Below are 56563 nucleotides of genomic sequence, written 5' to 3' on the forward strand. Positions count from 1 at the left end.
CGGGTCCGACGCCGGAGACGGCCGTGGTCACCAGCAGCGCGCCCAGCACCAGGCCGAGCGACTGCATGATCCCCGTCCAGCCGGAGACCGCGGCACGCTGCCCGACCGGCACCTGGTCGGCCACCGGCGCCGTGACCCCGGCGAGCATCGCGTTCAGACCGCTCTGCGCCAGGCACCAGCCGGCGACGATGCCGGGCAGCGTGTGCTGCGCCGAGGTGACCAGCAGCCCGGCGGCGCCCGCGAGGGCGCCGCCGACGATCCAGGGCCGACGGCGGCCCCAGCGTCCGGTCGTACGGTCCGACAGCGCGCCGGCCAGCGGATTGACGACGACGGCGACGAGCGCGCCGGCACCGGTCACCCACGCGAGGTTCGCCGCCTTGTGCGCCTCGTCGAGGTGTTCCAGTTGCAGGGGCAGCAGGATCTGGATCGGGGTGAAGAACGCCATGAACACCGCGAGGCTGGCCAGGCTCAACGCGGCGGTCCAGCCGGGCCGCACCCGGGCGGTGGGTTCCTCGAGCGCGGCCGGCGGACGTGCGGTCACGGCGCGCATGGGCTCTCCTCAGTTCAGCAGAACATGAGGACTGCTCATGTTGGCGCGAGTGTAGCCACGCCACCCCGCGCCGCCAAGACTTCTCGCCCGCCGCCGGCTCCGGTTCCAGCGCCAGCGCCAGGTCGGGCCCAGGCTCCGGCGTCTCGATGGGCGGCGATCAGGGCGCCGTGGGCGCGGGTGGCCATGTCGCAGCCGCTGCCGGAAGCTGCAACGGCTTGCCGCCCGCGTTGAGGCACGAGTTGAGGCACGACACGGGTAGCCGGGGACCGGGTCGGTGTGGTTTCCGGATGGCCGGTACGCGTGAGCTCGTGGGCGAGCCAGCCGGGCGGCGGAGCGGGCTCGATGGCCGCGGCCGTTGGCCTGGGGTCTATCGCGGACGACCGTTTCCGATAGACCTGCCCCTGCCCATGACCGCGCGCCACAGGCGTCGCATCCGCCTGAACCGCCGCGCCTCCCGCAGGACGACGGCAAGGTTGTTCACCACCATGCCCTCGAACGCCGTGCCCTGGCTGCCCTGGTCGCCGAGTTCCCGGAAGATGGCGGCGGCCCGGGTGAGGGCGTCGACGGCCTCCTCGAGCTGCCGCACCTCCCGCAGGACGAGGCCGAGGTTGTTCAACGCCATACCCTCGCCCTGCCGGTCGCCGAGTTCCCGGCAGATGGCGGCGGCCCGGGTGTGGGCGCCGATGGCCTCCTCGAACCGCCGCACCTCCCGCAGGACGAGGCCGAGGTTGTTCAACGCCGTGCCCTCGCTGTCCCCTTCGCCGAGTTCCCGGCAGATGGCCAGGTCCTGGGTGTGGGCCTCGATTGCCTCCTCGAACCGCCCCGCCTCCCGTAGGACGAGGCCGAGGTTGTTCAACGCCATGCCCTCGCTGTGCCGGTCGCCGAGTTCCCGGTGGATGCCGGCGGCCCGGGTGTGGGCGTCGACGGCCTCCTCGAACCGGCGCGCCTGCAGCAGACCGCAACCGAGGTTGTTCAACGCCCGGCCCTCGCCGTGCCGGTCACCGAGTTCCCGGCAGATGGCCAGGTCCCGGGTATCGGCTTCGAGTGCCTCCTCGAACCGCCGCACCTCCCGCAGAACGAGGCCGAGGTTGTTCAACGCCGCGCCCTCGCGCTGCTGGTTACCGAGTTCCCGGTGGATGCCGGCGGCCCGGGTGTGGGCGTCGATGGCCTCCTCGAACCGCCGCGCCTGCATCAGACCACTACCGAGGTTGTTCAACGCCCGGCCCTCACTGTCCCGGTCACCGAGCTCGCGTGCGGCGGTGACGGCGTGCTGTCCGGTGGTGATCGCATCGTCGGAGTGCCGGCCCTGGTTCAGGAAGACGGCCAGGTGTTCGGTCAGGGACATGGCGATGCGGGGGCGTGCGGTGGCGACGGCGAGGGTGACGGCGGCGACGAGATTGAGCCGCTCGCCGTCCAGCCAGGCCAGCGCGGCCATTCGGCCCGGGAACCGCTCGGGCAGCGAATCGCCGGGCAGTGCGCACAGATGATCGTCCGCGGCGCCTGCGGTCGTCCGGTAGTACTCCAAGAGACGGTCGAAGGCCTCCTCCTGGTCATTGACGCCGATGTGCCGGTCGGCGAGTTCTCTCGCATACAGGCGCAGCAGGTCGTGCATGCGCCACCGCTGCTCCCCCACCGGTTCGATCAGGTGGGCTTGGGCGAGCTTGACCAGCAGCGACCGGCTCTGCCCCACCGATACCGCCGTCAGGGCTGCCGCGGCTTCGAGGGAGACCTGTGCGGTCGGGTTCAGCGACAGCAACCGGAACAGCTGTGCCTGTTCCGGCGGCAGCCGGCGGTAGGACAGTTCGAACGAGGCCCGTACGGCCAGCGTCTGTTCATCGTCGCTGTAGGACAGGGCAAGCCGGGCTTGTTCGTCCTTCAGCTCGCCGGCCAGATCGGCCAGGGAACGCTCCGATTCCACCATCAGGTTCGCAGCGGTGATCTGCAGGGCCAGGGGCAGGAACCCGCAGCGCTCGGCCAGCTGCGCCAACGCCTCAGGCTCCCGCGCGGGGCGCGGATCGCCGCGGTTCGCCGCAATGAGCGAGCTCTTGATCATATTGGCGGCGTCGGCGGCTTTCAGCACCGTGAGGTCGATCAACGAGGCGGGCAGCGAGGCCAGCGTGTGCCGGCTGGTGACCAGGACGCGATGCCGGTGCCCGCCCGGCAACAAGGGCTCCACCTGTGCGGCGCTGGAGGCACTGTCCAGTACCAGCAGGACCGGCCCGCGGTCGGCGACACGGGCGGCCAGCTGCGACCGGTACACCGCGGCCTGTTCCTCCGGATCGACCGGCAAGTCCGCGTCAGCCCCGCACAGGGCACGCAACAGGGCGCCCAGCGCCTGCCCGGCCGTGACCTTCCCGACGGGATCGTAGCCGCGTAGGTCCAGGAAGAGATGACCGCCCGGGAACCAACCGAGCTCAACGGCCCGGTTCGCAGCGTGCAGGGCCAGGGTGGTCTTCCCCACCCCGGGCAGCCCCGCGATCGCCGACACCACGACCGCCAACCCGCCCTCATTGCCCGGGTCGAGCAGGTCGAGCAGCTCCTGGATCTCGTCGTCGCGACCGATCAGCGTGCCATGTACCGCAGGCAGTGAGTGCAACGCCCTCGGAGCCGGACCATGCACCGGCAGGTAGACGTTCTGGTCTCCGGCAACCTGGGTGATCACTGCGTGGTCGAACGCCTCCGCGTGCTGCTCGACGTGGCCAGGGCCGCCTTCACCGTCGGCCGTCAACTCCCCTGCCCCATCGTGTTCTGGTCCCCGGCGACCTGCGTGACCTGTGCATCGCCGGACGCCTCAGCGTCCTGCTCGATGTGGTCGGGAGTGGTGTTGCCGCTGGTGGCACCGGTGGGCGCGTTCTGGTTGCCGCCGACCTGGGCGGCTCGTGCGCGATCGGACACTCTCGCCCGCTGCGCGACCCGCCTGCCCGGCGGCTCCGGCGCCGCCGGCCCCTCCCGTCCCGCCCACCAGCTGGTAGCCACCCCGACCGCACCGGCCCCCACCGTGGCGAAGGCCGTCGCCACCACCCACCGATCGGCCTCCCCAGCCGGCATCCACCCGAACGAAACCGTCCGGCCCAGCCACAGGCACAACCCGAAGGTAACCACCACAGCAGCCACGGCTGACACCCACCGCACCGAACGCAACATCCGGACCCCCTCACCCTGCGACGTGCATCCCAGCGTTCCACTCGAGACCGGTTGATAACCCGAAACTTCAGGAATACCGGCCCGCAGCAACACCTCAGCCGACCGCCCAACCACCGGTACAGCACAGCAACGAGACGTGCCGAACCGCTGCCGATGGCCTCGGCAACGGTCGAACACCCCGTCTCCACGCCCGACTGCCCGCACAGCCATGGGCACCCTGTTCCCACGGCGCTCATCGGCCTGGGTCGATCCCGACGAGCGCTGTGGTCGCAGCAGGGCCCGACTACCCAGCCCGGTTCGCTCGATGGGCGGCGATCGTGTCGCGGTACCAGGCGTACGAAGCCTTCGGCGTGCGGCGCTGCGTCTCGAAGTCGACGTGAACCAGGCCGAAGCGCTGGCTGAATCCTTCCGCCCATTCATAATTGTCAAGCAAGGACCAGGTGAAGTAGCCGCGGACGTCCACTCCCTCCGCGACGGCGGCGGCGAGTGCGTCGAGGTGGCCGGCGAGGTAGTCGATGCGGGGCTGGTCGACGACGGTGCCGTCCGGCGCCGGGGAGTCCTCGACCGAGCAGCCGTTCTCGGTGATCGTGATCGGCGGCAGCGCCGTCCCATACCTCTGGCGCAGGCCGACCAGGAGTTCGCGGAGGCCGTCGGGGACGACCGGCCAGCCGAAGGCCGTGCGGGGAACCCCTTCGATCTCAGCTTCGGTGAAGGGGAGATCGGGGCCCGTGGGGGCGCCGATCCGGGTCGGGTTGTAGTAGTTGACGCCAAGGCCGTCCAGCGGCGTTGCGGCGATCAGCTCGAGGTCGCCGTCCCGGACGCTGCCCCCGAGGTCAGGTGCAACACCGAATGCGCCGAGGTCGGGGTAGCGGCCGAGCAGCAGCGGGTCGAGGAAGAGGCGGTTGTGCAGTGCGTCGTACGCGGCAGCAGCCGCCGTGTCGGCGTCGCCGTCACTCGCCGGCCGGACCGGGGTGAGATTGTTCGCGATCATCACCTGCCCGCCCCGCTCGCGCAGCGCCGTCGCGGCGAGGCCGTGTCCGAGCAACTGGTGATGAGCGGCCGGCAGCGCGTCGAGCATCAGTGTGCGGCCGGGGGCATGGATGCCCAGTGCGTAGCCGAACACCATATGGATGAAGGGCTCGTTGAGCGTGATCCAGGCCGGAACACGGTCGCCGAGGCGGTCGGCGACCAGGCCCGCGTACTCGGCGAAGCGGTAGGCGGTGTCGCGGGCGAGCCAGCCGCCCGCTTCCTCGAGGGCCTGCGGAAGGTCCCAGTGGAAGAGAGTGGGCAGCGGAGCGATCCCGGCGGCGAGCAGGTCGTCCACCAACCGGTCGTAGAAGTCGAGCCCGGCCGGATTGACCGAGCCGGCCCCTGTCGGCTGCACCCGGGGCCACGCGATCGAGAAGCGGTATCCGTCCAGGCCGAGGCCGCGCATCAACGCGATGTCCTCAGCATGGCGGTGGTAGTGGTCACAGGCGATTCGTCCGGTATCGCCGTTCTTGACAGCGCCGGAACGGGCGGCGAAGACGTCCCAGATGGAGGGCCCGCGCCCGTCCTCCTCGACAGCCCCCTCGATCTGATAGGCGGCGGTGGAGACACCCCAACGGAAGTCTTCGTGCAGGTCAAGACGATTCGCCATGTCCAGTCCCCTCCCATTTCCCAATATGAGCCTTGCTCATGTTAGCAATCGCGGTGCGGCGAGTAGGGCCCGGCCGGCAGCGCCATCACCGCTGCCTCCTGGTCCCACTCGCCCCGCTCACCCGGTTGGTGTCGAGGACTGACGGTGCGCAGGCCGCACCTTCAAACCGCGGGGCATCCTGCCGAGTTCGGTACGACCGCGCTCCAGGATGTCGGCGACCCGTCCAATCGGGGAGGGGCACCGGGCGCCGGGCCGGCGTTCCGCGTCCGCGCGCCTGGACGGCGGCTTCAGAGCGGGGCGACGTCAGCTTCCCTACGAGGCGCGTCTGCCAGGTGGGAATCGGCGTCGAACAGTTCCTTCTCCACGTGGTCCAGGCACAGGCGTACCGCGCCGAGTGCGACGGCCTCGTCGCCCAGCGTCGAGGTGACCACCCGCGGGGGAAGGGGCACTGCGGCTCCAGGTGTCCGCGGACCGGGTCGAGGAGTGCCGCGCCGGCCTGGGAGATTCCGCCGCCGAGAACGACGAGTTCGGGGTCGACGGAGAGGACCATGGCCGCCAGGCCGTCCGCCATGCCCCGGGCGAAGTTTTCGACCAGCGCGCTCGCCCGCCGGTCCTTGCCGGAGGCGGCGGCGAAGATCCGCTCGACCTGTTCCGCCGTGCCGCCGTTGGGCGGGTCGTAGGACAGCAGTTGCCGGTAGGCGTCGACCCAGTTGAGGACTGACAGCGTGCCGATCTCACCCGCGGCCCCGTGCCGACCGCGGTGCGGTCGTCCGCCGATCAGTACGGCTGCGCCCATGCGGTAGCCGGCGTGCAGGTAGACCACGTCGTCGACGCCCCGGGCCGCGCCCCACCAGTGCTCGGCCAGCGCGGCCAGGTTCATGTCGTTCTCCACCCCGGTCCAGGTCCTGGTTCCGTCGCGGGCGAGGGTGCCGAAGAACCGCCGGGCCCGGTCGCCGAGGGGCAGGCCGTTCCACTCCGGCATGACCGTGGGGGCGAACGCCTTCCCCTCGGCATCGACCACCCCCGGAGTGCCGACCACGACGGCGAGCAGGCTGGGGTGGCTTTCCCCCGGAGCGGCCGCCAGGGCGCCGGTGACCGTCTTGCGTGCCACAGCAAGGCGCTCCTCGGCGCTGAAGTCGGGTTGGACCGTCGCCCGGCAGCTGGCGACGACGGTGCCGGAGAGGTCCGTGAGGAGCGTCAGCACCTTGTGTGCCCCGATGTCGAGGCCCGCCACATAGGCGGCTTCGGCGCGGAAGCGCACGCGCCGGGCCGGGCGGCCGGGCCGGCGGGGGCCGGTCTGATCGATGTGCGCCTCGGCGGCCCAGCCTTGGGCGAGCAGTTCGTTGATGGCTTCCTCGCAGGTGGGGCGGGAGACACCGGCGGCCTTGGCGAGGGCGGAGATGGTGAACGAGCTTCCGGCATGCAGTGCCCGCAGGACCGCGACGGAGTTGACCCTGCGCAGGTAGGACGAATCCCCTCGCATGTTCTTCACAGCTGCAGCCCCAGTCATTCGCCGGCCCCGACCGAGCCTGGGTCAATATTATGAGTGGCTGCGTAACAAGGGCAAGCGGCTCGCCGAGAATGGGCCTGATATCCCAAAATTCCCCTTGTTGCAGCCGTTGACACCGCCTGTTCCGCATGGGTTACTTCCCCCGTCAGCCGATTATTAAGCGAGTCTGCCTATCTAAACGAACCGCCTGGCGCGGCCAGGCCAGGGAGGAACCCACTGTGCGAAGAACTGTGGTGCGCGGCGCCGTCGCACTGGCTGCGGCGACAGCCCTTGTCGGCTGTGCGGCAGGCGGAAGCAGCAGCTCCGGCGGCCAGGCCTCCGGGAAGGGGAAGGTCACTCTCACCTTCCTCACCTTCGAGACCCCGAACCTCAACGCCGCCTACTGGAAGGCGGCCATCGCCCGGGCCTCGGCCAAGGTGCCGGGCGTGACGATCAAGATGGTGGTGTCCCCGAACACGGACCGCACCGGATACGCCAAGCAGCTCGACGCCTCCGGCCAGCTCCCGGACATCATGATCGCGGTCAATCCCCAGGGGTTCGCCCAGGCCGGCAAGTTCGCGCCGTTCACCGCGGGCGAGCTGCAGGACTTCGTCTCCCCCGACTCCAACGCGATCAACGGCAAGGTCTACCAACTGCCGTACAACACGCAGCCCGAACCGTTGGTCTACTACAACAAGGCCGACTTCGCCGCCGCAGGCATCGCCGCTCCGCCCAAGACCTACGCCGATCTGCTCGCCGACGCCAAGGCGCTCAAGGCCAAGGGGATCAACCCGTTCGTGGTGGGCGGAGGCGGGGCGGACACCTGGGCCGACATGTTCCCGCTGATCGCCGCGGTGGGCACCGACGTCTACGCCGACAACCCGAAGTGGCTCGGCAAGCGGGTGGACGGCTCGGCCAAGTTCACCGATCCGGTCTTCACCAACGCGGTGGCGAAGGTCGCCGCGCTGAGCCAGGCCGGCTATGTCGATCCGGTCGGTCTGTCGCGCTCCTACGCCGACGACGAACAGGCGTTCCGCGACCACAAGGGCGCGATGTACCCCATGGGCTCGTGGTTCGCGGCCTCCGCCGACGCCAAGAAGCCGGGCTTCGACGTCGGAGTCTTCGCCTGGCCCAGCGACTCGGGCAAGCTCGTCCTCCCCGCCTACACCGGCGGCGGCCTGTCCGTCTCGTCCAAGGCCCCCGATGTGGCGCTGGCCAAGAAGTGGGCGCTGGCGTTCATGGAGGACAAGCAGAACCTCGACGCCTCGGTGCGAGCCGACGGCTCGATCATCGCGCTCAAGGGCTACACCCCGCCCTCCAACATGGGGCCCGTCTACAACGCGACGTACGCGCTGTACCAGCAGGCCGTGGCCGCGGGCGCCGTGGTCGACGCCTTCTCGATCGAGGGCGGCGACATCGCCCTGCCGCCGGGGGTCGCCGACAAGGCCGCCATCGGCGTGCAGGACCTGATGACCGGCAAGAAGACGGCCGCCCAGTTCTCGTCCTTCCTGGACCAGCAATGGGCCAAGGCCAAGCAGTAACCCCCGGACCGCGGGTCCGGAGCCGCATCCCGCCTCCGGTGCGGTTCCGGGCCCGCGACACAACCATCGGAAAGGGGGTCGCTGTGAAGCCCCACCCAGAACCGCCGGGTGCCCGCAGAATCCGCCCGGCCGCCGTCCTGCGCGGCATCGGCACCTTCACTCTCTTCGGAGCGCCCGGCATCATCCTGTACACCGTGTTCGTCCTGGTGCCGGCAGCGATGACCGTCTACTACAGCCTCACCAACAACAACCCGTTCAACCCGCCCACCCGATTCGTCGGCCTGCAGAACTACGTCCAGCTCGCCAGGGACGACGACTTCCTGCGGGCGCTGCGGAACACGGCACTGGTCACCGTCATCGTCACCTTCGCGGCCAACGCCGGGGGCCTGCTGATCGCCCAACTCCTCGACCGCCGCGGCTGGCTCTACAACGCCCTGCGCGGGGTCTTCTTCACCCCCGTCATCCTCAGCTCGGTCGTGGTCAGCGTGATCTGGCAGTCCATCCTGTCCGACGACGGCCTGCTCAACTCCACACTGCGCGGTCTCGGGGTGGCCCACCCGCCCGGCTGGTTCTCCGATCCAGGCCTGGCCCTGTACACCCTGGCCTGGATCATCACCTGGCAGATGCTCGGCTTCTGCGTCGTGGTCTACCTCGCCGGCCTGCAGGGCGTGCCCACCGAACTCCACGAGGCCGCCTCCATCGACGGCGCTGACGGGATCGCCCGCTTCCGCCACGTGACCTGGCCCATGCTCGCCCCCGCCGTCACCATCAACACCGTGATGCTGCTGATCACCGGCTTCAAGGTCTACGACCAGGTCCAGGTCATCACCAACGGCGGCCCCGGCAACGGCACCACGACCACCATCGCCTTCAACGTCGTGCAGACCGCGTTCACCGGCAACCACATCGGCTACGCCTCGGCCATGGCCACGGTGATGCTCCTGCTGGTCTGCGGAGTGTCGGTCGTCGTCCTGCGGCTGCTCCAACGCAGAGAGGTGTCGATGTGAACCAGGCCGTGCAGCAACGCACCACCGCGCGACGCACCATCGCGCGACGCCCCCCGCGGCAGCCCGCCCACCGCCCCCGCGGCGAAGCGGCCGGGACCTCGGGCAGCTGGCTCCGGCCGCTGGTCGCCGTGTTCACCGGAGCCGCCTTCTTCCTGCCGCTCTACCTCATCCTGGTCAATGTCTTCAAGCGCGGGCCGGACATCGTCCCGCACCCGGCCGGGCTCCCGGCGCCGCCGACCCTCACGAACATCTCCGCGGTCCTCTCCCGGCCGGACCACCTCTTCTGGTACGGGCTGATCAACAGCGCGGAGATCACCGCCATCTCGGTCACCGCCACCACCGCGATCTCCGCCATGCTCGGCCACTACCTGGCCCGCTCCCGCAGCCCCTGGGCCAAGGCCACCCTGGTCGGCATGCTCTGCGGGCTGATGATCCCCTCCGCCGTCATCCTCACCCCCATCACCCAGGTACTGAACGCGCTGGGCCTGATGACCACCGTTCTCGGACTCATCCTGGTCAACATCGGCTACTACGTGCCGTTCGGCGTCTTCGTCTTCATGGGCTTCGTCAAAACCATCCCCCTGGAGCTGGAGGAGGCCGCCCAGCTGGACGGCGCCGGCCGCCTGCGGACGTTCTGGCAGATCGTCTTCCCCCTGCTGCGCCCGGCCTCCGCCAGCGTCATGATCTTCCTCGGGGTCTGGGTGTGGAACGACTTCCTCAACCCGCTGATCATCCTGGGCCCCGCCAACGGCACGACCGTCACCGTCGGCATCTACCGGGCGATCGGGGAGCACCAGAGCGACTTCGGTGCCGTCTTCGCGCTGATGTTCCTGGCCACCCTGCCGGTTCTGGTCATGTACCTGGCCTTCCAGAAGCACTTCGTCAAGGGCCTCACGGGGGGAGCGACCAAGGGATGACCGCCGCTGCCCGCCCCACCCAGCAGACAGGAACGCCCGTGCACCCCGCGCGACTCTCCAGCGGCTTCATCAGCGGCACGCTCACCGAACCCGCCGGACGCCCGCTCACCATCGCGGTCCTGGGCGCCGGCGCCCGCGGCAGCGCCTACGCGGACCTCGCCGCCGAACGACCGGCCAAGGCCCGGATCGTGGCGGTGGCCGAACCCCGGGAAACGGTACGCGAGGCGTTCTCCGCCCGGCACCGGATCCCCCGGCAGGGCCGTTTCGCGACCTGGCAGGAGTTCGCCGAGCGGCCGAGAATGGCCGACATCGCAGTCGTCTCGCTGCTGGACGCCGACCACGTAGCGGCCACCACCGCGCTGGCCGACCTCGGCTACCAGCTCCTGCTGGAAAAGCCCATGGCCACCAACGAGGCCGACTGCGAGGCCATCGCCGAGGCCGCCCGCCGCAACGACACCGCGATGGCCGTCACTCACGTGATGCGCTACACGCCGTACACCGTAGCCCTCAAGCAGGCCCTGCGGGAGGGAGCCATCGGTGACATCGTCTCCGTCCAGCACCTGGAGCCGATCGGCTACTACCACTTCGCCCACTCCTTCGTGCGCGGCAACTGGCGCCGCCAGGACGGGTCGACGTTCCTGCTCATGGCCAAGTCATGCCACGACATCGACTGGCTCAGCGACATCATCGGGCTCCCCGTGCGCCGGGTCTCCTCGTTCGGCAGCCTCACCCACTTCCGCCCAGAACAGGCACCGCCGGGCGCAACCGAACGCTGCGTCAGCTGCCCGGTCGAGCAGGCCTGCGCCTACTCGGCCAAGCGCCTCTACCAGGACGGACTGCGCCACGGCGGGACCAAGAGGTACTTCACCCGGATCATCAGCACCGGCGAACCCACCGAGGACGCCGTGAACGCCGCGCTCGCCGACGGGCCCTACGGGCGCTGTGTCTACCACTCGGACAACGACGTGGTCGACCACCAGGTGGTCAACCTCGAATACCAGGGCGGCGTCACGGCGTCCTTCACCCTCACCGCCTTCACCCCGGTGCAGAACCGCCATACGAAAATCTTCGGAACCCGCGGCCAGATCACCGGCGACGGCCGCTTCATCGAGATCTATGACTTCCGCACCGAACGCACCACCGTCATCGACGCCTCCCTGGACGGCTCCTCCGCCGCCGAGGGACACGCCGGCGGTGACGAGGCGATGTTCAACGCCTACCTCGATGCCCTGCACAGCGGCCGCGGCGAACTGATCGTGTCCGGCATCGACGCCAGCCTCGCCAGCCACCGCGTCGTCTTCGCCGCGGAACGCTCCAGGACCACCGGGACCGTCGTCGAGCTCTGAGGCACGCCGCCGCACCATTCCCCCGGTTGTCACGTACCGGCGCCGCACAGGTCCGCTCCGCCTGCGCGGGCGCGGCCGCGGTGCAGCCACCCCATGCCCGAACGGAAGGGTTCTCATGCCGTCCCTCGTCGCCCACGACTCCTCGCGCCGACTGTGGGTCCTGTCCGGGGCCTCGTCCTGCTACGTCCTGCACCTGGACGAGGAGGACCGCCTGCGCAGCCCGCACTGGGGGTCGCAGCTCACCCTGGAGCAGGCCGCCACCCTGCTGGACCGCCCGCCGCCCGGATACCGGGCGTTCGAGGACCCCGCCGACGGAACGCTCGACCTGAGCGACGCCGGCGCCATGCTCTTCGGCCACGCCGGGCTTCAGATCCGGTTCGCCGACGGCACCCGCGATCTCGAACTGCGCTTTGCGGACCACCGGGTGACCGACCGCGAGGACGGCGCGGAGCTGGCGCTGAGCTTCACCGACCGGCACTACCCGCTCACGGTCGAAGTCCGCTTCCGGGTCCGCTCCGACACCGAGGTGATGGAGCGCCGACTGGTGCTGCGCCACACCGGGACCGCTGGCGACGATCCGATCGAGGTCGTCCGCGCCCACTCGGCGACCTGGGTACTGCCCCGGCTCGACGACTACCGGCTCAGCCATGTGCACGGCCGGTGGGCCGCCGAGACCCAGCTGCACCGGACCGCACTCGCCTACGGCGAGACGCTGCTGAGCAGCCGCCGGGGCATCACGAGCCACCAGGCCAACCCCTGGGTGATGATCGACGACGGAACCGCCGCCGAGGAACACGGTGCGGTCTACAGCTGCGCGCTGGCCTGGAGCGGCAGCTGGGAGCTGACGGTGCAACGGCTGCCCACCGAGCGCGTCACCCTGTCGGCGGGCGCCGGGCATGCGCCGACCGTCCGCCGGCTGGACCCGGGAGCGGAGCTGGTGACCCCGTACTGTGCGGCCGCCTACACCGAGGGCGGGTTCGGCGCCGCCAGCCGGGTGTGGCACCACTACCAGCTGGCGCACGTACTGCCGCACCCCGAGGAGGTCCGGCCGGTTCTGTACAACTCGTGGGAGGCCACCGAGTTCGACCTCAGCATGGCGGGCCAGTCGATGCTCGCGGAGCGGGCCGCGGCACTCGGTGTGGAGTTGTTCGTCATGGACGACGGGTGGTTCGGTGCCCGCACCCATGACGCGGCCGGACTGGGTGACTGGGACCCCAACCCGGACCGCTTCCCCGATGGCCTCAAACCGCTCATCGCGAAGGTGCACAGCCTCGGCATGCGCTTCGGCATCTGGGTGGAACCGGAGATGGTCAACCCCGACAGCGACCTCTACCGGGCGCACCCGGACTGGGTACTGCACCAACCGCACCGGCGCCGGACCGAGCACCGCAACCAACTGGTACTCAACCTGGCCCGCCCCGACGTGGCCCACTGGCTGCACGACCGGATGAACCGGTTGCTGGCCGAGAACGCCGTCGACTTCGTCAAGTGGGACATGAACCGGCCCGTCACCGAGGCCGGCTGGCCCGACGCGGGTCCCGATCCGGAACGGCTCTGGCTGGACCACACCCGCAACCTGTACGCCGTCCTGGACCGGCTGCGGGCCGACCACCCGGACGTCCGGTTCGAGGCCTGCAGCGGTGGCGGCGGCCGCCTGGACCTCGGCATCCTGGCCCGCGCCGACCAGGTGTGGACCTCCGACAACACCGACGCGCGAGACCGCCTCACCATCCAGCACGGCTTCTCCCAGCTCTACCCCGCACGGGTCATGGGCACCTGGGTCACCGACAGCCCCAACCCGCTGACCAAGCGCCGGATACCGCTGGACTTCCGGTTCCACGTCGCGATGGCGGGCGTACTGGCCATCGGCGGCGACCTCGCGCGGTGGAGCGAGGCCGAACTCACCCGGGCAGGCGAACTGGTCCGCGACTACCAGGAGATCCGGCCACTGGTGCAGCACGGACTGCAGTTCCGCCTGCGCCCGCCGGGCGGGGACCTCTGCGGCATCCAGTACGTCGACGCGGGCGGAAGTGCCACCGCCGTGCTGGCCTTCCGCTGCTCCGCCCACCTGGCACAACCGGACCGACCGCTGCCGCTGCGCGGACTGGACCCGGCGGCCCGGTACCGCGACGCGGCCAGCGGGGAGTCGCACCACGGCGCCGTCCTGCTGACCCACGGGCTCCCCCTGGCGCTCCCACCTGAGGACTACGCGAGCCGGATGGTGCATCTGCTCCGCGAGGCGTGACCCTCCCGTCCCGTGGAGTCTCGGCGCCCTGCCGCCCTCGCGGCGCCGCCGCACCTGCCTCACCGCCACCTTGCAGCGCCACTTCAGGCGTCCCATCGGAGGTGTCACGAAATGAAGGCAGTCACGGACGAGCGGCTTCCTGCCCGGTGGCGCGAGCCTCGCGACCGTCGAGGACAACCTGGCCCGAGGGGCCGGCCCTGAACGCCGGCGCCGGATTCGAGACGTCCGTCTCCGGTCTGGCCAACGACAGCTTCTCCGCCGAGCAGCTCGCCGCAGCCGGCCGCACCCCCGGCTCCATCCCGACTGTCAGGGGCACCGCATTCAGCTGGCCCGACGTTCCCGCAGGCACCCCCGACAACATCGTCCTGCAGACAGCCGACCGATCACGACATCGCACAGGCTCTAGTGAGTCGTCCAAGCCTGGTTGGTGAAGCCGTTGCAGGCCCAGAGCTGCACCCTGGCCCCGTTGGCCGGGATCTGCGTGGCGTCCCCGTCCAGACACTGGCCACCGTTGACGTTGGTCAGCGTGGAGCCGTGCCAGGCCCAGGTCTGGTTGGTGAAGCCGTTGCACGCCCAGAGCTGCACTCTGGCCCCGTTGGCCGGGATCTGGGTGACGTCCCCGTCCAGACACTCGTTGCCATCGGCGTTCTGGATGGTGTAGAAGCCAGTCGGCCGCCCGACAGCGGGCGTCCAGAGCCAGGTCTGATTGCTCCGGCCGTTACAGGCCCACAATTGCACCCTGGCCCCGTTGGCCGGGACCTGGGTGGCGTCCCCGTCCAGGCACTGGCCGCCCTTGTTGTTGGTCATGGTCAGCCGGAAGACCTGATGAGGCTGCACCACGACAGCAGAGCCGCTCCGCACTGTCGGGATCTGCGCCACCGACGTCACATCGACCACACGCGGTCCGGCCGAGGCGGTGTCGGTGCCGGCCGACGCGGCGCCGGACGTCACCAGTCCGGTGGCGGCCGAGGCCGCCAGCACCGCGAACAGGAATCGCTTACGCATGTCATTTCCCCCGTCCCCGGGCGAGCCCGGGACCACGTTCCGCCGCCCTGTGCCGCGGAACACCAGCAGCCAGACCTCCTCCCGTTCCCCGGGTGGTGCCGGACCGCGGGTAACAGCGTCAAACGCCAGGAACGGTCTGTCGACGTCTGTTCCACTCAGCGGACCCGGGTACGCAATACACGACCCCAACCGGTTGCCGATCGCCGATCGCGAACGGGATCCGGCAGAGTGGCCCCCATGCAGGAACAGACGCAGGACGCCGCCCCCCTCGCCGGACCAGCCGCAGCCCCCACCACCGCAACCACTACCGGCCCCGGCCCCGCGTCCACCGCCGTCCGCCGCAATCCGGTGCAGCGGCGCAGCGCCGAGCGCGTCGAGCGCATCCTCAGCGCCTGCGCCGTCCTGCTCGACGAGGTCGGCTACACCGCGCTCACGACCAAGGAGGTGGCCCGCCGGGCGGAGGTGCCGATCGGCACCCTCTACCAGTTCTTTCCCGGCAAGGACGGGCTGCTCGGCGCGCTCGCCACCCGCAATCTGGAGCGCTACACCGACCGGCTGTCCCGGCGGATCGCGGCCGAGTCCCCCCGTGACATCGGCACCCTGGTGGATCTGGCCGTCGAGGAGTTCGTCGCGATGCGGCGGGCGGTGCCGGGATTCGGGGTCGTCGACTTCGGCGCCGTGGGCCGCGAGGACCCCACCGCCCGGCATCTGCTCGACACCGAGATCGACAACAACACCGCGGTCGCCGACCGGCTGTGGGCCCTCACCGGCGGGCTGCTGGACCCCGCCGCCTCCCGGCTGGCCGGCCGCGTCGCCCTGGAGTGCGCCGACGCCGTACTGCGGCTGGCCTTCCGCACCGACCCGGACGGCGACCCGGCGCTGATCGCCGAGTGCAAGCGGGTGCTGCGCCGCTATCTCGGCAGTCGGACGGATTGAGTCCGCACCGGGCACGTCGCAGGCCGCGCTGCTAGGGTCGGCGTGAGCCGTGACTGGCGCTTGGATGGGACCGACCATCGGGGAGCGGCTCCGTCTCCTGACGATGTGCTGCCGCGCGCCTGGGCCCTTCCCTTCTCGTCCCGGAGGCCCCGCATGGCCGCAGAACCGTCGTCCTTCAGCATCAAGCCCGGCGAATCGACCGAATCCACCGCCTTCCGCAGCGCGCTGGACGTCATCCGGGCCGTCGAGCCGCGCGTCGCGGACGCCATCGGCGCCGAGATCGAGGACCAGCGCGCCCAGCTCAAGCTCATCGCCAGCGAGAACTACGCCTCCCCCGCCGTCCTGCTGACCATGGGCAACTGGTTCAGCGACAAGTACGCCGAGGGCACGGTCGGCCGCCGCTTCTACGCGGGCTGCCGCAATGTCGACACCGTCGAGGCGCTCGCCGCCGAGCACGCCCGCGAGCTGTTCGGCGCGGCACACGCCTACGTCCAGCCGCACTCCGGCATCGACGCCAACCTGGTCGCCTTCTGGTCCGTGCTCGCCCAGCGGGTGGAGAGCCCGGCGCTGGAGCGGGCCAAGGTCCGGCACGTCAACGACCTGACCGAGCAGGACTGGGCGGCGCTGCGCCGCGAGCTCGGGGACCAGCGGATGCTCGGCATGGCACTCGACGCGGGCGGCCACCTCACCCACGGCTTCCGCCCCAACATCTCGGGCAAGATGTTCGACCAGCGCAGCTACGGCACCGATCCGGCGACCGGCCTGCTGGACTACGCCGCGCTGCGCGAGACCGCGCGCGAGTTCCGCCCGCTCATCCTGGTCGCCGGCTACTCCGCCTATCCGCGGCTGGTCAACTTCCGCATCATGCGGGAGATCGCCGATGAGGTCGGCGCGACGCTGATGGTCGACATGGCGCACTTCGCCGGCCTGGTCGCGGGCAAGGTGCTCACCGGCGACTTCGACCCGGTGCCGCACGCCAACATCGTCACGACCACCACCCACAAGTCGCTGCGCGGGCCGCGCGGCGGCATGGTCCTGTGCGACGCCGAACTGGCCGAGCACGTCGACCGCGGCTGCCCCATGGTGCTCGGCGGCCCGCTGCCGCACGTGATGGCCGCCAAGGCCGTGGCACTCGCCGAGGCGCGCAGGCCCGACTTCCGCGACTACGCGCAGCGCATCGTCGACAACGCGTCCGCGCTGGCCGAGGGGCTGCTGCGGCGCGGCGTCTCCCTCGTCACCGGCGGCACCGACAACCACCTGGTGCTCGCCGACGTCTCCGGGTACGGGCTCACCGGCCGCCAGGCCGAGGCCGCACTGCTGGACGCCGGCATCGTCACCAACCGCAACTCGGTCCCGCAGGACCCGAACGGCGCCTGGTACACGTCCGGGGTCCGCATCGGCACCCCGGCGCTCACCACGCGCGGGCTCGGTGTGCAGGAGATGGACGAGATCGCGGGCCTGATCGACACGGTGCTGGCCAACACCCGCCCCGGCACGACCGCCAACGGCGCTCCGTCCAAGGCGAGCCATGTGCTCGACGCCGCCGTGGCCGACCAGGTCGCCAGGCGCTCCGCCGACCTGCTGGCCGGGTTCCCGCTCTACCCGGGCGTCGACCTGAGTCAGAGCTGAACCCGGACCTGACGCACGGAGGCCCGCCCCCTGGAATCCGGGGGCGGGCCTCGTCTTCACTCACTTCACTTCACCGCGTTGCCGCCGTGATCGCCGTGCTCGCCGCAGCCGTCCTGCCTGCTGCTAACGGGCTATCGGGCTATCGGGCGAACTTCCGGCTGATCGCGTTGTAGACGCCCTGTGCCTCGGGGCCCAGATGCGGGCCGGCCAGCCAGGTGTCGTTGGACGGGCCGATCGACGTGTTCGACACCAGCGCCGTCTTGCCGTTCGGCATGGTGGCGAACCAGCCGCCGCCCGAGGAACCACCGGTCATCGTGCAGCCGACCCGGTACTCGGTCGGCATGCTCGCGCCCATCGACAGCCGGCCAGGCTTGCCGATGCAGTCGAACATCCGCGCACCGTCGTACGGCGGCGCCTGCGGGTAGCCCCAGGCGCCGATGCCGCTGAAGAGCGTCGGCGACGGGGCACCGAACCACACCGGCAGCGAAGCACCGACGGTCTCCTGCAGGGACTTGCCGCCGCCGTTCTCCGGCTTGACGTGCAGCACCGCGAAGTCGTAGGGCGAACCGCCGCCGCCCGAGTGGGTGCCGGTGGCGATCCACTGCGAGGACGTCTGCACCCAGTCGGCCCACCAAGCGCCGTACGGGGTGATGTTGCGCTGCGGGGAGCTGTCGACGCGGGAGGCGGACAGCCCGTTGTCGTTGTACGACGGGACGAAGATGATGTTGCGGTACCAGCCGCCCCTGGAGCCGCTGTGAACGCAGTGGCCGGCGGTCCAGACGAGGTTCGACTTGCCCGGGTGCGCCGGGTCGTCGACGACGGTGCCGGAGCAGACCTTGGGGCCGTCGGGGCTGTCGAAGAAGATCTTGCCGACCGGTGCCGCGTGCTGGTGGTACGGGCGGGCGACCTCCTTGGCCGCCACCGGGCGCGGAGCGGGGTCGGTGGTCCCCTGGTCCGAGCCGAAGTTCGACTGGACGGTGTTCTGGTTCTCCTTCGCCCCGGACATCCGGGACGGCTTCCAGAGGTCCTTGATGACCGGGTTGGCGAAGTCGGCTGCCTCACGCGCCCACTTGTCCCAGTTCTTCCAGTCGCCCTGCTGCCACTTCTGCAGGTCCTTGATGCTGGTGGGCAGACCGTTCGGAAGTTTGGCGTCGGAACCGGTGTCGGCCTTGGCCGAGGTACTGGCAGCCGCGGTCGGCTTCGCCGCCGCGTCGCTGTCGTCCGGGCCGCACGCGGTGGCGGTGAGCGCGAGCAGCGCGGTCACCGCCGCCGCGGCTCGGGCGGACCGTCGTATGAATGGCATTGAGTTGTTCCCCCATGTACGTGCATGTACGTGCTTTTGCACGTTTCTTGTCATGCCCCCATCCGGGGCGGCCTCCACTATGCCGTTTTCCCGACGGAGTTGGATCACCGGCCCCTCGTTGTCGCAGAACCGTTTCATGGAGCGGACGGGATCTTCACGCCCCGTAGACGGGCTGCGGGGGCTCGGAGTCGGCCAGCAGCTTCAGGGCGGTCTCGCCGGCCTCCGCCGGGGTCCAGCGGGCGCCCTTGTCCGCCGTCGGTCCCGGCCGCCAGCCCTCCATGACGGTGATCCGGCCCGCCTCGGTCTCGAAGACCCGTCCGGTGACGGCGGCGGAGGCCCCGGAACCGAGCCAGACGACCAGCGGGGAGACGTTCTCCGGCGCCATGGCGTCGAAGGCGTCGCCCTCTGGCGCGGCCATGGTCCCGGCGAAGGTCCGCTCGGTCATCCGGGTGCGGGCGGCGGGCGCGATGGCGTTGACGCGGACGCCGTAACGGGCCATCTCGGCCGAGGCGACGAGCGTCAGGCCGATGATCCCGGCCTTCGCCGCCGAGTAGTTGCCCTGCCCGACGCTGCCCAGCAGCCCTGCCCCGGAACTGGTGTTGACCACCCGGGCATCCGGCGTACGGCCCGCCTTGGCCTCGGCACGCCAGTGCGCGGCGGCATGCTTCAGCGGCAGGAAATGTCCCTTGAGATGGACGCGCATCACCGCGTCCCAGTCGTCCTCGTCGAGGTTGACGAGCATCCGGTCGCGCAGGAACCCGGCGTTGTTGACGAGGGTGTCGAGCCGGCCGAACGTGTCGATCGCGGTGGCGACCAGGGCCGCGGCCCCGGCCGTGGTGGCGATGTCGTCGCCGTTGGCGACCGCTTCGCCGCCCAGCGCGCGGATCTCGTCGACGACCTGCTGGGCAGGACCCGCCGAGCCCCCGGCGCCGTCGAGACCGACCCCGAGGTCGTTCACGACGACTCGCGCGCCCTCGGCGGCGAAGGCGAGCGCATGGGCGCGCCCGAGACCGCGGCCCGCACCGGTGACGACGGCGACCCGGCCCTCGCAGATTCCGGCTTCGGTCATGTCAGCTCTCCTTGTTCGCGGTTGACGGGGACGGGGACGGGGACGGGGACGTTGAAGGTGCTGGTGAAGGTGCCGGCGACGGCGACGGCGACGGCGAGGCAGTGTCCGGATCGCGGTTGGCGGTGGCGGCGTCGAGGAAGGCCGGGCGCTCGCCACCGCCGTGCACGAGCAGGCTCGCCCCGGTGATGTACGCGGCGCGGTCCGAGGCGAGGAAGACACAGGCGTCCCCCACCTCGCCGGGCTCGGCCAGCCGCCCGGCGGGCACGGTCCGGCCGACGGCCGCGATACCGGCGTCGTCCCCGTAGTGCAGATGGGACAGCTCCGTGCGGACCATGCCGAGGACCAGGGTGTTGACGCGTACGGCCGGGGCCCATTCGACGGCCATGGACCGCGCGAGGCTCTCCAGGCCCGCCTTGGCGGCGCCGTAGGCGGCGGTCCCGGGTGACGGCCGGCCGCCGCTGACGCTGCCGATCATGAGGATCGAGCCGCCGGTCCGCTGACCGCGCATCACCTCGTAAGCGGCCAGTGACGCGGTCAGCGGAGTGGTGAGGTTGAGTTCGAGGACCCGGGCGTGCCGGGCGGCGCCGCCGTCGGCGAGCAGCCGGAACGGCGTCCCGCCGACGTTGTTGACCAGGGTGTCGAGCCGCCCGCAGTCGTCCTTCACCTGCGCGAAGAACGCGTCGACGGAGCCGGGGTCCCGCAGGTCGAGGGGAACGAACCGGGCCGTGCGGCCGTCCGCCGTGACGGGTTCGTCAGGGGGGCGGCGCGCGCAGACCACCACCTCCGCGCCCGCCTCCAGGAAGGCGCGGGCGATCCCCGCGCCGACGCCTCTCGTGCCGCCGGTGACGACGGCGACGCGTCCGGACAGATCGACGGTGACCGTCAACTGGCACCTCCCGCAGCGCTCGTTCCGCTGCTACCTTCTACCTAACAAATGTTTGGTGGAAAGGTAGCTGATCCTCATCATGGGTGTCTCCACCTCGGCCCCGCAAGACGGAATCGCCGTCATCACCGTCGACTTCCCGCCCGTCAACGCCCTCCCCGTACAGGGGTGGTTCGACCTGGCCGACGCGCTGCGCGCGGCCGGCGCCGATCCGGCCGTCCGCTGTGTCGTGCTCACCGCCGCGGGCCGCGGCTTCAACGCGGGCGTCGACATCAAGGAGATGCAGCGCACGCCCGGACACCAGGCGCTGATCGGCGCCAACCGCGGCTGTGCCGAGGCGTTCGGCGCCGTCTACGACTGCGAGGTACCGGTCATCGCCGCCGTGCACGGCTTCTGCCTGGGCGGCGGCATCGGCCTGGTGGGCAACGCCGACGCCATCGTGGCCAGCGACGACGCGACGTTCGGACTGCCGGAACTGGACCGCGGGGCGCTCGGAGCCGCCACCCACCTGTCCCGGCTCGTCCCGCAGCACCTCATGCGCGCCCTGTACTTCACCTCCCGCACCGCGACCGCCCAGGAGCTGTACCGGCACGGCTCGGTGTGGGAGGTCGTGCCGCGCGAGAAGGTGCTGGACGCGGCGCTCGCGCTGGCCCGCGAAATGGCGGCCAAGGACGGCGAGTTGCTGCGGCTGGCCAAGGCCGCGATCAACGGCATCGACCCGGTGGACGTCCGCCGCAGCTACCGCTTCGAGCAGGGCTTCACCTTCGAGGCCAACCTCAGCGGGCTCGCCGACCGGCACCGGGACGCGTTCGTGTCGACGAACTCGGCGAACTCGGCGAACTCGGAGCAGCAGGAGCAACCGGAGCAGCAGGAGAAGACCACCACCCCCGGGCAACCGGTGAAGGAGGAGCGGTGAGTACCGACAAGACCATGACCGCCGAGCAGGTCGTCGGCCGGCTGGAGAGCGGGATGACCCTCGGCATCGGCGGCTGGGGGTCGCGCCGCAAGCCGATGGCGCTGATCCGGGCGCTGCTCCGCTCGGACGTCACGGACCTGACCGTGGTCTCCTACGGCGGCCCCGACGTCGGGCTGCTGGCCGCGGCCGGGAAGATCCGCAAACTGGTCGCCGCCTTCACCACCCTGGACTCGATCCCGCTGGAACCGCACTTCCGGGCCGCCCGCGAGAGCGCCGCCTTCGAGCTGACGGAGCTGGACGAGGCGATGTTCATGTGGGGGCTGACCGCCGCCGTCCACCGGCTGCCCTTCATGCCGATCCGGGCCGGGCTCGGCTCGGACATCATGCGGGTCAACCCCGGCCTGCGGACGGTCGTCTCCCCGTACGAGGACGGCGAGGAGCTGGTGGCTGTGCCCGCCCTCCGGCTCGACGCGGCGCTCGTGCACCTGAACCGGGCCGACGCCTTCGGCAACGGTCAGTACCTGGGCCCCGACCCGTACTTCGACGACCTGTTCTGCGAGGCGGCCGACGCCGCGTACGTCAGCTGCGAACGCATCGTCGGCAGCTCCGAGCTGCTGGAGGCGGGCGCGCCGCAGACACTGCTGGTGAAGCGGCATTCGGTCACCGGCGTCGTCGAGACCCCGAACGGCGCGCACTTCACCTCCTGCGCCCCGGACTACGACCGGGACGAGGCGTTCCAGAGCGCGTACGCCAAGGCCGCCGCCGACCCCGCGGCCTGGCGGGAGTTCACCGAACGCTTCCTGTCCGGCGACGAGGACACCTACCAGGCCGCAGTGGCGGCGTTCGCGAAGGAGGGCGCATGACCGCGAAGGACACATCGGGTGTGACCCGCGCCGAGTACTGCGTGGTGGCGTGTGCCGAGGCCTGGCGCGGGGACGGCGAGATCCTCGCCAGCCCGATGGGCACCGTGCCGGCGATCGGCGCCCGGCTGGCGAAGCTCACCTTCTCGCCCGATCTGCTGCTCACCGACGGCGAGGCGATGCTGATCGGCGACGTCCCGGCGATCGGGGGCGCGTCGGAGCTGATCGAGGGCTGGCTGCCGTACCGCCAGCACCTGGCGATGGTCACCGGTGGCAAGCGGCACGTGATGATGGGCGCCAGCCAGGTGGACCGGTTCGGCAATCAGAACATCTCCTGCATCGGCGACTGGGAACAGCCCAAGCGCCAGCTGCTGGGGTCCCGGGGCGCACCCGTCAACACCCTCAACAATCCGACCAGTTACTGGGTGCCGAGGCATTCGTCCCGGGTCTTCGTCGCGCGTGTCGACATGGTCAGCGGCGTCGGCTACGACCGCGCGGCGGCGGCCGGGAAGACCGCGACCCGGTTCCACGAGATCCGCCGGGTCATCTCCGACCTCGCCGTCTTCGATTTCGACACCCCGGACCGGTCGATGCGGATCCGCTCCCTGCACCCGGGGGTATCGGCGGAACAGGTGCAGGACGCCACCGGCTTCCCGCTCGTGATCCCCGCCGATGTCCCGTTCACCCGCGAGCCGGCGGACGCCGAACTGCGGCTGATCCGCGAGGTGATCGACCCCCGTGGCCTGCGGGACCGCGAGGTACGGGCATGAGCGAGCCGCCCGACGAGACCCCCGCGTCGTTCGAGACCCCCGCGTCGTTCGACACCCGGGCCTCGTTCGACACCCCGGCCTCGTTCGAGACCCCGCTGACCAAGCTGGTCGGTGTGCGGTACCCGATCGTGCAGACCGGTATGGGCTGGGTGGCCGGCCCCCGGCTGGTGTCCGCCACCGCGAACGCCGGGGCGCTGGGCATACTCGCCTCCGCCACCATGACGACGGAGCAACTCCGGTCCGCCGTACGGGAGGTCCGGTCGCGGACCGACGCCCCGTTCGGCGTCAATCTGCGGGCGGACGCGGGCGACGCACCGGAGCGGGTCGGGATCCTGATCGAGGAGGGGGTGCGGGTCGCGTCCTTCGCCCTCGCGCCGTCCCGGGACCTGATCGCCCGCCTCAAGGACGCGGGCGTGGTCGTCATCCCGTCCATCGGGGCCCGCCGCCACGCGGAGAAGGTCGAGGCGTGGGGCGCCGACGCCGTTCTGGTGCAGGGCGGCGAGGGCGGCGGCCACACCGGGAACGTCGCGACGACGGTGCTGCTCCCGCAGGTGGTCGATGCCGTCGGCATCCCCGTGATCGCGGCGGGCGGTTTCTTCGACGGCCGCGGGCTCGTCGCCGCGCTGGCGTACGGGGCGGCCGGGATCGCGATGGGCACCCGCTTCCTGCTCACCTCGGACAGCACGGTCCCGGACGCGGTGAAGGCCCGCTACCTGGCGGCGTCGGTCAAGGACGTCACCGTCACCACCAAGGTCGACGGCCTGCCGCACCGGATGCTGCGCTCGGAACTGGTCGACGCCCTGGAGCGCTCGGGCCGGCCCGCCGCCCTGCTGCGCGCCCTGCGGCACGCGGCGGCGTTCAAGCACGATTCCGGGCTCGGCTGGCGGCAGATGGTCCGCGACGGTCTCGCGATGAAGCACGGCAAGGAGCTGACCTGGAGCCAGGTGCTGCTGGCGGCCAACACCCCGATGATGCTCAAGGCGTCGATGGTCGAGGGCCGTACCGACCTCGGGGTGATGGCCTCGGGCCAGGTCGCGGGTCTGATCGAGGACCTGCCGTCGTGCGCGGAACTCGTCGGCAGGATCATGGCGGAGGCCTGGGCGGCGCTCGGCGCGCTCCCCCGGGAGCCGGTGCGGTAAGGCCACGATCCCCAGGGACCGTCAGGCGTCCTGGGTCAGCCAGTCGTCGATCTCCGCCCGCAGCCGCGCCTTGGTGCCGTCCGGCGCGAACGAGGCGTCCACTCCGGCGCGGGCCAGTTCGGCCAGCACCTCGTCGTCGTAGCCGAAGGCGTCGCGGACGAGTTCGTACTCGCGGGCCAGTGACACGTTGATCATCGACGGGATGTCGGTGCTGAGCGTGACGAACAGCCCGGCCGCGCGCATCCGCTCCAGCGGGTGCGCGCGCAGCGACGCCGCGAAGCCGAGGGCGACGTTCGACGACGGGCACACCTCGAGCGGGATCCGCCGCTCCCGCACCTCGGCGACGAGTGCCTCGTCGTCCAGGATCCGGATGCCGTGTCCGATCCGCTCGGCTCCCCCGATGTCCAGGGCGGCGCGGATGCTCTCCGGACCGCAGGCCTCGCCCGCGTGGTGCACGATGTGCAGTCCGGCTTTACGGGCGGCGACGAAGACCTCCGCGAACGGTTCGACGGGGTGCGCCTCGTCACCCGCGACCCCGATGCCCACCACGCCGGCCCCGGTGTGGCGTTCGGCGAGTTCCAGGGTGCGCCAGGCGCGCTCCACCGAACGGCGGCGGGAGTGGTCGAGCAGCACCCGGCACTCGATGCCGAACGCTTCCTGTCCCGCGGCCAGCCCTGCCAGCACACTCACCAGCGGCATGTCGAGATCGCCGAGCCGTTCCCCGTGGCCCGCCGCGGTGAAGGACACCTCCGCGTAGCGGGTGCCGTTGGCCGCCTCGTCCTCGCAGAACTCGTAGGCGATCCGGTGGAAGTCCGCCGGCCGGCGGAGGCACGACCGGACCAGGTCGTTCTGCGCGAAGAAGTCCGCGAAGCTCTCGAAGGCGTGTCCGCCGTCCACCAGGTGAGCGGGGATCTCCACACCGTTCGCGGCGCCGATCTCCGCCAGGGTCGGCCACCGCACGGTGCTTTCCAGATGGACGTGCAGATGGGCCTTGGGGAGCGCGCGCAGGTCACGCGGCGCGGCGGAGGTCGACGTCATACCGGGAAGCCTGCCACCGGGGCCGGAAGCCGTCGAACGAATTGCCCGGCCCCGGGGCTACCCCGGAACGGGCGCTACAGCCGCTCGATGATGGTGACGTTCGCCTGGCCGCCGCCCTCGCACATGGTCTGCAGGCCGTACCGGCCGCCGGTGCGCTCCAGCTCGTGCAGCAAAGTCGTCATCAGCTTGGTGCCGGTGGCACCGAGCGGGTGGCCCAGGGCGATGGCGCCGCCGTTGACGTTGACCTTCCCGGGGTCGGTGCCGGTCTCCTTGAGCCAGGCGAGGACGACGGGGGCGAAGGCCTCGTTGATCTCCACCAGGTCGATGTCGTCCATGGACAGCCCGGTCTTCTTCAGCGCGTACGCGGTCGCGGGGATGGGCGCGGACAGCATCCGGATCGGGTCCTCGCCGCGGCAGGACAGATGGTGGATCCGGGCCCGCGGCGTCAGCCCGTGCTCGGCGACCGCGCGCTCGGAGGCGATCAGCAGCGCCGAGGCGCCGTCGGAGACCTGCGAGGAGACGGCGGCGGTGATCCTGCCGCCCTCGACCACCGGTTTGAGGGCCGCCATCTTCTCCAGGCTGGTGTCCCGGCGCGGTCCCTCGTCGGTGGTCACCTCGCCGTACGCGACGAGTTCACGGTCGAACCGGCCCTCGTCGATGGCGCGCAGCGCCCGCTGGTGGGAGCGCAGTGCCAGCTCCTCCATCGCCTCGCGGGTGATGCCCCACTTGTCGGCGATCAGCTCGGCGCCGTGGAACTGGTTGACGGGCTGGTCGCCGTAGCGGGCCCGCCAGCCCTCGGAGCCGGCGAACGGGCCCTCGGTGAGACCGAGCGGGTCGGCGGCCTGCCGGCTGGCGAAGGCGATCGGGATCATCGACATGTTCTGGGTACCGCCCGCGACCACCAGGTCGCTGGTGCCGGAGAGCACCGCCTGGGCGGCGAAGTGCACGGCCTGCTGGGAGGAGCCGCACTGCCGGTCGACGGTCACCCCCGGCACCTCCTCGGGAAGGCCCGCCGCCAGCCAGGCCGTCCTGGCGATGTCGCCGGCCTGCGGGCCGACGGTGTCCAGGCAGCCGAACACCACGTCCTCGACCGCCGCCGGGTCGGCTCCCGAACGCTCCATGAGCGCCTTGAGGACATGCGCGCCGAGGTCGGCGGGGTGCACGGCGGACAGTCCGCCCTTGCGCCTGCCGATCGGGGTGCGGACCGCTTCGACGATGTAGGCCTCGGCCATGACTACTCCTCGGTGTCCTTCTCGAATGTCGCTTTGTCCATGCCGGTTGTCCAGATCGGTCGTCCCGGTCGGCCGTCCCCGTCAGCTCCGGACGGCCACACCGTCCAGCACCATCGACAGGTACTGCCGGGCGATCTCCTCCGGGCTGTGCTGTCCGCCCGGCCGGTACCAGGAGGCCGCGACCCAGACGGTGTCGCGGACGAACCGGTAGGTGAGCCGTACGTCGAGGTCGGCGCGGAAGACTCCGGCGGCCACCCCGCGCTCCAGCGTCCCCAGCCAGGCCCGTTCGAACTTCACCTGCGAGTCGGCGAGATAGCCGAAGCGCGGCTGGGCGGCCAGGTGTCTGGCTTCCTTCTGGTAGATCGCCACCGCCGCCCGGTGCCGGTCGATCTCCTTGAAGGACTGCGTGACCAGGGCCTCGATGGTCTCCCTGGGCCCGAGGCCGGCGGCCAGCACCTCGTCGTACCCGGCCCACAGTTCGTTGAGGAAGGTCGAGAGGATCTCGTCGACCATCGATTCCTTGGAGTCGAAGTGGTAGTAGAGGCTGCCCGCGAGCATGCCCGCCTCGTCCGCGATCCGCCGGACGGTCGTCGCGTTGTAGCCCTGCGCGGCGAACACCTCGGCCGCGGTCGCCAGGAGTTCGCCGCGGCGCTCGGGGGCGGCGGTCATCGTCGTCTTCTTGCTGCTCTTGCTGCTCTGGCTGCTTTTCGGCACCGGATCATTCTCGCCTCACGCGTGCTGGCTGCTGGCCGACACGGTCTCGCCGGTCAGGTACGAGGAGTAGCCGCTGGCGAGGAAGACGATCACGTTGGCGATCTCCCACGGTTCGGCGTACCGCCCGTAGGCCTCCCGCTCGGTCAGTTCGGCGAGCAGTTCGGGGGTGGTGACCTTCGCGAGATGCGGGTGCATGGCCAGGCTGGGCGAGACCGCGTTGACCCTGACCCCGTACGCGGCCGCCTCGACGGCGGCGCAGCGGGTGAGCGCCATGACGCCCGCCTTGGCGGCGGCGTAGTGCGCCTGCCCGGCCTGGGCGCGCCAGCCCACCACGGAGGCGTTGTTGACGATGACGCCGCCGCTGCCGGCCCGCCGCATCCGGCGCAGTGCGGCGCGGGTGCAGCGGAACGTGCCGCCGAGGGTGACGTCGAGGACCTTGGACCACTGCTCGTCCGTCATGTCGACGAGCTCGGTGGTCCCGCCGAGGCCCGCGTTGTTGACGAGGATGTCGAGCCGTCCGTGCCGCTCCTCTGCGAGGTCGAACAGCGCGCTGACGTCGTCCTCGCTGGTCACGTCGCAGGCGAGGCCGGCCACCCGGTCCGCGCCGAACTCCGCTGCCAGCGCCTCGGCGGACTCCTTGATCCGGCGGGGGTGCGCGTCGCCGATGACGATGCTCGCCCCCTCCTCCAGCAGCCGGCGCGCGGTGGCGCCGCCGATGCCGGCGCCCGCCGCCGCGGTGACGACGGCGCTGCGCCCGGCCAGGAGGTCGTGCCCCTGCGGATAGGGGGGCGGGGTACCCAGGTTCGCGGTCATACGCGGAACTCCTCCTCGACGGCTGACGGGGCGTACGTTAATCTACCAAACACTTGTTAGGGAAGGCTCGTCAGGGGAGGACGGAATCCGATGGACCTCGACTTCACGCCCGGGGAGGACGCGTTCCGGGCCGAGGCCCGCGCCTGGCTCGCCGCGCACGTTCCCGCCACCGCGCTGCCCTCACTGGAGACCGCCGAGGGCTTCGCGGCCCACCGCGCATGGGAGCGCGAGCTGTCGGACGCCCGCTGGTCGGTGGTGTCCTGGCCCGAGGAGTACGGCGGCCGGGGCGCCTCGATCCTGCGCTGGCTGGTCTTCGAGGAGGAGTACTACGCGGCGAACGCGCCCGGCCGCGTCAGCCAGAACGGCATCAATCTGCTCGCCCCGACCCTCTTCGAGCACGGCACCGACGAGCAGCGCGCCCGCATCCTGCCCGCCATGGCGAGCGGCGCGACGATCTGGGCACAGGCCTGGTCGGAACCGGAAGCGGGCAGCGACCTGGCCTCACTGCGCTCCACCGCCACCCGCGCCGACGGCGGCTGGCTGCTGAACGGCCAGAAGACCTGGTCGTCCCGCGCCGCCTTCGCCGACCGCGCGTTCGGCCTCTTCCGCAGCGACCCGGCGGCGGACCGGCCGCACCGCGGACTGACGTACCTGATGTTCGCCCTGGACGCGCCGGGCATGACGGTACGGCCCATCGGACGGCTCGACGGCAAGCCCGCCTTCGCCGAGCTCTTCCTGGACGACGTCTTCGTCCCCGACCAGGACGTCATCGGCGCGCCCGGCCAGGGCTGGCGCGTCGCGATGAGCACCGCGGGCAACGAGCGCGGCCTCACCCTGCGCAGCCCCGGCCGCTTCCTGGCCGCCGCCGACCGGCTGACCGCCCTGTGGCGGGAGCGGGCGGACCCCCGGGACACGGCGCTGCGCGACCGGGTCGCCGACGCGGTGATCGGCGCCCGCGCCTACCAGCTCTTCACCTTCGGCAACGCCTCCCGGCTCGCGGAGGGCGGGGACATCGGCGCCGAGTCCAGCCTCAACAAGGTCTTCTGGTCCGAACTCGACATCCGGCTGCACGAGACCGCCCTCGACCTGCTCGGCGCCGACGGCGAGCTCACCGACGGGGACGGCGGCGACGGCGGGTGGGCGGAGGGATACGTCTTCGCCCTCGCCGGACCCATCTACGCCGGCACCAACGAGATCCAGCGCGACATCATCGCCGAGCGGCTGCTCGGCCTCCCGAAGGGACGCCGGTGATGCGGTTCCTGCTCGACGCCGAACAGACCGCCTTCGTCCGCACCCTGGACCAGCTGCTGGCCGCGGCGGACCCCCCGGCCGCCGTCCGCGCCTGGTCGGCGGGCGACCACGGCCCGGGCCGCGCCCTGTGGGAACGTCTCGCCGGGACCGGCGTCTTCGCCCTGGCGGTACCCGAGGAGTACGACGGCCTCGGACCGCTCCCCGTCGAAATCGCCGCCGCTTTCGTGGAGCTGGGCCGGCACGCGGTACCGGGGCCGCTGGCGGAGACCGTCGCCGTCTGCGCTCTCCTGCGGGGGCTCGGGGACCGCGGTCCGGCGAAGGAGTGGCTGCCGCGCATCGCCTCCGGCGAGGTGCTCGTGACGCTGGCGCCGGCGCCGGCCGGCTCGTACGCCCTGGACGCGGATGCCGCTGACGCGGTCTTTCATGTCGTGGCGGACGGCCTCGCCGTCGCGGTCGCGGCCGGCCACGGGCCGGTCCGCGCCTCGCTCGACCCCGCCCGCCGGCTCGCCCGCCCCACGGGGGGCGAACCGCTCGTCACCGGCCCCGCGGTACGGGACGCTGTGCGCCAGGCGGCCGACTGGGCCTCCTTCGCGACCGCCGCCCAGTCCCTGGGCACCGGCCTCGCCCTGATGGAACGGACGGTGGCCTACGTAAAGCAGCGCACCCAGTTCGGCACCGCCATCGGCGGCTTCCAGGCCGTCAAGCACCAGCTCGCGAACGCCCTCCTCGGTCTGGAGTTCGCCCGCCCGCTCCTTTACGGCGCGGCTGTGGCGCTGGCCGGCGGCTCGCCGGGCGCGGGCCGCGACATCGCCGCCGCCAAGGTCGCCTGCGGCGAAGCGGCGTATGCGGCGGCCCGCACCGCACTGCAGCTGCACGGGGCGATCGGCTACACCGCCGAATACGACCTTTCGTTGTGGATCGGCAAGGCGACGGCGCTTCGCACTGCGTGGGGCACACCGTCGGAGTGCCGGGCGCGGGTCCTGGAGACGGCCGATCCCGCGGCGCAACCAGAGCGACACCGTAGGCGAGGGGACGGGATCGCAGGCGTGGGGGTCCGAAATGCTGCCGAGCTATTTGTGGGCCGCCAGGCCCGTAAATAGTCGATTTCGGACCCCCACGCCGGAGAGCCCGGCGCCTCGCCGCGCCTGACCGCCGACAGGCACCATTGCCCGCCCGCCCCCGCTTCTGCTGTGATCGTCCCGTCGCGCTCAGCGACCGATCGCACTCACCAGGGGGCTACATGAGACTGCGTCAGCTGTTCGTTTCACTGGTGGCGGGAGCGTTGCTCGCCACCACCGCCGGCGCCGCCGCTGCCACCACCGAGCCGGCGAACGCCGGCACCGCACGGACCGAGTGCTCGGCGACCTTCTTCGAAGGAGACCCGCGGCTCGGCCCGGAGGTGCTGCCCACCAGGGGCGCCGTGGGGAACGAGCTGTTCCTGTACCAGCGCACCGGCGGGCTGTCCGAGCAGGCGTTCCTGTCGACGTACAACACCGGCACCAGTTGGATCTACCCGCCCCAGAACGGCTATGTCATCGGCCCCGACGGCCGGCCCGTCGAATGGCACCAGATCCTGCTCCCCGGCCAGGACATCGACCGGTTCGGCAGCGAGTACGGCTCCTTCCTCGCGCCCGAGGGCCTGCCGTACGCCAACCGCTCCATCCCGCCGCAGAGCCTGGACGGCACTCCCGCGGCCGGTTGCAACTACCACGACTACCGTGTCCTCAAGCCCTTCACCGTCGACGCGGGACCGATCGCCCCCTGGTTCGCACAGCCCGGCTACGGCCTGCAGTACCAGCTGGACGCGACCCTCGTACCCGGCTCCCCCACCGCTCTCAACGTCATGTGGCTGGTGGCCAACGGCTATCTGCAGCGGCTTGTGTAGGGCACGGTCATACCGGACACCGAGGGTGATAGTTCCCTACAGATGGTAGCCAATGCGGCGCTGTACAGGAGCGTTCCGGCGTGGACAGATGTCGCACCGGCGGAAATCAGAAGATCCGGCGGAGGCGCCGAAGGGCGTCACCGGTGATCAACACTCAGTGACCGCTGCCGCGATGAACTCAGCAGATGGCCCCGCCGGGCATCATCAGCCGCCTACCGGGCGGTACTCCGCGACGGCCGTCCGGAAGAAAGCGAACCGGCTGGGAGGACCGTAGGGGCCTGCGAGGGGCCATACTGGGGGTAATGACGAAATCAGCCGTGACCCGCCGCCACCTGCCCGCCAGCCCCTTCCGGATTCCGGTCGCCCCTCCCGTCGAGAACTTCGAGGTGGGTGACCGGGTAACGCATGACGTCTATGGACTCGGCCGAATCATCGGTGTCGAGGACGAGGTCGCCGTGCTTGCCGACTTCGGATCCCGCCAGGTACGGATCATCAAGCCGTACTCGAAGGTAACGAAGCTCTGAGGTTCCTGGCCGCGCCCCCACAAGGACGCGGCCAGGATTCTCCCCGCCCGCCGCCCTGAGCCCAAGGGACCTCAGGGCCGGCTCGAACTCCGGCATGCCCGCGCCCGGCGCGAGACGCCGGCCAGTATCCCGGCTCCGGTCCACCGGGCCGCCGCACCATCTCTTCATGCTCCAACTCCCCACCGTTCAGACGTGTTCCAGGCCTGTGAAGTTCCCCGGCTCCGGCACGAATCTCAGGACTTCCGCCGTCCGTGGGGTCGGTTCAGCGCGCCAGTGCGGCGCCGTCGCCCATGGCGATCACCGGGTGGCTCCGCGGGTCGAGTGCGCGCAGCAGGTCGACCATGTGTGCTGCGGAGAGGCTGACGCAGCCGTGCGTCGGGCCGCCGTGGTCGACGTGGATCCAGATGCCGCCGCCGCGGCCCTTGCCCAGTGGCTGCCTGCTGTCCAGCGGGGACGCGCCCGGCACGCGGTTGTAGTCGATGGCGATGACGTAGTCGAAGGACCCACCCAGCGCTTCGCCGCGGAATCCGGTACCGCCCGCGGTGAAGCCCTGGGAGCGGTGGTACGGCAGTCTGCTGCCCGGGTCGGGCTTGAAGCCGCCGGCGTCGCTGAGCGTGAAGATCCCCACGGGGCTGTGCAGATCGCCCTCGTGGTGGGTGCCGGTCCAGCCGCGCAGGGCGTTGTGCGCGGGCCAGACGGCTCCCGCCCGCCAGCGGCCGTCGGCGGCCCGGGTCCACAGGGTGACGGTGGAGTCGGAGGAGTCCTTCGCCCGGCCCGAGGCGAGCAGTACCTGGTGGGAGGCGGCGGGGATCGCCGCGAGGGTGGCGGGGCCCAGACCGGGGATCCGGTCGGTCTCCCGGCCGGCGGGCGCGTTGTCCTGGGCGGCGTCCGCCACGGTCGCCGACGGGGGCCCGGCGCCGGTCCTGACGACGGCGGGGACCGCGGCCGCCCGGTCCTGCGACCGTGGGCCGATGACCGGGCCGATCGGCCCGATGGAACCGATCCCGAACCAGGCCGCCGCGGTGGCCAGCGACAACACCGCCGTCACTCCCGCCAGGGCGGCCGTCCGGCCGGAAGCGCGACGCCGGGACCGGTGCCGCGCGCGGTGGCGGCCATGGCTGGATCGCGTTTCGGGCACTGTGACGGGCCTCATGGGCAGCGATACTCGCAAAGTCCGGGGCCGCTGGGGGCCTCCGGGCCGACATCCGTCCCAGATGTCCCGACCCGTCCCGCACCCCGCCGGGCCGGAAACTGATGAACAATCGAAGGATGGACGAGTCCCCGCAGCACGACAGCGCCCTGCCCGACGAACGCGACCGGGACCCGTCGGGGCGGGCCCGCAACGCACGGCCGCGCGACGGACTCGGCCGGCCCCTGCCGTACGGGGCGCCCGGCGTGGAGCGGCAGCCCGAGGGGGTGCCGCGCTCCCCCGGGCAGTCGCTGGCCGAGGCCCAGCGACTCTTCGACGCCGGGCTGCCGTTCCACGCCCATGGGGTGCTGGAGGACGCCTGGAAGGCCGCCGACGAGCCGCAGCGCGCGCTGTGGCGCGCCCTGGCCCAGCTCGCCGTGGGGCTCACGCACGCGCTGCGCGGCAACGCGTCGGGCGCGGCGACCCTGCTGCGCAGGGGCGCCGACGGCATCGCCCCCTACCGGGACGCCGCGCCCTACGGGATCGACATCGCGGGCCTCGCCGGCTGGGCCCGCGAGCTGGCGGACCGTCCCGGTGCCGCGCAGGGCGCCCCGGCTCCTCGGCTGGTGGCGGAAGGAGGCGCGTAACGCGTTTGAGCGCCCGGCCCAAGTACAGATGTAAGGCATCGCTCATCTGTTCAAGGAGTCGTCCGTGCAAGCAGAGCATTCGATACCGCCATCCCGCCGTGCCGCCGGCACTTCTCAGAACGCTCACACAGCGCTCTCACAGGACTCTCACACTGGCTCGGAATGATCAGGACGACCGGGGCGACGAGAGAGGGCCCGCCGTATGAAAAAGCGTCCGCAGCCCATGTACGGAGCAGCCGGCCGTACCCTGTCCCGTCTGCTGGGCAGGACCGGTGTCCTGATCGTGGCCTGGCTGACCGTCACGGTCGCGGGGACCGGAGTGGTCGTCGCGACGGGCGAGTCGCAGTTCGCGGCCTCCGAAGCGGTGAGCGGGCCCGGTGTTTTCGCCGGGATTCCCGGGGTTTCGAACACCGTGCACGCGACAGCGAGTGTCAAGCAGGTCGGCGCGCTCTTCGACGGCGGGCTGTCCGGCGGCCACTACTGCACGGCGAGCGTGGTGCAGAGCGCCGGGAAGAACGTCGTGGTGACCGCGGCGCACTGTCTCAGCGGCGGTACCGGCGGCACGGTCTTCGTCCCCGGCTACCACGACGGCGAGGCGCCGTACGGCGTCTGGCCGCTGGAGAGCGTGACGCTCGCCCCGGGCTGGACGAGCGGCGCGGACCAGGATCTCGACGTGGCGTTCGCCGAGGTGGCGCCGCTGAACGGGCGTGAGGTCCAGGACGTGGTCGGCGGCTACACGATCGGCACCAGCGGGAGCGGTGAGAACGACGGGACGACGGCCACCACCGTACGGATCACCGGCTACCCGTCCACCGCGGACGCACCGCTCACCTGCTACAACGACGCCACGGCGTACACCGCCGACCAACTGCGGATCGCCTGCACCGACTACAGCGGCGGGACCAGCGGGAGCCCCTGGGTCACCGGCCTGGACCCGGACACCGGTACGGGGACCGTCATCGGGGTGATCGGCGGCTACGAGGAGGGCGGCGACACCCCGGACGTCTCGTACAGCCCGGCGTTCGACAGTGCGATCGGGTCCCTCTACGAACAGGCCGTAGCGGCCGCGGACTAGAGCGCACCGGTGTGGACGTCAGCGCACTGGTGTGGACGTCCGCCTTGGACGTCGGCTCCGGGACCCGGAACTGGCCACGGGTCCCGGAGCCGGCGCTGTCAGACGACGGGCTTGAGGGCGGCGCCCGCCAGCATGGGGGCGCCCGCGCCCAGCCCGTCGACGTCCGCGTCCGCGTCGGGCCGCCACACGGTCACCGGGGTGACACCGGGATCGATCAGCTGGAAGCCCTCGAAGAGCGCGGTGAACTGCTCGGTGCTGCGCCAGATGACCTCGCTGACGGCGCCGCCGTAGGATTTGGCGACGTTCGGCGCGGCCTGCGGCACCTCGTCGGCGCCCGCGTGCGAGAGCACCAGGTAGCTGCCGGGCACCAGACGGTCGGTGAACTGCCGGATGAGCGCGAGCGGGTCGTTCTCCTCGGGCACGAAGTGCAGTACGGCGCCGAGGATCAGCCCCACCGGCTGGTCGAAGTCGATGAGCCGCGCGGTGTCGGGCGCCTCGAAGATGTCCTTCGGCTTGTACAGGTCGCCCTGGAAGATGGCGGCGCGCGGCTCATCGGCGAGGATCGCCCGGCCGTGTGCGACGGCGACGGGGTCGATGTCGGTGTAGACCACCTTGCTGTCGGGCGCGGCCGCGAAGACGGCGTCGTGCACGTTGTGCTCGGCGGGGATGCCGGATCCGACGTCCAGGAACTGCCGGATGCCGAGCCCGGCCAGCTCCCGGCCCGCCCTGCGGAGGAACGCCCTGTTGGCCCGGAAGGTCTTGGGAAGCGCGGGATTGGCCTCCTCCACCTGCCGGGCGACAGCGCGGTCGACCTCGAAGTTGTGGGTGCCGCCGACCCAGTAGTCGTAGACCCGCGCGATGCTCGGTGTCTCGATGTCCACGTCGGCCGGTGCCCAGCTCGGTCGCTCCACGTCGCTTCCTCTTTCCGTTGTGTCGGGGGCGTATGTCGGGTGAGGCGTTGGATCGGTCGGCGCGGGGGTCAGCCGTGCAGCACGGGCAGTTCCTCGAGACCGCGCATCATCAGGCTGAAGCGCCAGCGCAGTTCGCCGGGCGGGACGGCGAGGCTCAGCCCGGGGAAGCGGGCGAAGAGCCGGCTCAGTACGATCTGCCCTTCGAGCCGGGCCAGCGGGGCGCCCAGGCAGTGGTGGATCCCGTGGCCGAAGGCGAGGCCCGCGGTGGCGCGGCGGGTGATGTCGAGCTCGTCGGGCTCCTCGTAGTGCGAGGGGTCGCGGCCGGCGGCGCCGATCGAGATCGTGACGAACTCCCCTTCGGGGATGAGGACTCCGCCGACGTCCACCGGTTCTGTGGTGTAGCGCCAGGTCGCGTTGGTGACCGGTCCCTCGAAACGCAGCAGCTCCTCGACTGCGTTCGGCCACAGGGAGCTGTCGGCGGCGAGCTTCGCGCGCTGGTCCGGGTGGGTGAGCAGCGCGTACGTGCCGTTGCCGATGAGGTTGACGGTGGTCTCGTGGCCGGCGACCAGCAGCAGGAACGCCATGGCCATCAGTTCGTTCTCGTTGAGCTGGTCGCCGTCCTCGCCGGCGTTCACCAGGTCGGTGATCATGTCGTCCGCCGGGTTGGCGCGCTTCTCGGCGATCAGTGCCCGCAGGTAGTCGACCATCGCCACGCTGGCGTCGCGCACCTCGTCGGTGCCGACGCCGGAGACCAGCAGGTTGGACCAGCGCCGGAACTCCGCGCGGTCGTCCGGCGGCACTCCCAGCAGCCAGCAGATCACCGTGAACGGGACGGGGAAGGCGAGCGCGTCCATGAGGTCGGTGCGGTCCTGGAGCGCGATGGCGTCCAGGAGTTCGTCGACGAGTTCCACGATCCGCGGGGTCAGCGCCTCGACGCGGCGGGTGGTGAACGCCCGACCCACCAGGCGGCGCAACCTGGTGTGGTCGGGCTGATCGCTGTCGAGCATGTGCTCGCTGAGTTCATGGGCGAACTGCCGGCGTGAGCCGGCCTCCTTGAGGAACTCCTGGCGCTTCTCCTCGTCGATGAAGTTGCGCGGTATGAGTTCCTGGCCCTTGCGCATGTCCTTGCTCAGCCGGGGGTCGGCGAGCAGCGCCCTGGCGTCCTCGTAGCGGGTGACCAGCCACGTCCGCAGTCCGTTGGGGGTGGCGACGGGCTGGGCCGGGGCCTGCCCGCGCAGATCGGCGAGCGCGGTGTGCGGCTCCTGGAAGAAGTCCGGCGTGAACAGTTCGATCACGCTGGTCGGTGATTCCGTCCGATCCACGACGCGGTTCCCCTCTTCGGCTCTTCGGCGTTCCTGGCGTGGGCGTAGCGGCCCGGCATGGGCTCATCGGCCTGGCTCCACCATCAGGGGTCGGTTTCGAGCGCCGCTCGCGCCGGGCTGTAGCGCGGCCGTGCCTCCGGCGACGCGCGAGTGCCCTGCCTCCCGTGGCCGCGGGTGGCAGGGCACTCGGTAGGTGGGGACCGGTGGTTCAGTGGTGGTCGGCGCCTTCCTTCTGTTCGGCGGGCGCTTCGTTGTTCCAGGTGCGCAGGGGGATGTTCTTGAGGAGCACGGAGAGCAACAGTCCGAGCGCGAGCACCGCGGCCGCGGTGACGAAGACCGGGGTGAGGGAGGCGGCGTACGCCTGTTCCACGGCCCGCCGTACCGGGGCGCCGAGCTTCTTGAGGACGTCCGCGTCCGACAGCGAGTTGTTGTCGGTGCCGCCGAGCGCGCCGGCCGGGACGCGTTGGGCGAGTTCGTCGGTGAGCCGGTTGTAGAAGATCGCCGCGAAGACGGAGATGCCGAGCGAGGCGCCGAGCATCCGGCTGAACGAGACGGTCGCCGAGACCGCTCCGATGTCGTCGCGCGGGGCGGTGTTCTGGGCGGCCATGGTGAGCACCGACATGTTGAGGCCCGCGGCGATGCCGAGCAGCAGCATGTAGCCGGTGGCCATGACGCGCGAGGTGTCCGCGTCCATGGTGGCGAGCAGCAGGGCGGAGACGATGCCGATGGCCATGCTCGCCGCCGGGTACCACTTGTAGTTGCCGGTGCGGTGGATGATCCGCGCGCTGATCATCGAGGAGGCGACCAGTCCCAGCATCATGGGCAGCAGGATCACCCCGGACATGGTCGCGCTGGCGCCGGTGACCACTTGCAGGAAGAGCGCGAGGAAGTTCACCGAGCCGACGAAGACGAAGCCCGCGACGACGCTGACGACCGCGGAGATGCTGAACGTCGAGTCCCGGAACAGATGGAGCGGGATGACGGGTTCCGCCGCGCGTTTCTCGACGAGGACGAAGAGCGCCACCGCGACCACGATCACCACGGCCAGGCCGAGGATCGTCGTCGAGGCCCAGGCGTAGCGCACGCCGGCCCAGCTGGTGAGCAGGGTGAGGGCGACGATGGCCGCGCTGAGCAGCAGGAAGCCGGTGTAGTCGATCTGCGGGCGGCGCGGCCGGACGGGCAGCCGGAGGAAGGCGGCCACCAGGGCGAAGGCGAGGGCGCCGACGGGCAGGTTGATGTAGAAGACCCAGCGCCAGCCGAGCGCGTCGGTCAGCACACCGCCGATGGGCGGGCCGGCGAGCGCGGCGCCGGCGAACGCGATGGAGAAGTAGCCGTAGTAGCGGGCTCCTTCGCGCGGGCTGAAGAGCTCGCCGATGACGGAGAGCACGGAGACGAACAGACCGCCGGCGCCGATGCCCTGCACCACCCGGAAGGCGAGCAGTTGCTCGATCGACTGGGCCCAGCCGCAGGCCGCGGAGCCCACGAGGAAGATGCCGATCGCGACGAGGAACACGCCTTTGCGGCCGAACAGGTCGCCGAGTTTGCCGTAGAGGGGGGTCGTGACGCTGCTGGCGATGATGTACGCCGTCGCCACCCAGGCGAAGACGTTGAGACCGCCGAGGTCCCCGACGACGCGGGGCAGCGCCGTGGCCATGATCTGGGCGTCCAGCAGGGCCAGGAAGACCGCGGTCAGGCAGCCGAACATGATGAGACCGGTGCGGGGTGGCGGACCGGAAGTACCGGCCGGCGGGGGGCCGGACTCGTTCTCGGTGTCGTTCACGGGTGTGCCCTTTCCTGGGGCGTGGCCCCGGTGGCCGGCCCTTCCACGGGGGAGGTCGGGCCGGCCGCCGGACTCCCGGCCCGGTGCCCCGCGGCGGCCGTGGGCTGCCGCGGGGCACCGGTCGGGGAGCTTCAAGAGTGTCGCGGGACGAGGGTTACGGGATGAGGACGACCTTGCCCAACTGGGAGCGGGCCTCCATGAGCTCGTGCGCGCGAACGGCGTCCTCCAGCGGGAGCCGCTCGTGGATGACGGGCTTGACCTTGCCGGTGCTGATCATGTCGAGCAGGTCCCGCTGGCCCGCGGCGATGACCTCGGGCTTGTAGTAGAGCAGCGCGTACAGGGCGAAGCCCGCGATGGTCTTCATCCGGCTCAGCGCCAGGACGTTGATCTCCGGGACGTTGCCCGCGGCCGATCCGTAGAAGACCAGCCGGCCGAAGGTGGCGGTCAGCCGGACGCTCTTGAGGAGGATGTCGCCGCCGACCGTCTCCATGACGACGTCGGCGCCCTTGCCGTCGGTGGCGGCCTTGACCTGCTCCTCCCAGTCGTCGTCCGTGTAGTTGATCGTGACGTCGGCGCCCAGGCCGCGGACGAAGTCCAGCTTGGCCTGGCTGCTGGCGGTGGCGATCACCTTGCCGGCGCCCATCGCCTTGGCGATCTGCACCGCGAGGTGGCCGACGCCGCCGGCGGCGGCGTCGATCAGGACGGTCTCACCGGGCTTGAGCTGGCCGGCCTCCTTGAGCGCGTGGTACGCGGTCTGGGCGGGGCTCGGCAGGGCGGTCGCCTCGGCGGCGTCCAGGCTGTCCGGGATCTTGATGAGCCAGTCGGCCCGGGTGGTGCAGAAGTCGGCGTAGGCACCGGTGTCGACGTCGCCGACCACCCGGTCGCCGATCTTCACGTTCGTGACGCCCTCGCCGAGCGCCTCGACGGTGCCGGCGACGTCGCCGCCGGGTGCACCGGGCAGTTCGGCGTGGCCGCCGATCGGGACGCCCTGCCGGCGCTGGACCTCGGCGAAGGTGACGCCGATGGCCTCGGCGCGGATGAGCACCTCTCCCGGGCCGGGCTGCGGCTTATCGGCCTCTTCGACACGCAGAACCTTGGGGGCTCCGTGTTCGTAGTGGCGGACGATTCGCATGGTGTTCTCCCAACTAGGAAGTCTTGACGAGTCACGGGCGTCTGCCGGCGACTCCGCCCAGGAAAGCGACTGCAATTACATGCTCTCACGCACATGTATGCGTGTCCACAAGATATCCGCGGCTGCGCGGAGTCGTACGGCGCCCTTGTCCCGGAGCCGTTCCACGCCGTCGCGGCGCACGGGTCATGTGCACCCAACGGTCCCATCCGGGCCTTGAATTCACCTGGACCGGGCCTGGACCGGAACGGCGCAGGAACGCACCCGGCATACGTGACGGCACACACGTGTTTTCGCGCAGGCACGTGCTGTCCGCAACCTTCACCAGCGCCTAGCATGGAGGGATGACCTCCGAGAGCGGAACCAAGAAGGCGCAGGCCGGCGCGCTGCTGGACGCCGTGGGTCCGGCCTTCTCCCGGTTGCGGCGCACCGCACTGCTGGATGTCGAGAACCCGGTCTCCCGCAAGGACATGACCAGGACCCTGGTGCTCGCCATCGTCGAGGACCCGGCCGACGTCCCCGGCCAGGAGACCACCGTCGGGGTGGTCGCCGAACGCCTCGCGGTGGACCCGTCGGTCGCGAGCCGGATGGTGTCCGACTGCATCGCGACGGGGTATCTGATCCGTGCCGCCTCGCAGCTCGACGGCCGGCGCACGATCCTGCAGCTCACCCCCGAGGGCATCGAGATGCTCGCGCGGTTCCGCCGGCACCAGCGTGAGGCGTTCGAACACATCACCCGCGAGTGGAGCGAGCACGAGCGGCTGGACTTCGCCCGTCTGCTCATCAAGTACGTGGACGCCGTCGCCGATCTGCGCCCGCCCACCCGGTAACGGCCCGCCGGACAGCCGGCGGGCGCGCCTTGTCACGGGGTCGGCAGCCCGGCCTGTTCCAGCGCCAGATAGTCGACGACCTCCCAGTGCTCCGCCACCTTGCCGCCCGCGATACGGAACTGGTCGCAGGTGCGCATGACCAGTTCCCGGTCCGAGGGGCCGCCGCCGCTCCAGGCGCCGGTCAGCGTTCCGCGCCACACCACGAAGACCATCACCCGGTCGCCGTCGGCCACGATGTGCTCGACCGTGGTCGTCAGGTCCGGGAACGCGGCGATGTTGTCCGCGAAGTACGCCTTGAAAGCGTCGAGTCCGGCCGGGACCTGGTCCGTCTTGAGATTGTGGTGCGCGTAGTTCTGGTGGTAGTACGTCTCGGCGAGGTCCAGCCGGTGCTCGCTGAACACGACGCGGTACGCCCCCAGCACCAGCTCCGCGTTGGCCACCTCCAGATCGCTGTGCGGTCCCACCAGGCCGGGGCCGGCCGGCTGGCCGCCCTCCCCGGGCCCGATCCCCAGCGGCACCAGCACCGACTGGTCCACCACGGCCCAGTGCTCGGCCACCTTTCCGCCGTCGAGGCGGAGGAGTTCCGCGGTGTGCAGGGTCCCCGTGGCCCCGGTCCGGGTGCGGCCCCGCCAGGTCACGAAGAGCATGACCCGGTCGTTGTCCGGCACCAGGTTCTCGACCGCCACCTCCAGGCCGTCGAACTCGGCCGCGATCGCCTGCCAGAAGCCGACCAGGCCTCCGGGCAGTGCCCCGATCAGCGGATCGTGCTCGACGTAGCCGGGACGGATCCGCTCCGCGGCCTCGTCGAACCGGTGCCCGGCCAGGATCTCCTCGAAGAGTTCCCGGACCACCTCGGCGTTCCCCACCCTTGCCGGCGTCGCGCCGACTATGTATCCGACTGTCATGGCTTCCCTGTCTCCCCCGTGACCGGTTGAACCCAGTGGTGGTGCTCAGGTCTTCAGCTCGTAGGTGGACCAGGACGAGTCGGCCGCGAAGCCGAGCTTCCCGTTGAGCGCGACGATCGCCGCGTTCTCCGTCTCGTTCCATGCCTGGACCAGGAAGAGCCGCTGGTTCTCGCGTGCCGCCCAGGCGGTCGCGAAGGCCTTGGTCAGCGTGCCGATGCCGCGGCGGCGGTGGTCCGGCAGGACCAGCACCTCACCGGCGTCGGCCATCGGACTGTCGCGGACGTAGAGGGTGCTGTAGCCGACGACCGCTCCGGTGCCGTTCTCGACAGCCGCCGCGGTGTACTGGCGGTGGCCGGTGCGGACCGCCTCCTCCTCGCGGGCGCGCACATCGGCCGCGGTCGGCGCCGTGATCCTGGCCTGCCCGTTGACCTGGACGTCGAGTTCGCCCCAGGCCCGCGCGTAGGAGTCCACGAGGTTGTCGGGGCAGCCGCCGAGCCAGTACGCGAGGTGGTAGCCGGGCACCTTCCCGTCGGCGTATCCGTCCAGCCGCGCCCGGACCGCGTCGTCGAGCCGCAGCCGGTTGCGCAGATTGGTGACGGTGCGCCGGGCACCGACCGCGCCGGCGAAGCTCTCCGACGCGTCGGTGTGCGGGGCGTCCAGCAGCAGCCGGGAGCGGCCGCGGTCGGCGAGTTCGCTCCGGGCGGCCTCGATGAGCAGCCGGCCGGCGCCGCGGCGCCGGAATCCCGGGAAGACCCACAGGGACCCGTGGCCGGCGTCGGCGGACTCCGCCAGATCCAGGCCGAGTTTGAGGGAGCCGGCGGCCGTCCCGCCGTCGAAGACGGCCAGCACCAGTCGGTCGGTGCCGTGTCTGCGCTGCAGAAGCCGGGCCAGCAACGCCTCGGTGACCGGCGGGTCTTCAGGAAGTTCGAGGCTCATCGTCTCCCGGAAACCGGGGAGGAGAGCGGTGATGGTGGCCGGGTCGTCCCCGTCCAGGCTGCGGATTTCCATACCAATTATTTACCCAGGCACTGCCATTGTTTTAATCGAGTCCCACTCGAACGCGAAGTGGGGCCCGGACCTCCGGACCCCACTCGTTCACTGCGTCCCGCCGGCCGCGGTCACTCCACGGCGACGGAGATGGCCTGCACCGGGCAGACCCGTACCGCCTCGTGCACCTTCGGGTCCCCGGCCCCGTCCTCGCTGCCCGGGATGACTCCGCTGACCCCTTCGTCGTCCTGCTCGAAGACGCCGGGGGCGGTCATGGTGCACAACGCGGCCCCCACACACCGCTCACTGTCGACACTGACACGCATGGCAGGCCTCCCTCACCAGGTCACCGGAAGATCTTCCACCCCTTGCAGGACGAAGGCGGGCTTGACCTGCACCTCGCTCGCGGGGATCGCCAGCCGCAGGTTCGGCAGCCGGGAGAACAGCCGGTTCAGCGCGATCTCCATCTCGGCCCGCGCCAGGTTCTGCCCGATGCACTGGTGGATGCCGAAGCCGAACGCGACATGCCGGCCGGCCGCCCGCCGGATGTCCAGCTGGTCGGCGTTCTCGAACGCCGACGGGTCGCGGTTCATCAGCATGTTGGAGACGATGACGCCGTCGCCCGCCTTGATGAGCTGCCCGCCCACCTCGATGTCCTCCGTCGCCACCCGCGGCAGGGTGTCGCCGATGGACGTGAACCGGAACAGCTCGTCGACCGCGCCCGGCATCAGCGCCGGGTCGGCACGCAACGCGGCCAGCTGGTCGGGGTGTTCGAGCAGCGTGAGCACGCTGATGCCGATCATGTTCGCGGTCGTCTCATGGCCCGACACCAGCAGCACCGTGGCGATCATCGCCAACTCGTTGCGGTCCACCGCGCCTTCGAGCAGCCGCTGGGTGATCAGCTCGTCCAGCAGCCCGTCCCGCGGGTCGGCCTCCCGCTCACCGATCAGGTCGTACAGGTACTTCAGGATGTCCCCGAAGGCCTGCTGGGCCTGCGCGGCCTGCTCGTCGCCCGACGAGGAGAGCACATGCCGCGAGCGTTCCGCGAAGTAGTCGTGGTCCTCGTACGGGATGCCCAGCAGCAGGCAGATCGCCTTCGACGGCAGCGGCAGCGCGAAATCCGTCACCAGGTTCGCGGACGAGCCCTTCGCCGTCATGTTGTCGATCAGCGTGTCCGCGATCTTCTCGATCTCCGGCCGCAGCGCGTTGATCCGCCGGATGCCGAAGCCCGGGATGGACATCCGCCGCTGCCGGGCGTGCTCCGGGTCGTCCACGCCGATCAGCGGGGTCGCCCGCTGGCGCTGCGCCTCGATGCGCGGCGCCATGAGCGGGAAGTCGGGATTGCGGACATCGACGGACAGCCGGGGGTCGGGCAGCAGAGCCCGGCCCTCGGTGTTCCCCGCCACGACCCAGGCCGTCCGCCCGTCGAACAGCGTCACGCGGGCCAGCGGCCCCTGCTCCCGCAACTGCTCGTAGCCCTCCGGCGGCTGGTAGGGGCAGGTGCGCTGCATCGGGTAAGCGGGGGCCTCCGGCTCGATCTGCCGGGTATCGGCTTCCGCCATGGTCTACCTCCTGTGTGTGGGGCCTGGTGGCCGAATTGCGGACTGAAAGGCGGCAGGTGCCCCGAGGCGGCTCAGGATCCGCCGGTGACCCTGACGGCCTGGCCGTTGATGTTCCCGTTGGCGGCCGAGCCGAGGAACACGATCGCGTTGGCGACGTCCTCCGGCGTGGAGAGGTGCTGGGAGGCGAGGGTCTTGGCCTTCGCCTCCAGCATCGGAGCGGGGGCGTTGCGCAGGACGTTCTCGGTGAGGGTCTGGCCGGGGACGACCATGTTCACCAGGATGTTCTCCGGCCCCAGGTCCCAGGCCAGGCTGCGGAGCAGCCCGTACAGACCGGACTTGGCCGCGCCGTACGCCCCGCCGCCGACCATGCCGGCGTCGGCCAGCCCCGCGCCGAGCATCACCACCCGGCCCCAGTCGCGGCCGCGCATCGCGGGAAGCGCGGCCTGCAGCGTGTGGTAGACGGCGTCGACGGAGGTCCGCAGCACTTCCTGCCACTGCTTGACCGGGACGTCCTCGAAGGCGGGCATCGGCCGGCCGGGGCGGGGAATGGCGTCCCCCCACACGACGGCGTTGTTCACCAGCACGTCGATGCCGCCCCAGGCGGACACGACGTGGTCGACGGCCTCCCGGATCACCCGCTCCTCGTTGAGGTCGTAGCGGACGATCATCGGGGTGCCGCCCTCGGCGGTGACCTGGGCCGCCGTCTCCTCGGCGCCGGCCAGGTTCGAGTAGTAGGTGATCGCGACCCGGGCGCCCTCCGCGCCGAAGGCCCGCGCCGTCGCGCGTCCGATCCCCGAGGAGGCCCCGGTCACCAGCACTACCTTGTCGCGCAGATCCGTCTTCATCCGGGACAACCCGCTTTCGTGGTCAGGTCAACGGCGGTGGTACTGCAGCGCGTCCCGCGAGTGGCGCTCGAGCCCGAGCATCGGGCCTGCGCCTCGAATCACGGTCAACTGCGGGCGGGGGGACGGCGCCCGGCGGGCTGCACGACGGTTCGACCGCTCCTCAAGACCGCCCTGTCAGCGTCCTGTCCGACCGCCCGCGGGGGTGGAGCGGAGCCCTGAGCGGGCGCCCGGACAGATGGAGGAGAGCTGCGATGAGCGAAGCGAGCGGACGACTGGTCGGCACCTGGACCACCGAACTCGACAACGACGGCGAGCCCACCTTCGGGCTGGTCTCCTTCTCCGCCGACGGCGGTGTCACCTCGACCCAGACCAACACCAAGAACATCGGCCTGGGCAACTGGGCCGTCACCGGTGAGGACACCTTCGAGTACAACTTCCACATCCTCGCGACCGACGAGGCGGGCAAGCTCGTCGGCGAGGCGCACATCAACGTCGAGGGCGAGTTCGTCTCCGACACGCGCTGGGAGGGGCTCGGCGGCGCGTCGTTCTACGACCCGCAGGGCAACCGGCAGCGCGGCCACGGCGGTTCGAAGGTCGTCGCTGTGAAGTTCGGCATCGACAAGTAGCCGGAACGGAACCGAGCTCAGCCCCTGTCCCGTGCGAGCACCGGCGCGCGCGGCGCCGAGCGGTCCGCTGTCTCCCTGCACCGTTCCCGGGAGGAACGAACTTTGGCCACCGAACAGACTCTGCTCCGCGCCGCCCCCGGCTCCGCCGTATGGGAAGGACTGCGCTCCCTGCTGCGCGGCGACGTCGTCCTTCCCTCCGACACGGGCTACGACCTCGCGCGGCAGTTGCAGAACAAGGAGTACGACGTCATCGGTCCGCAGGCCGTCGCCTACTGCGAATCGCCGTACGATCTGCGCGCCTGTGTGCGCTTCGCCCAGGAGCACGACCTGCCGCTGCACACCCGCAGCGGCGGTCACAGCTTCAACGGCTGGTCCACGGGCCCCGGTCTGGTCGTCGACCTGTCCCGGATCAACCATGTGCTGGTCTGCAACGGCTCGGTGCGGCTGGGCGCCGGCACCCAGTCGGTGGACGCGCTCGACACGCTGAAGTCGACGGGCACCCAGCTCATCACCGGCACCTTCCCCACGGTGAGCGCGGGCGGTTTCCTGTCCGGCGGCGGGCTCGGCTGGCAGACCCGCAAGTTCGGCGTCGGCAGCGACCGGGTCGTCTCGGCACGGGTGCTGCTGGCCGACGGCCGGGTGATCCGCTGCTCCGACACCCATGACCCGGACCTGTACTGGGCGGTGCGCGGCGGCGGGGGCGGCAACTTCGGGATCGTGGTGGACTTCGACGTCCGCCCGATCGACGCACCGCTGCTGGTCGGCTACGACACCATGTGGGACTTCGGCCAGGCCGCGGACGTCCTGACCTCCTGGCAGGAGTGGTGCGCGAGCGCCCCGAACGACCTGGGCTCGTCGCTCGTCGTGCTGCCGCAGATGTTCAGCCCGCACGACGCTCCGATCATCAACGTCTGGGGCGCCTATCACGGCCCGAAGGACGAACTGGAGACCCTGCTCGACGAGCTGGCCGAGCGGGTGGGCGTCCGGCCGGTGAAGCGGACCGTGGGCGAACCCCTGCCGTACAGCGAGGTCATGCACGAGCGGCTGTGCGACGACAAGTCCGTCGCCCAGTGCCACCGCACCGGCCACAACCCGCTGGCGATCGGCCACCGGCACCCCTTCACCCGGCAGAGCTACGCGCTCACCGACCGGCCGGTGACCAGGGACGAGGCCGCCCGGCTGCTGGACGCCTGGGACCCCCGGCGGGACAACGAGCGGTATCTGCTGTGCATCGCCCTCGGCGGGGTGGCCAACGAGGTCGGCAGGACCGACACCGCGTATGTGCACCGCGACGCCCGGTTCCTGACCGGCTATCAGATGGCGGTCCGCGAGGACGTGCCGGCGCCGGAGACGGTCACGGACATCACCGCCTGGGCGGACAACGCCTCGGCGGCGCTCGCTCCCATCTCCAGCGGCTCGTACATCAACTTCCCCAGTTCCCGGACACCGGCCGACTGGGGCGCCGCGTACTACGGCGAGAACCACCCCCGGCTGCTCGACATCAAGCGGCAGTACGACCCGGACGACTTCTTCCGGCATTCGCAGAGCATCGGGAGCTGAGATGACCCTGGACAACGACCACACGGCCGACCCGAGCACGACCTCGCGGAGTCCCAGCAGCTGGGATCTGCAGGGCAAGCGCATTCTCGTCACCGGCGGATCGCGCGGCATCGGGCGCGGCATCGTGCTCGCCGCGGCGCGGGCCGGAGCGCAGGTCATCACCTGCTACCGGCAGCCCGGTGACGCGGTCACCACACTGGAGACGGAACTCGCGGCCACCGGCGGAAAGCACCTCGTGCTGCGCGCCGACGCCACCCAGGCGTCGGACATCGAGGAGATCGCCGACGCCTGCGAGGCCCGCTTCGGCGGTCTCGACGCGGTGGTGAACAACGCCGGCACCTACGTCCCGACCCCGTACGCGGATCTGGACGCGGCCCAGTGGGCCGCCACGGTGGACGGCAACCTCACCGCGGCACATCTCGTCATCCACCGCTCGCTCGACCTGCTGGCCCCCGGCTCCTCGATCGTCAACATCGGGTCCACGGTGGCGTTCATCGGCATCGACGGCGGAGTGCACTACACCGCCGTCAAGGCGGCCCTGGTCGGTATGACCCGCTCCCTGGCCCGCGAGCTCGGGCCCCGGGGCATCCGGGTCAACACCCTGTCGCCCGGCCGGATCGACACCGAGGCGATGGACGACCTCCCCCCGCAGGTCGCCGCGTTCCAGCGGAAGATGTTCTCCTCCTTCACCGCGCTGGGCCGGCTCGGCCGCGTCGAGGAGATCGCCGGGTCGGTGCTGTTCCTGCTGAGCGATCACTCGACGTACATCACGGGTCAGAACATCCACGTCGACGGCTGCGTGTGAGCCCCGTCGGCACTGCGGAGGGACAGGGAACGTGGGAATCGCGCTGACAGGCAGAAAAGTCCTGGTCACCGGTGGCAGCCGGGGCATCGGCCGCGGCATCGTGCTGGCGGCCGCGGCCGCCGGGGCCGATGTGATCACCTGCTACCGGCAGGAGGGGGAGGCGGTCGAGTCCCTCGTCAAGGCACTGGCCGAGACCGGTGGCGACCACCATGTGCTGCGGGCCGACGTCGGCGAGATCGCCGAGATCGACCGGCTGGTGGGCGAGGCCAAGGACCGCTTCGGCCGGCTCGACGGCGTCGTCAACAACGCCGGTGTCATCAGTCATGTCCCCTTCGGCGAACTCCCCGCCGAGGAGTGGTCCCGGGTCCTCAACTCGCATGTGACGGCGGCCTACCGGGTGATCCAGCAGTCACTGCCGCTCTTCGGCGAGGGCGCCTCCGTGGTCAACATCGGCGCACGCGGGGCGGCGGCGGGCATCCCGCTGCGGGCGCACTACACGGCGGCGAAGGCCGCGATGATCGGGCTGTCCCGTTCGCTGGCGGTGGAGCTGGGTCCGCGCGGCATCCGCGTCAACGTCGTGGCGCCCGGCATCATCGAGACCGAGGCCTTCGCGGCGATGCCGCAGGAACGGGCCGACGGGATGCGGCAGATGTACTCGAAGAAGACCGCGCTCGGCCGGTTGGGCACCGTCCCGGAACTCGCGGGCCCGGTGCTCTTCCTGCTCAGCGATCTCTCCTCGTACCTCACCGGGGAGACGCTCAACGTCGACGGCGGCATCTGACCGCGGACACCGCACGGACGACGAGGCCCCTGCCGGTGCCCGGGGAAGGGCCGGCGGGGGCCTCGCGTTTCCTGGGCGAACGGGGGCGCGCCGCCCGGACTCCCCCGTCCGTCCGACGGTGCGCCCCCGCACCGCACAGGCTGCTACGTGCCCCGCCGTAGCGCGAGCGTTTGTGCCAGGATTCGATCAGGTTCAAAGGGTGAGCGGGCCGCAGGGGCCCCGGGGGAGAGCATGATCCGACTGGCAGTGGACTCCACCGGGCTGGCCAGGTCCCGGTTCGCCGTCTCACCGCTGATCGAGGCGGCCGGCACCCTGATGCCGTGGGGGGTGCGGGGAGAGCTGAGCGCGGATCCCTGGGTGTACCGGGCCCGGCGGCTGCTGCGCCGGGAGGACCTGCCGCTGCTGACCGCGCTCGCGGTGGACCGGGCCGGTTATCTGCCGGACTTCCTGACCCCGTACCCGAGCGTCCCCTCCCCGAGGTCGCCGACGAGTTGGAGCAGGTGCGCACCACGCCGCCGGAGCGGGTCGTCGCCGAAATGGAGGCGGTGCGGGTCGGCCGCCCCGCGAACGGGCTGGCGGGACGGGAACTGCCGGACGTGGTGCGCGAGACACTGGACCGGGGCGGCCGGTATCTGGCCGAGCGCGCCGCGGACGAGCTGGGCCGCTACTGGGAGAGCGGCTTCGCGGCGCACTGGCCACAGGCCCGGGCGGTGCTGGAGGCCGAGGTCGACCGGCGGGCCCTGACCCTGGCCCGCTACGGCGCCGCCCGGCTCTTCGACTCGCTGCACCCGTCGATCCGCTGGGACGGCGGAGCCCTCCGCGTCGACAGCCACCTCGACGTGGCGCTGCCCGTGCCGATGGTGCTGCTCGTGCCGTCCCTGGTGGCCTACGCGATCGGCGTCTCCATCGACCCGGTCCGGGGGGTGCCGCTCCGGCCGCCGGCACTGATCTACCCGGCGCGGCCGCCGACGGCGGACACGGCGCCGCCCAGCGCCGATCTGGCCCGGCTGCTGGGCCCGACCCGCGCCGACCTGCTCGCCTCGCTCGACCGGCCGGCGACCACCACGGCGCTGGCCTCCACCCGCTTCCTCAGTCCCGCGACGGTCTCGTACCACCTGGGCGTGCTGCGCCGGGCCGGGCTGGTCAGCAGCACGCGGTCGGGCCGGGAGGTGCTGTATCTGCGCACCCCGCAGGGCGGGCGGCTGCTGTCCTCCCCGCCGGGGTAGCGGCCCCCGTCTCAGCCCTGCTCGGCCGGTGCGGTCAGCAGTCCCAGGGCGATCAGGTCGTCGACGGGTTCGTGGACGCTGCAGGAGCCGACGGACGTGAAGGCGGAGCGCACCCGCGCGACGCCCTCGGCGCCGAGCCGTTCGACGCGGTCACGGACCGTGCCGGCCGCCCGCTCGGCGAGCAGCGCCGCCACCGCGTCGCTGCCGGCCCCGTCCAGGGCCGCATCGGTGGCCAGCAGGACGTTGAGGAACCCGTGGTGCTCGAAGCCGGTCGCGGGGTCGGTGTGCCGCAGGGCGTGGTGCAGTCCCGCGGTGCACTTGAAGGCCAGTCCGCGGCTCGCGCAGGTGAGGATCGCCCCGGCCAGTTCCGCCTCGCCGGGGAACGCCGCGGCGGCGGTGCCGCCGGTGCGCAGTTTGGCGTGGTGCCGGCCGGCCGCGAGGGCGTCGGCCACATCGGGGCCGAGGGCGCCGCGCGGTACCTCCACATGGGCGGTGACGTCCGCGGGCAGCTCGCGGTCCAGGACGGTGAGCGCCGCACCGATCGCGGCGCCGTCGGGCAGCGCGATCTCCACGGCCGCGAGACGGGCGGTGGACACCTTAGCGAGCAGGTCCAGCGCGGGCAGCAGGGCCGGGGTGCCGCCGGGCACGGTCAGGCCGATGCCGATGACGTCGTCGCCGGGGAGCGCCGCGATGGCGGCCGCGAGTTCGCCGAGCCGGGGGGCCGGGAAGACGAAGGGGCCGACGAGGTCCGCGAACCAGGCCGTCCGGTAGCCGAGGTGCGCGGGCAGCGCCCGCGGCAGGGGTACGTCCCCGGGCGGGAACAGTGCGGCGTCGTCGATCAGTCCGGACCAGGCGGTGTTCATGAAGCGGCCTTCCCTTGGGGTGGCGCTGCCGCCACCCGCGTGGAGGGGACCGGTTCGCCCGGTCCCCTCCACGGATCTCAGCGGGTCAGCTCACCTTTCGTCAATCCTTCAGGAGATTGAAGTTACTGGTGGTGACCGCTCCCTTCTTGATCTTCACGGTGGTGGTGGTCGGCTGGTAGCCGTCCTTGGCGATGATCAGGGTGAGCGGGTTGTTGCGGACGTCGAGCCACAGGGCGTACGTACCGTCCGTGCCCGTCTTGAGCGTGTAGTGCGTCGCCCAGGTGTTGATCTGGACGGTGGCGCCCGCCAGCGGTGTGCCGGCGCCGGTCACCGTACCGGTGATCTTGCCCCAGGTGGCCGGGGGCTTGACGGTGAACGTGACGCCTATCGGGTCCAGCCGGTAGGGCGTGTCGCTGGTCAGTGCCAGCGAGGCGTGGAACGTGCCGGGCTGGGTGACCTCCGGGACCGACGCGTCCAGCGTGACGGTGAACGAGACCGTCGCGCCGGCCGCCACGGTCAGCTTGTCCGTGCTCTCGCTCAGCCAGCTGACGTCGGCGCTGTCCGACTGGTCGTAGCCGGGCAGCAGCTCGGCCGTCTTGACGGGCGTCTGGCCCGCCAGGCCGCCGATCGCGTAGAAGCCCGGTCCCGCGCCGCCGCGGTAGACCGACGCGTTGGCGTTGGGCAGTGCGGTCCAGGTGTTGTCGGCCGGGTTGTAGGCCCACGCCTGGTTGGTGATGGCCGCACCGCTGTTGATGGCGCCGCCCGCGATCAGCAGCAGGCCGTTGGCCGAGGTGTAGGACGTGCCCCACTGGTCGGTGGGCTGGTCGGCGATCGGCGACCAGGCGTCGGTGGCCGGGTCGTAGACGTAGCCGTGCTTGACGGTGCCCGCGTCGGTGGTCCCGCCGGAGCAGTACAGCTTGCCGCTGATGGCGCCGCACGCCTCCCAGGCGATGGCCTCCGGGTAGGCGGCCGCGGCGGACCAGCTGTTGGACGCCGCGTTGTAGACCGACACGTCGGTGGTGCCGCAGGCGGTCGCGGTGCAGCCGCCGACGACGTACAGCTTGTCGTTGACGACGGCGCTGCCCGAGCCGGCGTACGGCTTGGGGGTCGCCGCGCCGGTGGACCAGGTGTTGGCCGCTGTGTCGTAGATCTCCAGCTTGGCGTCCGGAGCGCCGGAGGCTCCCCAGCCGCCCGCGACGTAGAACTTGCCGCCGATGACCCCGTGGGCGGGTGCCTCACGGGTGTCGGCCGCGGAGGCCTTCTTGGTCCAGGTGCCCGCGGTCGTGTCGTAGGCGTACAGGTCGCTGGTGTCCGCGGCCCCGGTGAAGCCGAAGCCCGAGTAGACGGTGCCGTTGGCGACGCCGACGGCGTTGTCGCCCGTGGTCACCGGCAGATCGGCGATCGTCTGCCAGGCGGTGCCGGCCGCACCCTGCGCCGCCGGGGTGACCCGGGGCGCCTTGTCGGACTTGAGGGCCAGCTTGGAGGTGCTGGTCTTCACGAGGTTCAGCGGGGCTCCGCCGGTCTTCGCGATGACGAAGTCGCCCGCGGTCTCGCCGACGTTCAGGGTGGCGGGAGCGGTGCCGGTGTTCTTCACCGTCACCTTCTGGGTGGCGGTGCCGCCCCAGGCGGCCGTCTTGGTGATGGCGCCGGGAGTGACCTGGAGCCGGCCCGCCTTGAGGGCGAGGTCGGCGCGGACGGTGCCGTCCGGCGGCACGTTCGCGGTGGCATTGGCCTTGGAGTAGCCGGCGGCCGCGGCCGCGAACGGGTGCTTGCCGGTCAGGTGCGAGAACACCCAGTAGAAGCCGTCACCGAGTGCCGCGTCGTCCGGGGTCGCCGCGGTCGTGGTCTTCTCCGCGGGGGCGTCGGCGCTGGTGACCGTCGCACCGTTGACGCCGGTGTGGGTGTTGGCGTCCGTCACGTTGCCGACCACCAGGCCGCCGGGGACCGGGTCGTAGGACCGCTGGCCGACGAAGACGTTGTCCAGCTCCCACCAGTAGGCCCAGGTGCCGGAGTAGTGGAAGCGCAGCCGGACGTCGCTCTTGCCCGCGTAGGCGGTCAGCGGCAGGTCCACGTGCTGGGGACCGAGGAGCGAGGTGGTCGTCTGGTGCCACAGCGTGGTCCAGTTGGTCCCGCCGTCGGCGCTGACGTCCACGTCGGCGGTCGAGTTGGAGTAGCCCTTGTACTCGGTGTCGAAGCCGACCACCGGGGTGGTCTTCCCTGTCAGGTCGAACGACGGGGAGAGCAGCTGGCTGTCCTGGTGCTTGCCGCTGCCGATGTGGTCGCTGTCGATGATGGCGAAGCCCCCGGTGCCACCGGTCTTGTTGGTGCGCTTGCCGGCGTCGTCGAAGCCCCAGCCGCCGGTGGTGCCGTCGGCGTTGGTGACGCTCCAGCCCGCGGGCGTGGTGGTGGAGGAGTCGAACGGCTCGGTCGCGCCGTTCAGGTGGACGGCATAGCCGGGAGCCTGCGCGGCGATCGCGTCGACCGGGACGGCGACGTTCACGTTCTGGTCGGCGGTGCCGACCGCGACGACCTTGTCCACCGCCTGGTAACCGGTGTAGGCCGCGGTGACGTGCAGGGTGTAGGAGACGCCCTGCGGGAGCGTCAGGTGGTAGGCGCCGGTGGCCGGGTCGGTGAACACCGGGCCACCCGGTACTCCGTCCACGGTGATCTTCGCGTAGAGCGGCCAGCCGTGCCCGGATCCGTCGGCGACCTTGCCGGAGACGGTCTGGCGCGGCACGGAGTCCAGCGCGAACGACTGGGTGACCGTACCGCCGTCGGCCAGCACGACCGAGGCGACGGTCTTCGTGGCGTAGCCGTAGGCGCTCGCCGACACGTCGTAGCTGCCCGGCGGGATGTCGAGCTGGTAGGCGCCGGCGGCGTCGCTGACCGCGCTGTGGTCACCTGCCTTGACCTGCGCTCCGGCCAGTGGCGCGCCGGTGGCGTGGTCGGTGACCGTACCGGAGATCACGCCGTGCGGTCCGCTGCGGAAGGCGTCGAGGCCCTTCGGGGTGCCGAGGCCGGTCGGGCCGTCGTAGCCGGTGCCCGCGGTGCACAGGTAGGCCGGCGTGCAGGTGCCGTTGATGCCCGTGGTCACGTCGTTGAGCGAACCGGGCTTCGCGTACGGGTACGCGTTCGGGTAGGTGCCGGCGCCGGGGGTGCCGGCCGCGGCGTACACGCCCGCGATGATCGGCGAGGCGGCGCTGGTTCCGCCGTACACCGACCAGCCGGAGGCTCCGTAGGTCTGGTAGACCGCGACACCGGTCAGCGGGTCGGAGACCGCGGAGACGTCCGCCACCGCGCGCTTGGCGCAGGGCGTGTCCGTCTGGAAGGCCGGCTTGGGCTCGTAGAGTGAGCATCCGGAACCGGGGCCGCCGTACGAGTTGTGCCAGACCGACTCGGTCCAGCCACGGCCGCTGCCCGCGTCCCTGGCCAGCGCGGTTCCGCCGACGGAGGTCACGTACTGGGAGGCCGCCGGGTAGCTGACGCCGTAGTCGCTGTCACCCGACGAGGCCACGATGGCCACACCCGGGTGGTTGTAGTACGGGTCCATCGCCGTGGTCTCCGACGGGTCCTCGCCACTGCCGGGCGTGGAGTCGTAGCCCGTGCCGTACGAGTTGGAGACGTACTTGGCGCCGAGTGCGACCGCCTGGTCCACCGCCGCGCCGAGGTTCTCGAAGCTGGGGTCGTCGGCCTCGACCAGCAGGATGTGGGCGTTGGGGGCGGCCGCCGACACCATGTCGACGTCCAGCGAGATCTCACCCGCCCAGCCGGGGTCGGGGGCCGGGTAGTCGGTGCCACCGCGCTGGCTGACCTTCTTGAAGCAGCCGTTGGCGGTCGTGCAGGCCGGGAGTCCGTACTGCGCCCGGTAGACCGTGAGGTCGGCCTCCGCGGTGGGGTTGTCGTAGGCGTCGACGATGGCCACGGTCTGGCCGGCTCCACCGTCGGCGGGGAGCGCGTAGGCGCTCTGCAGGTCCCCGGGGCCGAAGCCGTTCGGGGTCGCCGCGTTGATCCCGACGGTGCCGCGCAGGTCGGTGCGGCGCAGCGCGAAGCAGCTGAACTGACCGGGCTTGGCGGCGCCGCACTGGGCCGTGACATCGGGCCGGGCGGCGGAGGGCGCGGCCGACGCCGTTGCGGCGGCGGGCAGTTGGAGGCCGAGCAGGGCGACGGTGGCAGAGGCGGCGGCGGCGATGACCGACGCCACGCCTCTGCGTCTTCCGGGCCGCCGCTGTATGGGTATACGCAAAGCAGGACTCCTGGAATCTGACCGGAGCCGGCCGGTACAGGGGTCGACCGGCCGACGGCGGATCCAATGGACCGCTTGCGTATACCTACGCCTCAGCCGTATCAGCGGAACGTGACAAGGTTGTCGGATACCTGACAGTCATTGACCCGGCATTCGGCGTCACGTTCCTGTCAATCGGACGCCGCGGCTCCGTCTGCGGATCCTTCTACGACTCCGTCTGCGGATCTGTCTGCGGATCTGTCTGCGGATCCGTTCGCCCGTACGCCGGCGGTACCGCCCACCCCGGCGCCCTTCGCCGCGCCGCCCGGCTCGTCGAGCCAGCCGTGCCGGGCCGCGTGCCAGACGAGTTGGACGCGGTTCTCCACGCCCGCCGCACGCTCCATCACCGCGAGATGACGCTGGACCGTACGGACGGCGACCCCGAGAGCGCGGGCCATCGCCTGGTCGGTGCTGCCGTTCACCAGCATCGCCAGAATCCGCAACTGGACGGCGCTGCGCCCGCCGGAGCCCCGCTCCCGCAACGGCGTACTCGACGCCCACACCGCCTCGAAGAGCGCGAGGAGAGCGTCCAGCAGACCGCTGGGGCGCACCAACAGCATCGCCGGGCCGGGCACTTCGACCTCCGGAGCCAGCGGCAGCAGGGCCAGCGACCGGTCGGCTATGCAGAGCCGCATCGGCAGGCTCTGCGCCACCCGGACCTCCTCGCAGTCCGTCCGCCTGCCGCCCACGCCGCCCAGGGCCCCGGGGGTCTCCAGCGCCGTCCGGTCGCGCACCACCCGGTGGCGGACGCCCTCGTCGAGCCGCTCCGCCGCGTCCAGCGGGTCGTGCCACTCCCCGTCCGCGGGAAAAGGCCCGCGGACGAAGGAGGCGACCTCGGTCCGCGCGGAGCGCCGCAGTTGCTCGGCCCACAGCCCCGCGGCGCCGTAGCCCTCCACGACCTGGACGATCTCCTCGGAGCGATACCCCTCGTGCACCCGCTGGTACTCCACCGCCAGCCGGTCCAGTAACTCGCGACCCTGCCGCAGCTGTTCCTGGGTCCGGGCCACGAGCGGCAGCAGTCCGACCCGCGGTGGCGCCGGATACCAGCGCCCGTCACCGCCGGACCGGGCCAGACCGCGCGCCCCGAGCTCCGCGCAGACCGCCTCGGCCCGCGTCACCGGCACCCCGAGGTCCCGGGCCAGCCCGGCCGCCGCCACACCGCGCGTGGCCACCAGTAACCGGTAGGCCCGGTCCGCATCGGCGCTCAACCCCAGGGCCTCAAACGGACGTTCGGTCATGATCGGGCACACTAGCCGGAGTCGGCTCGCGGATCCCCCGGAATGCGGGTATGTCACACAGCTGATACGTAGCGTGACGTGTAGGGCCGCCCCCACACCGACACCACTTACGGGCCCGCGCGGGAGCCCTTGCTGCCCGCCGCCCGGCTACGCGGTGGGCAGCGCGATGGCCTGCGCGGTCGAGCTCAGGGCGTGCGGGCCGCGCACGGTCGCAC

The 56563-nt window shown here is 71.3% G+C and carries 50 protein-coding genes and 1 riboswitch (2 of these 51 running past the window's edge); of the genes, 23 read left to right on the forward strand and 27 right to left on the reverse strand.

All coding sequences use genetic code 11. The features are described 5' to 3' along the window. From LNW73_RS01295 to LNW73_RS01315, 5 genes are all read right to left on the reverse strand, one after another. Positions 1-550 carry the 5' end (the start) of an MFS transporter gene (locus LNW73_RS01295; RefSeq protein ID WP_250988498.1) on the reverse strand. It extends 704 nt beyond the left edge of the window, so only the first 550 of its 1254 coding nucleotides appear in the window; the start codon lies at positions 548-550; its stop codon lies off the left edge, out of view. A 367-nt stretch (positions 551-917) separates the two neighbouring features. After that, positions 918-3278 carry a tetratricopeptide repeat protein gene (locus LNW73_RS01300; protein ID WP_250988499.1) on the reverse strand — a complete coding sequence of 787 codons (2361 nt, stop codon included), beginning with the start codon at positions 3276-3278 and terminating at the stop codon, positions 918-920. Further along, complete coding sequence (locus LNW73_RS01305) at positions 3275-3445, reverse strand: hypothetical protein (protein ID WP_250988500.1); 171 nt, start codon at positions 3443-3445, stop codon at positions 3275-3277. The genes LNW73_RS01300 and LNW73_RS01305 overlap by 4 nt, the downstream gene beginning before the upstream one ends. Before the next feature lie 532 nt (positions 3446-3977). Continuing rightward, positions 3978-5333 carry a GH1 family beta-glucosidase gene (locus LNW73_RS01310; protein ID WP_250988501.1) on the reverse strand — a complete coding sequence of 452 codons (1356 nt, stop codon included), beginning with the start codon at positions 5331-5333 and terminating at the stop codon, positions 3978-3980. Positions 5334-5418: 85 nt separating this feature from the next. After that, positions 5419-6816, reverse strand: coding sequence for an ROK family transcriptional regulator (locus LNW73_RS01315; protein ID WP_250992767.1), 1398 nt, complete (start codon positions 6814-6816; stop codon positions 5419-5421). Positions 6817-7061: 245 nt separating this feature from the next. Between LNW73_RS01315 and LNW73_RS01320 the strand changes: the two genes are divergently transcribed. The 5 genes from LNW73_RS01320 to LNW73_RS01340 all read left to right on the forward strand — a co-directional run bounded on the left by LNW73_RS01320 (position 7062) and on the right by LNW73_RS01340 (position 13878). Beyond that, positions 7062-8363, forward strand: coding sequence for an ABC transporter substrate-binding protein (locus tag LNW73_RS01320; protein WP_250988502.1), 1302 nt, complete (start codon positions 7062-7064; stop codon positions 8361-8363). Next, positions 8342-9370: a carbohydrate ABC transporter permease gene (locus tag LNW73_RS01325; RefSeq protein WP_374118022.1), complete on the forward strand. Its 1029-nt coding sequence runs from the start codon at positions 8342-8344 to the stop codon at positions 9368-9370. Before LNW73_RS01320 ends, LNW73_RS01325 begins: the two co-directional genes overlap by 22 nt. A 119-nt stretch (positions 9371-9489) precedes the next feature. After that, entirely contained in the window at positions 9490-10287 is a 798-nt protein-coding gene (locus LNW73_RS01330) for a carbohydrate ABC transporter permease (protein WP_250992768.1), read from the forward strand. Then, a complete protein-coding gene (locus LNW73_RS01335; protein WP_250988504.1) occupies positions 10284-11633 on the forward strand; it encodes a Gfo/Idh/MocA family protein in 1350 nt (449 codons plus the stop codon). The genes LNW73_RS01330 and LNW73_RS01335 overlap by 4 nt, the downstream gene beginning before the upstream one ends. A 115-nt stretch (positions 11634-11748) precedes the next feature. After that, the gene (locus tag LNW73_RS01340; protein ID WP_250988505.1) at positions 11749-13878 is read left to right on the forward strand and encodes an alpha-galactosidase; all 2130 of its coding nucleotides are present in this window, start codon (positions 11749-11751) and stop codon (positions 13876-13878) included. Positions 13879-14280: 402 nt separating this feature from the next. Here LNW73_RS01340 and LNW73_RS01345 read toward each other — a convergent pair whose 3' ends face one another. Next, the gene (locus LNW73_RS01345; RefSeq protein WP_250979132.1) at positions 14281-14883 is read right to left on the reverse strand and encodes an RICIN domain-containing protein; all 603 of its coding nucleotides are present in this window, start codon (positions 14881-14883) and stop codon (positions 14281-14283) included. 237 nt (positions 14884-15120) lie between these two features. On the opposite strand from LNW73_RS01345, the gene LNW73_RS01350 reads away from it, so the two are divergent. Continuing rightward, on the forward strand, positions 15121-15819 hold the full coding sequence (locus tag LNW73_RS01350; protein WP_250988506.1) for a TetR/AcrR family transcriptional regulator: 699 nt from the start codon (positions 15121-15123) through the stop codon (positions 15817-15819). Positions 15820-15858: 39 nt separating this feature from the next. Next, a riboswitch (ZMP/ZTP riboswitch) is annotated at positions 15859-15951 on the forward strand. Between the two features lie 21 nt (positions 15952-15972). Then, positions 15973-17448 (forward strand): glycine hydroxymethyltransferase, encoded by a 1476-nt coding sequence (locus tag LNW73_RS01355; RefSeq protein ID WP_250988507.1) that lies wholly within the window; start codon positions 15973-15975, stop codon positions 17446-17448. Between the two features lie 139 nt (positions 17449-17587). Here the strand turns inward: LNW73_RS01355 and LNW73_RS01360 are convergent, their stop codons facing one another. The 3 genes from LNW73_RS01360 to LNW73_RS01370 form a co-directional block, all read right to left on the reverse strand. Then, entirely contained in the window at positions 17588-18751 is a 1164-nt protein-coding gene (locus tag LNW73_RS01360; RefSeq protein ID WP_250988508.1) for a trypsin-like serine peptidase, read from the reverse strand. Between the two features lie 154 nt (positions 18752-18905). Beyond that, the gene (locus tag LNW73_RS01365; protein ID WP_250988509.1) at positions 18906-19820 is read right to left on the reverse strand and encodes an SDR family oxidoreductase; all 915 of its coding nucleotides are present in this window, start codon (positions 19818-19820) and stop codon (positions 18906-18908) included. A 1-nt stretch (position 19821) separates the two neighbouring features. After that, on the reverse strand, positions 19822-20706 hold the full coding sequence (locus LNW73_RS01370) for an SDR family oxidoreductase (protein ID WP_250988510.1): 885 nt from the start codon (positions 20704-20706) through the stop codon (positions 19822-19824). A 79-nt stretch (positions 20707-20785) separates the two neighbouring features. Between LNW73_RS01370 and LNW73_RS01375 the strand changes: the two genes are divergently transcribed. Genes LNW73_RS01375 through LNW73_RS01390 form a run of 4 tightly spaced genes read left to right on the forward strand, consistent with a single transcriptional unit; the run spans position 20786 to position 24388 of the window. Further along, a complete protein-coding gene (locus LNW73_RS01375; RefSeq protein ID WP_250988511.1) occupies positions 20786-21619 on the forward strand; it encodes an enoyl-CoA hydratase family protein in 834 nt (277 codons plus the stop codon). Between the two features lie 14 nt (positions 21620-21633). Beyond that, positions 21634-22482 (forward strand): CoA transferase subunit A, encoded by an 849-nt coding sequence (locus tag LNW73_RS01380; protein WP_250992769.1) that lies wholly within the window; start codon positions 21634-21636, stop codon positions 22480-22482. Then, positions 22479-23249 (forward strand): CoA-transferase subunit beta, encoded by a 771-nt coding sequence (locus tag LNW73_RS01385; protein ID WP_250988512.1) that lies wholly within the window; start codon positions 22479-22481, stop codon positions 23247-23249. Before LNW73_RS01380 ends, LNW73_RS01385 begins: the two co-directional genes overlap by 4 nt. Further along, positions 23246-24388, forward strand: a complete 1143-nt coding sequence (locus LNW73_RS01390; protein ID WP_250988513.1) for an NAD(P)H-dependent flavin oxidoreductase — start codon at positions 23246-23248, stop codon at positions 24386-24388. Before LNW73_RS01385 ends, LNW73_RS01390 begins: the two co-directional genes overlap by 4 nt. Before the next feature lie 21 nt (positions 24389-24409). On the opposite strand, the gene add is transcribed toward LNW73_RS01390, so the two are convergent. From add to LNW73_RS01410, 4 genes are all read right to left on the reverse strand, one after another. Further along, the gene (gene add, locus LNW73_RS01395; protein ID WP_250988514.1) at positions 24410-25426 is read right to left on the reverse strand and encodes an adenosine deaminase; all 1017 of its coding nucleotides are present in this window, start codon (positions 25424-25426) and stop codon (positions 24410-24412) included. Between the two features lie 74 nt (positions 25427-25500). After that, positions 25501-26658 carry an acetyl-CoA C-acetyltransferase gene (locus LNW73_RS01400; protein ID WP_250979122.1) on the reverse strand — a complete coding sequence of 386 codons (1158 nt, stop codon included), beginning with the start codon at positions 26656-26658 and terminating at the stop codon, positions 25501-25503. 81 nt (positions 26659-26739) lie between these two features. Then, positions 26740-27327, reverse strand: coding sequence for a TetR/AcrR family transcriptional regulator (locus LNW73_RS01405; protein WP_138354248.1), 588 nt, complete (start codon positions 27325-27327; stop codon positions 26740-26742). A gap of 60 nt (positions 27328-27387) precedes the next feature. Next, complete coding sequence (locus tag LNW73_RS01410; protein ID WP_250988515.1) at positions 27388-28185, reverse strand: SDR family oxidoreductase; 798 nt, start codon at positions 28183-28185, stop codon at positions 27388-27390. 90 nt (positions 28186-28275) lie between these two features. Here LNW73_RS01410 and LNW73_RS01415 point away from each other — a divergent pair, with 90 nt between their 5' ends. The 4 genes from LNW73_RS01415 to LNW73_RS01430 all read left to right on the forward strand — a co-directional run bounded on the left by LNW73_RS01415 (position 28276) and on the right by LNW73_RS01430 (position 31845). Continuing rightward, complete coding sequence (locus tag LNW73_RS01415) at positions 28276-29436, forward strand: acyl-CoA dehydrogenase family protein (protein ID WP_250988516.1); 1161 nt, start codon at positions 28276-28278, stop codon at positions 29434-29436. Beyond that, positions 29436-30536: an acyl-CoA dehydrogenase family protein gene (locus LNW73_RS01420; RefSeq protein WP_250988517.1), complete on the forward strand. Its 1101-nt coding sequence runs from the start codon at positions 29436-29438 to the stop codon at positions 30534-30536. The genes LNW73_RS01415 and LNW73_RS01420 overlap by 1 nt, the downstream gene beginning before the upstream one ends. 140 nt (positions 30537-30676) lie before the next feature. Beyond that, positions 30677-31321 carry a TNT domain-containing protein gene (locus LNW73_RS01425; RefSeq protein ID WP_250988518.1) on the forward strand — a complete coding sequence of 215 codons (645 nt, stop codon included), beginning with the start codon at positions 30677-30679 and terminating at the stop codon, positions 31319-31321. A 302-nt stretch (positions 31322-31623) separates the two neighbouring features. Beyond that, on the forward strand, positions 31624-31845 hold the full coding sequence (locus LNW73_RS01430) for a hypothetical protein (protein ID WP_138354203.1): 222 nt from the start codon (positions 31624-31626) through the stop codon (positions 31843-31845). Positions 31846-32107: 262 nt separating this feature from the next. Here LNW73_RS01430 and LNW73_RS01435 read toward each other — a convergent pair whose 3' ends face one another. After that, a complete protein-coding gene (locus LNW73_RS01435; protein ID WP_285392177.1) occupies positions 32108-32902 on the reverse strand; it encodes a L,D-transpeptidase family protein in 795 nt (264 codons plus the stop codon). A 212-nt stretch (positions 32903-33114) separates the two neighbouring features. Here LNW73_RS01435 and LNW73_RS01440 point away from each other — a divergent pair, with 212 nt between their 5' ends. Both LNW73_RS01440 and LNW73_RS01445 read left to right on the forward strand, forming a co-directional pair. Continuing rightward, positions 33115-33621 (forward strand): DUF309 domain-containing protein, encoded by a 507-nt coding sequence (locus LNW73_RS01440; RefSeq protein WP_250988520.1) that lies wholly within the window; start codon positions 33115-33117, stop codon positions 33619-33621. Between the two features lie 202 nt (positions 33622-33823). Further along, the gene (locus LNW73_RS01445; protein WP_250988521.1) at positions 33824-34696 is read left to right on the forward strand and encodes a trypsin-like serine peptidase; all 873 of its coding nucleotides are present in this window, start codon (positions 33824-33826) and stop codon (positions 34694-34696) included. A 98-nt stretch (positions 34697-34794) separates the two neighbouring features. Here the strand turns inward: LNW73_RS01445 and LNW73_RS01450 are convergent, their stop codons facing one another. The 4 genes from LNW73_RS01450 to LNW73_RS01465 all read right to left on the reverse strand — a co-directional run bounded on the left by LNW73_RS01450 (position 34795) and on the right by LNW73_RS01465 (position 39841). Next, complete coding sequence (locus tag LNW73_RS01450) at positions 34795-35607, reverse strand: SAM-dependent methyltransferase (protein ID WP_250988522.1); 813 nt, start codon at positions 35605-35607, stop codon at positions 34795-34797. A 68-nt stretch (positions 35608-35675) separates the two neighbouring features. Further along, positions 35676-36929: a cytochrome P450 family protein gene (locus LNW73_RS01455; RefSeq protein WP_250988523.1), complete on the reverse strand. Its 1254-nt coding sequence runs from the start codon at positions 36927-36929 to the stop codon at positions 35676-35678. A 208-nt stretch (positions 36930-37137) separates the two neighbouring features. After that, complete coding sequence (locus tag LNW73_RS01460) at positions 37138-38709, reverse strand: MDR family MFS transporter (protein WP_250988524.1); 1572 nt, start codon at positions 38707-38709, stop codon at positions 37138-37140. A 154-nt stretch (positions 38710-38863) separates the two neighbouring features. Then, entirely contained in the window at positions 38864-39841 is a 978-nt protein-coding gene (locus LNW73_RS01465; RefSeq protein ID WP_250979113.1) for a quinone oxidoreductase family protein, read from the reverse strand. Positions 39842-40182: 341 nt separating this feature from the next. On the opposite strand from LNW73_RS01465, the gene LNW73_RS01470 reads away from it, so the two are divergent. Next, entirely contained in the window at positions 40183-40668 is a 486-nt protein-coding gene (locus tag LNW73_RS01470) for a MarR family winged helix-turn-helix transcriptional regulator (protein ID WP_250979112.1), read from the forward strand. Between the two features lie 32 nt (positions 40669-40700). On the opposite strand, the gene LNW73_RS01475 is transcribed toward LNW73_RS01470, so the two are convergent. From LNW73_RS01475 to LNW73_RS01495, 5 genes are all read right to left on the reverse strand, one after another. Continuing rightward, positions 40701-41573: an ester cyclase gene (locus LNW73_RS01475; protein ID WP_250988525.1), complete on the reverse strand. Its 873-nt coding sequence runs from the start codon at positions 41571-41573 to the stop codon at positions 40701-40703. Between the two features lie 45 nt (positions 41574-41618). Next, on the reverse strand, positions 41619-42581 hold the full coding sequence (locus tag LNW73_RS01480) for a GNAT family N-acetyltransferase (protein ID WP_250988526.1): 963 nt from the start codon (positions 42579-42581) through the stop codon (positions 41619-41621). A gap of 110 nt (positions 42582-42691) precedes the next feature. Next, complete coding sequence (locus tag LNW73_RS01485) at positions 42692-42886, reverse strand: ferredoxin (RefSeq protein ID WP_250979109.1); 195 nt, start codon at positions 42884-42886, stop codon at positions 42692-42694. Between the two features lie 12 nt (positions 42887-42898). Beyond that, on the reverse strand, positions 42899-44122 hold the full coding sequence (locus LNW73_RS01490) for a cytochrome P450 (RefSeq protein ID WP_250988527.1): 1224 nt from the start codon (positions 44120-44122) through the stop codon (positions 42899-42901). Positions 44123-44193: 71 nt separating this feature from the next. Continuing rightward, positions 44194-44967, reverse strand: a complete 774-nt coding sequence (locus tag LNW73_RS01495; RefSeq protein WP_250979107.1) for an SDR family NAD(P)-dependent oxidoreductase — start codon at positions 44965-44967, stop codon at positions 44194-44196. Between the two features lie 251 nt (positions 44968-45218). Here LNW73_RS01495 and LNW73_RS01500 point away from each other — a divergent pair, with 251 nt between their 5' ends. The 5 genes from LNW73_RS01500 to LNW73_RS36230 all read left to right on the forward strand — a co-directional run bounded on the left by LNW73_RS01500 (position 45219) and on the right by LNW73_RS36230 (position 49965). Further along, on the forward strand, positions 45219-45593 hold the full coding sequence (locus LNW73_RS01500; protein WP_250979106.1) for a hypothetical protein: 375 nt from the start codon (positions 45219-45221) through the stop codon (positions 45591-45593). A 102-nt stretch (positions 45594-45695) separates the two neighbouring features. Beyond that, positions 45696-47153, forward strand: coding sequence for an FAD-binding oxidoreductase (locus LNW73_RS01505; RefSeq protein ID WP_250988528.1), 1458 nt, complete (start codon positions 45696-45698; stop codon positions 47151-47153). 1 nt (position 47154) lies between these two features. Further along, positions 47155-47958, forward strand: coding sequence for an SDR family NAD(P)-dependent oxidoreductase (locus tag LNW73_RS01510; protein WP_250988529.1), 804 nt, complete (start codon positions 47155-47157; stop codon positions 47956-47958). A gap of 31 nt (positions 47959-47989) precedes the next feature. Beyond that, positions 47990-48739: an SDR family NAD(P)-dependent oxidoreductase gene (locus LNW73_RS01515; RefSeq protein ID WP_250979103.1), complete on the forward strand. Its 750-nt coding sequence runs from the start codon at positions 47990-47992 to the stop codon at positions 48737-48739. 500 nt (positions 48740-49239) lie between these two features. Further along, complete coding sequence (locus LNW73_RS36230) at positions 49240-49965, forward strand: ArsR/SmtB family transcription factor (RefSeq protein ID WP_250988530.1); 726 nt, start codon at positions 49240-49242, stop codon at positions 49963-49965. Positions 49966-49976: 11 nt separating this feature from the next. Here the strand turns inward: LNW73_RS36230 and LNW73_RS01525 are convergent, their stop codons facing one another. The 4 genes from LNW73_RS01525 to panD form a co-directional block, all read right to left on the reverse strand. Beyond that, positions 49977-50828, reverse strand: a complete 852-nt coding sequence (locus tag LNW73_RS01525; RefSeq protein ID WP_250988531.1) for a hypothetical protein — start codon at positions 50826-50828, stop codon at positions 49977-49979. A 100-nt stretch (positions 50829-50928) separates the two neighbouring features. Further along, positions 50929-55029, reverse strand: a complete 4101-nt coding sequence (locus LNW73_RS01530; protein ID WP_250988532.1) for a Kelch repeat-containing protein — start codon at positions 55027-55029, stop codon at positions 50929-50931. Between the two features lie 212 nt (positions 55030-55241). Beyond that, a complete protein-coding gene (locus LNW73_RS01535; protein ID WP_250988533.1) occupies positions 55242-56348 on the reverse strand; it encodes a helix-turn-helix transcriptional regulator in 1107 nt (368 codons plus the stop codon). 147 nt (positions 56349-56495) lie between these two features. Then, a protein-coding gene (gene panD, locus LNW73_RS01540; RefSeq protein ID WP_250988534.1) for an aspartate 1-decarboxylase crosses the window boundary here: on the reverse strand, positions 56496-56563 show its 3' end. 382 nt of this gene lie beyond the right edge of the window; only the last 68 of its 450 coding nucleotides appear in the window; the start codon falls outside the window, past its right edge; the stop codon is at positions 56496-56498.

This window comes from Streptomyces sp. RKAG337, assembly GCF_023701715.1.
In the GTDB taxonomy this organism is placed as follows: Bacteria; Actinomycetota; Actinomycetes; order Streptomycetales; family Streptomycetaceae; genus Actinacidiphila.

What these genes read in the sequence shown, in the direction of transcription:
- LNW73_RS01310 (WP_250988501.1), bottom strand. Translation starts at nt 5,333, where the DNA reads ATGGCGAATCGTCTTGACCTGCACGAAGACTTCCGTTGGGGTGTCTCC.
- LNW73_RS01315 (WP_250992767.1), bottom strand. Translation starts at nt 6,816, where the DNA reads ATGCGAGGGGATTCGTCCTACCTGCGCAGGGTCAACTCCGTCGCGGTC.
- LNW73_RS01325 (WP_374118022.1), top strand. Translation starts at nt 8,342, where the DNA reads ATGGGCCAAGGCCAAGCAGTAACCCCCGGACCGCGGGTCCGGAGCCGC.
- LNW73_RS01335 (WP_250988504.1), top strand. Translation starts at nt 10,284, where the DNA reads ATGACCGCCGCTGCCCGCCCCACCCAGCAGACAGGAACGCCCGTGCAC.
- LNW73_RS01340 (WP_250988505.1), top strand. Translation starts at nt 11,749, where the DNA reads ATGCCGTCCCTCGTCGCCCACGACTCCTCGCGCCGACTGTGGGTCCTG.
- LNW73_RS01345 (WP_250979132.1), bottom strand. Translation starts at nt 14,883, where the DNA reads ATGCGTAAGCGATTCCTGTTCGCGGTGCTGGCGGCCTCGGCCGCCACC.
- LNW73_RS01350 (WP_250988506.1), top strand. Translation starts at nt 15,121, where the DNA reads ATGCAGGAACAGACGCAGGACGCCGCCCCCCTCGCCGGACCAGCCGCA.
- LNW73_RS01355 (WP_250988507.1), top strand. Translation starts at nt 15,973, where the DNA reads ATGGCCGCAGAACCGTCGTCCTTCAGCATCAAGCCCGGCGAATCGACC.
- LNW73_RS01360 (WP_250988508.1), bottom strand. Translation starts at nt 18,751, where the DNA reads ATGCCATTCATACGACGGTCCGCCCGAGCCGCGGCGGCGGTGACCGCG.
- LNW73_RS01365 (WP_250988509.1), bottom strand. Translation starts at nt 19,820, where the DNA reads ATGACCGAAGCCGGAATCTGCGAGGGCCGGGTCGCCGTCGTCACCGGT.
- LNW73_RS01375 (WP_250988511.1), top strand. Translation starts at nt 20,786, where the DNA reads ATGGGTGTCTCCACCTCGGCCCCGCAAGACGGAATCGCCGTCATCACC.
- LNW73_RS01380 (WP_250992769.1), top strand. Translation starts at nt 21,634, where the DNA reads ATGACCGCCGAGCAGGTCGTCGGCCGGCTGGAGAGCGGGATGACCCTC.
- LNW73_RS01385 (WP_250988512.1), top strand. Translation starts at nt 22,479, where the DNA reads ATGACCGCGAAGGACACATCGGGTGTGACCCGCGCCGAGTACTGCGTG.
- LNW73_RS01390 (WP_250988513.1), top strand. Translation starts at nt 23,246, where the DNA reads ATGAGCGAGCCGCCCGACGAGACCCCCGCGTCGTTCGAGACCCCCGCG.
- add (WP_250988514.1), bottom strand. Translation starts at nt 25,426, where the DNA reads ATGACGTCGACCTCCGCCGCGCCGCGTGACCTGCGCGCGCTCCCCAAG.
- LNW73_RS01400 (WP_250979122.1), bottom strand. Translation starts at nt 26,658, where the DNA reads ATGGCCGAGGCCTACATCGTCGAAGCGGTCCGCACCCCGATCGGCAGG.
- LNW73_RS01405 (WP_138354248.1), bottom strand. Translation starts at nt 27,327, where the DNA reads ATGACCGCCGCCCCCGAGCGCCGCGGCGAACTCCTGGCGACCGCGGCC.
- LNW73_RS01410 (WP_250988515.1), bottom strand. Translation starts at nt 28,185, where the DNA reads ATGACCGCGAACCTGGGTACCCCGCCCCCCTATCCGCAGGGGCACGAC.
- LNW73_RS01415 (WP_250988516.1), top strand. Translation starts at nt 28,276, where the DNA reads ATGGACCTCGACTTCACGCCCGGGGAGGACGCGTTCCGGGCCGAGGCC.
- LNW73_RS01420 (WP_250988517.1), top strand. Translation starts at nt 29,436, where the DNA reads ATGCGGTTCCTGCTCGACGCCGAACAGACCGCCTTCGTCCGCACCCTG.
- LNW73_RS01425 (WP_250988518.1), top strand. Translation starts at nt 30,677, where the DNA reads ATGAGACTGCGTCAGCTGTTCGTTTCACTGGTGGCGGGAGCGTTGCTC.
- LNW73_RS01430 (WP_138354203.1), top strand. Translation starts at nt 31,624, where the DNA reads ATGACGAAATCAGCCGTGACCCGCCGCCACCTGCCCGCCAGCCCCTTC.
- LNW73_RS01440 (WP_250988520.1), top strand. Translation starts at nt 33,115, where the DNA reads ATGGACGAGTCCCCGCAGCACGACAGCGCCCTGCCCGACGAACGCGAC.
- LNW73_RS01445 (WP_250988521.1), top strand. Translation starts at nt 33,824, where the DNA reads ATGAAAAAGCGTCCGCAGCCCATGTACGGAGCAGCCGGCCGTACCCTG.
- LNW73_RS01465 (WP_250979113.1), bottom strand. Translation starts at nt 39,841, where the DNA reads ATGCGAATCGTCCGCCACTACGAACACGGAGCCCCCAAGGTTCTGCGT.
- LNW73_RS01470 (WP_250979112.1), top strand. Translation starts at nt 40,183, where the DNA reads ATGACCTCCGAGAGCGGAACCAAGAAGGCGCAGGCCGGCGCGCTGCTG.
- LNW73_RS01475 (WP_250988525.1), bottom strand. Translation starts at nt 41,573, where the DNA reads ATGACAGTCGGATACATAGTCGGCGCGACGCCGGCAAGGGTGGGGAAC.
- LNW73_RS01480 (WP_250988526.1), bottom strand. Translation starts at nt 42,581, where the DNA reads ATGGAAATCCGCAGCCTGGACGGGGACGACCCGGCCACCATCACCGCT.
- LNW73_RS01485 (WP_250979109.1), bottom strand. Translation starts at nt 42,886, where the DNA reads ATGCGTGTCAGTGTCGACAGTGAGCGGTGTGTGGGGGCCGCGTTGTGC.
- LNW73_RS01490 (WP_250988527.1), bottom strand. Translation starts at nt 44,122, where the DNA reads ATGGCGGAAGCCGATACCCGGCAGATCGAGCCGGAGGCCCCCGCTTAC.
- LNW73_RS01495 (WP_250979107.1), bottom strand. Translation starts at nt 44,967, where the DNA reads ATGAAGACGGATCTGCGCGACAAGGTAGTGCTGGTGACCGGGGCCTCC.
- LNW73_RS01500 (WP_250979106.1), top strand. Translation starts at nt 45,219, where the DNA reads ATGAGCGAAGCGAGCGGACGACTGGTCGGCACCTGGACCACCGAACTC.
- LNW73_RS01510 (WP_250988529.1), top strand. Translation starts at nt 47,155, where the DNA reads ATGACCCTGGACAACGACCACACGGCCGACCCGAGCACGACCTCGCGG.
- LNW73_RS01525 (WP_250988531.1), bottom strand. Translation starts at nt 50,828, where the DNA reads ATGAACACCGCCTGGTCCGGACTGATCGACGACGCCGCACTGTTCCCG.
- LNW73_RS01535 (WP_250988533.1), bottom strand. Translation starts at nt 56,348, where the DNA reads ATGACCGAACGTCCGTTTGAGGCCCTGGGGTTGAGCGCCGATGCGGAC.